The organism is Salinimicrobium sp. 3283s (assembly GCF_039602225.1).
GTDB classification, from domain to species: Bacteria; Bacteroidota; Bacteroidia; order Flavobacteriales; family Flavobacteriaceae; genus Salinimicrobium; species Salinimicrobium profundisediminis.
In genome coordinates this window covers 1,441,263-1,498,933 of record NZ_CP143631.1, presented here as the reverse complement: position 1 = coordinate 1,498,933, position 57,671 = coordinate 1,441,263, and the positions used below count along the sequence as shown (strand labels likewise).

Genomic DNA, 57,671 nt, shown 5'->3' with positions numbered 1-57,671 from the left:
TAATCCCGGGATTACCCGACTGAGAAAAGAGTGTAGTGCAGCAAAAAATGGCAAGAAAAGAAAGGCTCTTCATGATCAAAATATTTTTTTAAAAGTAATAAATATTCCTTTAGGAGGTTTTATGAGCTTTAGCCTCAAAAAATCTGTATTTCGGGCTTAAAACTGAAAGGAAGTTTTTAAATTTGCGCCCGCATGGCCTCGTAGTTCAATGGATAGAATAGAAGTTTCCTAAACTTTAGATCCAAGTTCGATTCTTGGCGAGGCTACTTTATATATTATTAAAAGACAAAAAAACCCTGCTAATCTAAAGATTAGTGGGGTTTTTTTGTCTTTTAATAATCCTTCATATTGGATCAAGAACAAAAGTTGTGGACTAGCTAAATAATGTAGTTAATCTGTACAGGAAAAATTCTACATTTTTCACCCCTCTAAATTGACTTCTAAAAGCTTTAATTTTTGCATTGAATGATTCTGCTGAAGCATTTGTGCTTCTATTTCTAAAGTAGTTTAAGATCGATCTGTAGTTGAGACTTATTGTTGTGGCAACGGTGTTAAATGATTTAAATCCGGATTCTTCTACTTCTTTATACCAATGGGCTAATCTTGTATATCCTGCTTCAATAGATTTTGTCTGGTTAAATACATTTCTAAGGCTATTGACAAGTGCATAGGCTTTATCAATGTCTGTATATTCATGGAACAAGATTTTAGCTCTTTTAGATTGACTTTCTGTCCATTTCGATGGAGCTTTGTATAGCAGATATCTACTCCTGGCCAATAACTGTTTCCTGGTATCTCCATTGGTAAAGGTCTCTGGAGTATAACTTTGGCCTTTTAATTTTCTCTTCTGTATCTGCTCGTTTTCATAATCAATTGCTTCCCATCGATGCTTGATCCGGAGGTTCTGAAGGGCTTCAATAGCCAGCTTCTGGACGTGGAATCGATCTGTGACTTTTATTGCTTTTGGAAAACATTTCTGCACGATAAGCTTCATGGAATGAGCCATATCTAAGCTTATCTCCTTCACTTTATTGCGTTGATAAGAAGGGATCTTTAGTAATTGCTCAATGATAGCTTCAGCTTTAGTACCGGCAATAATAGCTACAAGTGCTCCTTTTTTACCTTTAGCCTTCTTATTGGTGATGATCGTGTAGAGCTCTCCTTTGGATAGAGCAGTCTCATCAATGGAGAGGTAAGGTCCCATATTCTCTGGAAAGATAAGCCACTTTCTGGCGTGCTTCTTTTCTTTCCACTGCTTAAAATCACTCAGAAAGTCTTTGTACTGGCGCTGCAGTTTCTTTCCATTGACACTGTAGAAACTTCCAATAGTATGGCAGTCAGAAGCCTTAGTATCGACTAATTTCTTTTAAAAAAGCAGCGAACTCGTTGGTCATACGTGTTCCCTGTGCTACTAAGTTCCAGTCTCTTTGCACTACCTGTCCGGTATCTTTATCCAACCATCGACGGCGTTTCACATGAAGATAAACGGTGTTTCCCCGGAGCGGAAAGTCTTGAATAGTAATTTCTTTGTGGAAACCTTTAGATACTAAAATCTTTGAAGAATGTTCGTCAGGAGGGATATTGCGTTCTTCAAAATAAAGATGAAGTACTTCTTTTTCTTTTCTACTCTTTTCTAAGTCAAAATTCTCCACCAAGAATTGTGGAAGTACAAGCTTAATCAGGTCCAGGTAATTATTATCCACCTACAGTAATTTTTCTGCAAAGATCGAGATTTACTCCAATTCCTCCACAACATTTAGGAATGATCCTTCATATTTAACTTAATTAAATTTTCTCAGACATTTTTTTATTTAGCTTTGTAACGCCCTAATTTAAAGCCTGAAACGGTTATTATAGATGAACCCCTACTTAGAATCTACTCTGCATACGTGCCTAAAACAATACTCATAATCCAGGAAGATCTGGTTATCCTTAAAATTCTACAGCGGCTAATGATGCTGCATAGTTATGAGTGTAAAGCAATACGCTCCATAGCAGAATTGGATATAGATGATCAAAAGAGGAATTATGATTTTATCATCTCAGATATTTTGTTTGAAGGAATTGCACCTTTAGATTTTGTATTTCAGATAAAGGAAATCTTTCATCATAAAGCTTTGATCATCGTGACCAATATGGGCCAGAAAAAGGTTCGTGAAGAGGTCATGGCTTCTAAAAATGTAAATGGATTCTTTTCTGTACCATTTGATATGGCTCAAATAGAAAATATGATTGCTGGATGATTGTTTCAACACTTTTTACGGTAATTACATTTTTATTATTTTGTCTAATAGGACTGTGGATTATAATAGGGATAAGTCTTATCTACAGGAAAAGGCGAACCCAAAAGTTACTTCAAATAGAAAATGTATTTGCCGAGCTAATTTCCTGTTATTTGTATCCATTACCCGGTGAAAAAATGGAGGTTTTTCAAATACAACGACAATTTCGGGAATTGGGAATTGTTGAAGGAAAACCAAAGAATGTACAGTATCTTCAAGATCTAATGCTTCGTACTCAGGCTGCTTTTATAGGCGACAATTACAACAAAATTGAAATTTTTTATACTCAAATTCCGCCATACCGGGCTTCCTTACAAAAATTGCGCAGCAAAAAATGGTATATTAAAGCCAGGGGAATTCGGGAAATTTATCAAATGGATCAGGAGCAATATATAAAGGAGATCCTAAAAGAACGAAACAACAAGAATATTTTCGTGAGAAGGGAAGCTCAGATTGCTATGGTTGTTTTCCTGGGGTGGGAAAGTTTGAGATTTCTACCCTACCTGAAATGGGAAATGACCCTGTGGCAGCAAATACAAATTGTTGAAAAGCTTTGGGATCTATACCCTCAACCGGATCTTAAGCGGCTTAGAAAATCTTATACGAGTGAAAAAAAATACGCGAATGAGCTAATAATGAGAATTATTAGAAAATTTGGTTTAAGAGAAGAGATAGATTATATCATTAGGTTTCTTGACGATCCAAATTTTGATACAAGAGAATCTGCGGTATATTGTATTTCATCATTTGAACCTGGAGAAGAACAGTTAAGAGCAATTAAATCAAAGCTATTTAATATTCCTAATACTGAACAACAAAGGCAGTTAGTAAAATACATTAGTAGCCTTCCCGTAGATGTTGACCTTACCTTTTATTCCGAATTACTCCACCGTGGAAACGATGTAATTAAATTAAGTGCTGCAGAAGTCCTTTGGAACAAGGGATATGTTAAGGAAGTTCAGGATTTCTATTATAGGCAGTATTCGTATCAACCCACACCAGAATTCTCGCTGTTTAATGATGTCTGATATACTCAATAATTTGTACTGGATAGCAAACGGCTTTTTCTTCACCTACGGAATTGCCCTGATATCTATTTACTTCTTTGGGATGATCTTATCTAACAGGGCTGTGAAGAGAAACAAAAGGCGAGCTACATTTTTAAATGTAAATGATATTGTGAGTGCAACCGATATTCCATCAGTTACCCTGGTTGCACCGGCTTTTAATGAAGGTCTTACAATTGTAGAGAATGTAAAGTCTTTACTCTCTATACAATATCCTTTTTATGAACTTATTATCGTTAATGACGGGAGCACCGATAATTCCATGGAGCTGCTTATCCAGAAATACGATCTTGAGCCACACGATTCCACTTTTATAACTCAACCTATTCCAACGGCAACCGTAAATAGAATCTACAAAAGTAAAAAAGCACAGTATAAGCAGCTTACTGTAATTGATAAGAATAATGGCGGTCGTGCAGATGCTTTAAATGCAGGGATAAATTTTGCAGCTACCGAACTCGTGCTGTGCACAGATGCCGACTGTATCATTGAACAGGATGCCTTGCTCAAAATGGTGAGGCCTTATCTGGAAGAAGGGGAGCAGGAGATCATTGCTTGTGGTGGTGCAATAGGGATTGCCAATGACTCGGTGATACAAAATGGTATTTTAAAACAACTTAGGTTACCAAAAGATTTGGTGCCAACTATTCAGGTTGTAGAATATATTCGGGCGTTTCTTATAGGAAGAATGGGATGGGGAGAGATCAACGGACTGATGTTAGTATCGGGAGCATTTGGAATGTATCCGAGGACAAGAATGATTGAAGTAGGAGGTTTTAATGCCAAAACAGTGGGGGAGGATCTTGAGTTGTGCATAAGGCTTAGGGTGCACATGGAAAACCTAAAAAAGCCATACAAAGTTGTATACGTTCCCGAAACCCTGTGCTGGACAGAAGCTCCACCAGATTATAATATTTTTATCAAGCAGAGAGACCGTTGGGCCCGCGGACTTTGGGAAACGATTAAGCTGCACAAATACCTGTTTTTCAACCCCAAGTATCGAAAAATGGGATTTTTCTTCTTCCCTTATTGGTGCTTTTTTGAATTTGGAGCTCCTATTGTTGAATTCCTCGGGATTATTTGTATTATACTCTTCGGAATTCTGGGGCTTATTAACTGGACCACAGCATTATTATTGTTTTTTGCTGTTTATTTAATGGGATGTATTTTTTCTACTATTTCAATTTTTCTGTACATAAAAAATTTTAGGCATTATAACAGGGCAAAGGAGGTGATAGAATTGCTTCTCGCGGCTTACCTAGAACCTTTTGTTTTTCATCCGGTGCTGGTTTATGGGCAGATGAAGGGATACTATAAGAAGATCTTCAAAATAAAATCTGGTTGGGGAGTAATGACCCGCAAAGGTTTCAATACAACCGAAAACTAAAACCTGTAGCGATAACCCAGGTTTGCCATGAGCTGGTTTCCTTTAATTGTACCTGTAATATCTTCAGTAAGATATCCTGCACTTACTTGAAAAATGTGGTTTAGTCCCAGAGTTTTATTTATACCCAGAGTGAAATAATAAGCTTCCAGATCGGGATATTTTACCTGTGTATAAATTGTACGTTCATCGGGAGAAATTCCGCTTCCCAGCCGTGAAAAAAGATAGTTGTCGGCATTTCCGAAGTAATAGCGTACATTGAACTGGTAGTTTTGAATAACCTGATCAAGACGCTTAGGCCCCACAAAAGTACGGGCGTTGAGGTAAAATTTTTCACGGTAAGCGGTAAGGCCAAAAACTCCAGAGAAGTAGCTTTGGTCGTCAAGGGAAATGAGCCTTCCTCCCAATTCTCCTTCAAAGATTTTTGCGAAATTATAGAAGAAAGAAGCACTTCCACGAAATTCTGGAAACAACTCACCATTATAAAAGCCAAGATTTACAAAAGCATAAGCCCTGTCATTAAAAACGGGATAAGCTTCCACTTCATAAAGGCTTCCCGAATTAACTTCCCTGTCGGTATAATTTACACGGCCAATAACCGCAGTACGATTAAAATTGTGTTGATATTCGGCACTTACGGTGTGCCAGCGGCTGTAATTCTTGTATGCTTCACTAAAGTTGATGTAGCTGTAGGTAACTCCCACTTCATTGGAAACCGTTCTGTTTAATATGATCTGTAGGTCGTATCGATCTTCTCCGGAAAGTTTCCGGTCTTTGATAAGTTCTTGCGCCAGGTCTCTGGCTTCAGCCCTTCTTTTATCTTTTAGTAGAATCTGAGCGCGTTTTACTTCGAGGCCAGTATCTTCAGGATATATTTTTGCAATTTTTTTTAGAAATGATAAGGTATTTTCATTGCTGGAAAACCTGCCCACTCGTTGATGTACCAGAGGAAGAACATCTACATATTGTGGAGCTTCTTCTAATAGAAAATCAAGATCAGTATCGGCAGCGGCAAGACGATCAAGAGCCCAAAGATTTCTGATTTGTAATATCCTTATGTCGTGATATTCCGGCGCCAGTTCCAGGCCCCGGATGGTTAACTGAAGGCTGCGCTCATAATCCTGATCTTTGTACTCCTTTAAAGCTAATTTGTAGATCTCATCTGTATTTGTTTCAGTGATTTCTTGTGCAAGCAGAGGGGCAGGCAAGAACAATGTAAAGGATATAAATAAGCTGAAAAATATTTTTTTCATTGAGGGACAAATTTGTTCAAAAGTAAAACATAAATAAGAAATGTTGCTTTTAAATCTCTCCTGATGTAATTGAAATAGCTACTTTATTTTACAAATAAAAAATTGACTTTTCTAAAGTTTTGATAGCATGAATAACAAAGGTGAGATATTTATAAAAAGAGAAGAAAATTCTTTTTGTTCTTCAACCTCAGATTTTATACCTGTAGAGTACTTAACGTAGGTGCTTGAAGGGCGGCTAATAGTAAGAATAAACTCTCATTGATATGGAATGGGAGATTCTTTTTCTGGATAAAGCGGGTTAGTTTTTTGCACTTTACCTCCTACAATTTTGGCCACTCTGGAATAATGTGTTAAAGTTTTCATAATGGAATTTATAGCCTTATATTTAATGCTCTTTATTTATGGTATGTGTTTATGAATAAGGGGTTGATGACCAGAAAAGTATGTTTGTTTGATAACATATGAGAAAGCTGGTGTGAATTAGATTTGTGACTATTCGTATTAATTCCGACTGCTGTATACTTTGATTATGAGATTTATTGGCTTGATTTTTTTTATTCTCTCTTCAAACCTTTATGCTCAATCGTTTGAGGAAAAGAGTATGCCTCAAGATCAGTACAGGTTTTCTCACCTGGGTATCGCCGATGGTTTATCTACCGGTTCCATTAATTGCTTTTACAGGGATAGTAGGGGATTTCTTTGGATTGGAACTTCTTCAGGCTTAAACAGGTTTGACGGTTACAGCATAGAGATCTTTAATCCCGATCCGGCAGATTCTCTATTGTTCCAATCTAAAGATTACCGCAAAATTTTTGAAGGCCCGTTTGGTAATCTCTGGATTCAAAATGCACTTGGGATGAGTATTTTTGATCCCAGAACCGAGAAATTTTCAGCAAGTCAGTTTGAACTTCTTAAAAAGTTGGGACTTCCGCAGAAAGAAGTAAAAGAAATTAGTCGGGATTCTCATGGAAATTTCTGGATTATCCAGGAGGGGGAAGGTTTAAGCAAATATTCGCCTAAAACCGGGAAAGTGTTAAGATTAACTTCTTCCGGAGAAAAAGGTTCCTTAAGCACAAACCATATATCCTGGTTCTCTGAAGATTCAAGTGGTAATTATTGGATAATTCACACAAATGGCATTTTTGAGAGGTTAGATGGAAAAATAAATAAAATCACCTATACCAATAACGAGTTGTTAAACACCTTTGGTGGGGACATTCATGATTACCGGATTATTGTTGATAATGAAGATGACCTATGGATTCATCTTTATAAAGATTTTGGAATCTTTTATTACAATGCAGAGAAGGATCTTATCAGCAATTTTAGTAAAAATACAACTCCAATCAGCCTTAATAGTAATTTAATCACAGATGTGGTAAAAGACCTGGATGGGAATATTTGGATAGGTACAGATCATGGTGGTATTACCGTAGTAAACAAAGAAGATTTCAGCTTTGATTATATACTTTCAAATCCTGAAGTAGAGAATAGTTTATCCCATAATAGCCTTACTTCTCTTTATGCGGACCCTTCCGGAATTATATGGGCAGGTACTTATAAAAATGGTATTGATTACTACAATAAGAATATTATGAGGTTTGATCATCATCAAAATTTAATTTCAGATGCTGGCAGCCTTCCCTTTAATGATGTTAACGTATTTGCAGAAGATGAACAGGGAAATATCTGGATGGGAACAAATGGTGGTGGTCTTATCTCTTTAGATCTAAAAACCTGGAAATATACGCAGTACCTTCACAATCCCAAAGTAACTTCAAGTATCTCCAGCAATGTTATTGTAAGTCTTCTTGTCGACTCCCGTGGGAATCTTTGGGTAGGTACCTTTCTTGGGGGGCTTAATAAATTTAATGGTAGAGAATTTAAACATTATTATCGAAATGAAGATGAAGCAGGAAGAGTTGGCGGAAATAGTATCTGGGAATTATTCGAAGACTCTAAGGGGAATATATGGGTAGGGACACTCGAAGGTGGTGTTGATGTGTTAAATACTTATACAGAAGAATTTATAAACTCAAGTGAGGAAGGGGGGAAATATCAAATTCGTTGTAATTATATCTCTGCAATTACAGAAGATGCAGAAGGGAATATTTGGTTGGGAGGTGTTAATGGTATTGATGTAATAAACCCATTAACTGGTAAATCGAAGCATTTTCAGAGTAACCCAAAAGATAGTGAGTCCTTGAGTAGCGATCAGATCCTTGCTATATTTAAGGATAGTGAGGATAATATCTGGATAGGAACTCAGGAAGGGCTCGATCTTTTTAATCCTAATGCGGAAACATTTTATCATTACACTACACTGGATGGTCTACCGGGGAAAAAAGTAGTAGCGATAAATGAAGATGATCAAAAAGATCTTTGGTTAGCCACTGCGTATGGGCTGGTACAATTTAGAAAAAATAAGATTGAAGAATCCACCGGAAGAATAATTCCCGACTTTCAGAAATATGATGATGAAGATGGGCTTCAGGGGAAATTGTTCAATGAAAATTCTCTTTTCAAGTCCCGAAATGGGACTCTGTTTGCAGGTGGTCTCAATGGATTTAATACATTTAATCCTAAGACCTTTAACTTTAATGAGAGGCCGCCTCATGTAGTTTTTACTTCTTTTGCGCTCTTTAATAAAAAAATCAGCCCATTACAGACGGTCAATGATAGAGTACTCCTGTCGAAGCCAATTCACCAAACTTCTGAGATCAGGCTTCACCACGATGAAAATTTATTCTCCATAGAATTTGCAGCCCTGGATTTTATGCAACCTTCTAAAAACAGATACAGGTACAGGCTTGCGGACTTTGATCAAGACTGGCAGGAAGTAGGAAGCAGTAATCGTAGGGTCACATATACAAACCTTGATCCGGGAACCTATGAGTTCCAGGTGCAGGCTTCCAATAACGATCATGTTTGGAACTCTGAGGGTGCCACCCTGATGTTGAGTGTTTTACCTCCTTTTTATAAAACTCCTTATGCTTATGTCCTTTACTTATTACTGGTGATCTTTCTTTTATATTTTTCCAGGAAAAATATTATAAAGCGACAGCGTCGAAACTTTCTTTTTGAACAGGAAAAGAGAGAAGCAGCTCATCTTCACGAAATGGATTTAATGAAAATCAGGTTCTTTACAAACATAAGTCATGAGTTCAAAACTCCACTTTCGTTAATTCTCGCTCCTATTGAAAGGCTAAAAGCACGTGAAATTAATCTGGAAGCTAAGGAACAACTGGAAACCATCAACCGCAACGCAAGACGCCTGTATGGTCTTATCAACGAGATCCTCGACCTGCCCAAAATACAGGAAACCCCATTGCTGTCAACCTCAAAAGGAAACATAATTGAATTTGTTGAGCAAACAGTTGATTCTTTTAAAATACTTTCTGAAAACAAGAAGATCAACCTAATCTTCAATACAGAAACAAAAGAGTTTGTTACTTCCTTTGATATTGACAAACTCGATAAGATTTTGTTCAACCTGTTGTCAAATGCCTTTAAATTTACACCTGAAAATGGAACGATAACCGTAAACACTAAAATTGTAGACACTTCTTCTGACACTCATAAAAAGCTCCTGCAAATTAGTATTGCAGATACGGGAATAGGAATTTCCAGTGAAGACCAGGAAAAGATCTTTGATCGGTTTTACAAAGTTATTCAGCCAGAAAATAGTAACAGGTCAGGTAGTGGAATTGGTCTTTCGTTGGTAAAAGAGCTTATTGAACTGCACAAAGGAACTATTGAGGTAGAAAGTGAACCGGGAAAAGGCTCTGTATTCTCTCTTAGTATTCCCCTTCAAAAGATCGAGATTCATGAAATTGCAGAGGTGGATGGAATTTCTTCTGATAATTTTCTCTACAAAACCTCAGGGAAAAAGCTGTTAGGCGGGGAGACTAATGATATTCCTACCTTATTAATTATAGAAGATGATCAAAGCCTTCTAACATATTTAACCAAGAGTTTTAATAGATCATTTAAAGTGTTTACGGCTTCTAATGGACAGGATGGATGGAAGAAAGCCCTTTCAGTTCAGCCAGATGTCATCATTTCTGACTGGTCTATGCCTATAATGGATGGTGCCGAACTATGTGCAAAAATTCGTAATGATGCCAGAACCCGACATATTCCTTTTGTCCTATTAACTGCCCACGGTGATGAAGAAAGTATCCTGAGTGGGCTAAAAACGGGTGTGAGCGACTATATAGTTAAGCCTTTTAATTTTGAAGTGCTGTATTCCCGTATTCAGAACCTCATTTCTCAAAGAAAGTCAATGCAGCAGACGTACCGTAAAAAAATTGAAGTTGAAACAAAAAAAGTAGAAATTGAACCCGAAGATGATGCGTTTATGCGCAAAGCTCTAAAGGTTATTGATAAAAATTTGAGCAACACTAATTACTCAGTAGAAAAATTGGCGGCTGACATGGGGGTGAGCAGGACTTTTCTTTATAATAAGATGGTAACAAGGCTCGAGAAATCGCCCAAAGAATTAATACGAGACATTAGGCTCGACAGGGGAAGAGAACTACTTATTAAAAGTGAATTGACCATTTCAGAGATAGCTTTTGAAGTAGGTTACAACAACCCAAAATACTTTACAAAGAACTACAAGAAAAAGTATAACATGTTACCGTCTGAAGTGAGGGCAAAATTATCATGACTAGCTGGTAATCTTATAATATAAATGATTGTCTCCTTTTGATGCTTGTTTTTTATGAAGCTATGATTTTCCTGGCAAAGTGTTCTAATTCTACCCCTAAATAAGTTGTCTCCTTTCTTGCCCTTACAGCCCTTCTTATTTCAAGATCTATCTCAAAACTTTTAAAGATAGGTTTACAAAATACCTTTTTAGAAAGATCAAATACTTCCATCAGATGCCCCCCGGGGGAAATTTATTTACTTAATCCTTCAGAATTTTTATCTCTCCCGGGTAGAGTATGTTTGCGTTAAGATGAATTTTTCAGTGTTTTCCAGAGAATTAATTCTGTTTCTGAGAATTTATTTAAAGCTGGATTTTCCAGTCTAATAGATTTTACTTTTTCCCTTAACGCTAACTGTAAGTAAAATAAGACACTTTTAAAACTGCAGTGGTGACAGGGGCTCAGGTGATGCCCTGTGAACAAAAAGTCCTATCATATGATGATTTTATACTATTGTTCAACGAGCTTATTGAGGACATTGCAGGTACTTTAATAGATAAAGCGAAATCGTTTACGTTGAATGACAAATCAACCAAACCAACCAAATCTAAAATTTTAAAACTATTAACAGCTTTATTAAATCTTATGCACAATGAAGAAAAATACTTTCACCAAATTGGGACTATTTAGAAGCTGCCTGGCCTTCCTCATAGGGATCCTTTCAGTTTCACCGGTTTGGGCTCAACAGAACACCGTTACTGGTACGGTAGTATCTGGTTCAGACGGTTTGCCAATACCAGGGGTTAACGTCATGGTACAGGGGACTACAACGGGTACTACGACCGATTTTGATGGTAATTACGAAATTGATATTGATCCAAATGCAGCTCTGGTCTTTAGCTATGTGGGATTTATAACTCAGGAAATTCCTGTAAATAATCTTAATCAAATTGATGTGGTACTGGAGATAGCTACTTCAGAGCTTGATGAGATTGTGCTAATTGGTTATGGTACTCAGAGAAAAGCTTTGGTAACAGGTGCCAGTGTACAGGTAGATGGAGATGACCTTCAAAAAAGGAGCACTACCAGTGCCCTACAGGCAATGCAGGGGCAAACTCCCGGAGTCCAGATCACTTCAACTTCAGGCCAGCCCGGGTCTGGTTTGAACGTCAATATTAGAGGATTAGGATCTACAAGTGGTAATAACCCTCTTTATGTAGTAGACGGAGTTTTAACAGGCGATATTTCATATCTAAATAATGCCGATATTGAATCTATTTCTATTCTTAAAGATGCGGCATCGGCTGCCATATATGGTTCACAAGCTTCAAATGGGGTAGTACTGGTTACTACTCGTGGGGGTAGAAAGAATACTTCAAGGATCACTTTTGACTCTTACTACGGGGTTCAGAATGTGTCCAATAAAATAGACATGCTAAACTCGCATGAATATGCAATCATTACCAATGAAGCAGCTTTAAATTCAGGGAGATCTGTTATTTTTAGTCCTGAACAAATCGCTGAACTTGGCGAAGGTGTAGACTGGATTGATGAAATGTTTGTAGATGATGCTGTCACACAAAATTATATCCTTGGTTTTACTGGAGGTAGTGAGACTTCTACTTTCTCTTCTTCTCTTGCCTATACTCAGGAAGAAGGAATTGTTGGAGGTGAAGATTTTTCAAATTATGAGCGGGTAAACTTCAGGTTCAATTCTGAACATGAGTTATACGATGGATTCCTCACTTTTGGTGAGAATTTCACTTTTGCATACATCAACAGTAATGGTGTTGGGGTAGGAAATCAATTCAATAACACCTTACGTGGCGCCTTTGGTACTCCTCCCTTACTTCCTATGTTTGATGAAGCTGGAAATTTTTATGATACTTCCAATGATGATGAGGAATGGTTAACGGGCTACAATAACCCTTACGCCTCTATGGTGTACAATAACCAAAATGAGAACAATACTCAGAAGCTGTTAGGTAATGTTTATGCCGAAATGCAGTTACTTGACAACCTCAAATTCAGAACCAGTTTGGGATTGGATTATTACGCTTCTGAAGGGCATTCTTATTTGCCCATCTATCAACTCTCCAGTTATGCCTTTAGAGACAGAGACAGGGTTTACCAAAACCAAAGTAAGGGATATTCTCTATTGTGGGATAATCTTATCACGTACAATTTTGACATAAACGATGATCACCTTTTTGAAGTAATGGGGGGAACCTCGGCATATAAGTTTAAGGGGACGTACATAAATGCCAGTAATGTAGATTTAAATTTTAACGATCTTGAACATGCCTGGCTGGACAATGCTTTGAACACAGATGGTAGCCAAATAGAACAAAATGGTGGCCCAAATCCTGAGAATATGAGAATGTCTTACTTCGGAAGATTTAATTATAACTATCAGGATAAGTATCTTTTAAATTCCACTTTTAGGGCCGATGGTTCTTCAAATTTTGCTGAAGGAAACAGGTGGGGATATTTCCCTTCAGTTTCTTTAGGATGGGTTGCTTCAGCCGAAGATTTTCTTATTGATTCTAATGTGGTCAACTACCTAAAAATTCGAGCAAGCTGGGGGCAGGTAGGTAACCAAAACTCATCGGCCTTTCAATATCTGGCTCCTATAACCTTTGCCAATACCAATTATAATTTCGGAAATGAAGAAGGAGTACTTACTCCCGGAGCTTACCCGAGTAGATTACCAAACCCAAATCTACAATGGGAAACTTCCGAAGAGATAAACTTGGGTATTGATGCCCGATTATTTCAGAGCACTCTTAGCGTTACTCTGGATATATATGAGAAAACCAGTAAAGACTGGCTTATTGTGGCTCCCAATCGTGCAACTTCGGGTGCGGGTGCGCCTTTTATTAATGGAGGTGACGTAACCAACTCAGGTGTTGAACTCGCCCTTTCCTATAATAATCATATTGGAGACTTCAATTTTAATGTTGGTGTTAATGGAGCCTATAACCAGAATGAAGTTGGGAATATCCCTACAAATGATGGTATAATACACGGCGAAACAAATCAATTATTTGATAATGCTCCCGAATTTTATCGTGCCCAAAGTGGTTATCCTCTTGGATATTTTTGGGGACTTGAGACTGCAGGAATTTTCCAGACAGAGGAAGAAGTAAATAGTTACAAAGCCAATGGTAAACTTATTCAACCTGCTGCAAGTCCTGGAGACGTCATTTTTGTAGATCAGAATGGGGATGGAGTAATTAATGACAGTGATAAGACAAACATTGGAGATCCCAATCCCGATCTTACGTATGGCTTCAATGTAAACTTTGAGTACAAGGGCGTAGACTTTACGCTTCTTGCTAATGGAGTGGCAGGAAATCAAATCGTGCAATCTTACCGTAATCAGGCCAGTCAGTTTGCCAATTACACAACTGCCGTTTTTGAGCGCTGGACGGGTCCGGGTTCAACCAACAGCACCCCAAGGGTTACACTTGACAATAGAAACTATTCAAGATTTTCTGATCTATATGTACAGGATGGAGACTTCTTGAGGATTAGTAATGTAACGCTTGGATATGACCTTACTAATATTACAGATGCATTTAAAGTAGATAAACTACGTGTTTATTTCTCGGCTTTGAACCTGTATACTTTTACCAAATATGACGGAATGGACCCCGAAGTTGGATATGGTATCTCTAATGGCACCTTTAACTTTTCATCGGGAGTTGATCTTGGGTACTACCCGAGACCTCGAACATTATTGGTAGGATTAAACGTAACATTTTAATAAAAAACAGCATGAAAAGATTTAAAATCATTTTCTTATTGATGTTAGGAATGTTGGCGACAACCTCCTGCACAAAAGATTTTCTTGATGCCGAACTCATCACAGAAATAACAGATGAAAACTTTTATAAGACTCCAAAAGATGCCGAAGCTGCATTAGTGGGAGTATATGATGGTATGCAGGCGGTGGTTGGTATAGATGGTTTAAGCCATCCGCTGGCTAGTATGATTCTCTCTGATAATGCCTATGGAGGTACCGGAAATGCCGATAGCTTTACTTACCAGGCTGTAGACGAGTTTGATGTCAATCGTTCTCCAACAGATGCCAATCTTTATGAACCACAATGGATTGCTTACTACAGAGCCATATTTAGAGCAAATACCCTTCTAACCAAGTTAGACCAGATTGACTGGAGTGAAGACATGGCCAGGAGGAATCAAATTGAATCTGAAACCAGATTTATAAGAGGTTATCTCTATTTTCAAATGGTTCAATTATGGGGCAATATTCCGTTATTAACCGCGCCCAGTTCAGAAAACATTCCACCGGCTACTCCAGAAGAAGTATATACTGTAGTTGCAGAAGATTTACTTTTTGCGGCAGAGAATCTTCCTGCAGTTGCTTATAATACTGTACAGGCGGGAAGAGTTACTAAATGGGCTGCCAAATCTATGCTGGCCCGGGTTTATTTGTATTACACAGGGTATTATGGTGAATCAGATCTTGTAGGCCTGGTAAGTCAGTCAGATGCCCTTGCGCATCTCGAAGATGTGATTGCTAATAGTGGCCATGCACTTGTTTCTGATTATGCTAACCTATGGCCGGCAGCCTCCCTTGAAGATTTTGCAGGTGAAAATAACCAGGAGATTGTATTTGGCGTGAAGTTTACATTCACCAGTGACTATGATGGGAATACAGATGGAAACCATTGGATGGTAATGCTTGGAATGCGGGAGTTTACAAGTTATCCTTATGCAAATGGCTGGGGAGTAACGGTAACTGAAGACTTATATGATGCCTATGATGAAACCGATACAAGACAAAACGCATCTGTAATAGCAATTGAGGAAGAAGAAATAGCTTTTGATAATGTTAAAGGTCAACGGGAATACACTGGATATTACAGTAAAAAATATGCACCTATGGCAACAGAAGACGGTGGTAGCCTTGCCGTAGAGCTGGGAGGAACTAACTTCATGATTGGGCAGTTCCAGGATTATTTTGCAATTAGGTATGCCGATGTGTTATTAATGGCGGCCGAATTAGGCAGCCCTAATGCTCAGGCCTATTTTGATGAGGTACGCCAGCGGGCCTATAAGGATGATTTCACTCCTTTAGCGATCACTCCAGAACGTCTTCAGGAAGAGAGAAGGCTTGAATTTGCCCTTGAAGGGTTAAGGTATTGGGATTTACTCAGGCGAGGTGTAAGTGAAGCAGCTCAGCAAATAGCGGTGAGTACTACCCTGCTCAATGGCGGAGTTGAAGCACAAAAAACTATATCAGCTTCTAATATTCAAACTACCGAAGGTCTTCAGCAAATTCCGAATAATCAAATTACACTATCAGATGGTGTACTGGTTCAGAACCCAGGATGGTAAAATTAAAAGGAAAAATCATGAAAAAATATAAAGCAACTCTAAGTTTCCTGTTGGTATCTATGCTGATCTTTACAGCTTGCCAGCCAGAGGATTACAGCCTTGGAAATAAATTAGCTCCCTCACAGATCAATTTTGAAGTTATTCAGAATTATGACATTGATCCGGGTGGAAACACTGTTATACTCAAGTTCGACACACCTGGAGCAAGTCCCGTATGGAACTATGGTACAGGTAGATCCAGTAAGGTAATTGATACTATACGCTATGCCTTCCAGGGAGACTATACAATTGACCTTAAAGTTATAACACAAGGAGGTGTGGTCAATATGGATCCCGTAACCATTAATGTCACCGAAGATAATTTGAATTATGTAAATGATCCATTATGGTCTAAACTAACAGGTGGAAATGGAGAATCCAAAACCTGGTATCTTGACCTTGATGAAAATGGGGAATCGACATTCTTTAACGGCCCTCTTTATTTCTATGGAACAAATAATGGATGGCTCGAAGGAGGTAATGATGGTTGTTATGAAGAGGGCGGCGATTGCTGGAACTGGCAGCCAGATTGGGCCGGTAACCAATGGTTAATGCCGGCAGGAGATTACGGCTCTATGACCTTTAGCCTTAAAGGTGGACCCTACGTGACCGTAGACCATAAAATGTTAGCTGCGCTGGGAGAACAATCCGGAACTTTTTATCTTGATAAAGATGCGCATACCTTATCTCTTAATGATGCGGGAATTCTTCACAATGAAGGGGTGGATGCCTGTGCTATTGACTTTGGGGATATAAGAATTTTCTCCCTCACAGAAGATGCCATGCAACTTGGGGTGTTGAGACCCGATGGTTGTAACAATGAAGGTGCTGCAATGTTAGTGTATAACTTCGTTTCTAAAGAATACAAAGATAACTACGTTCCTGTTATAGAAGAACCTACAATAGATGAAGGATTTGATCCTGAATTCGCACCAGGAGAACTATTACAAATGCTTACTGGCGGACCGTCTTCAGGAAGATACTGGAAGCTTGATGCTAGCGGAAATCCCATAGACTGGATAGCCGGAGGAATTGGCTGGACAGAGAATGCCGATAGCACCAGAGACTGGGGATGGAATGCAGACTGGGATGCAATGGCCAAAAACTCCTGGATCAGGTTTGATCAATGGGGAGGACAAACCTATACCAAATCTCAGAACGGGGTCGAAACTTCAGGAACCTTTACAATTAATGAAGAAACCAATGAGATCATTCTTAAAGAAGGAATGAGCCTTCTTGGTATTGGAAATACATTGAGCCCTACTACCAATACCTTGAAAGTAGTTAAAGCTTACGATGATTTCTCAACAAAGGGAATCTGGTTTGGAACAAGCTATGACGAAGGCAAGGATGAGTGGTTGTCATTTCATTACGTATTAGGTAATAATAATTAAAATGGTAACGGGAAGAAAACCTAACAATTAAACTTGCCGCTACCATTGACGAAATCCTAATGTACTAACAATTACGTTGAACAAGTTTGTTGTTTGAGTTGCTGAAATTAAAAGGGAAGAGGTTTAACTTTGTGAAGCTTATTTCCTTTTTTTTAACTAATTAACCCCTGGCCTGGTATTTAAAAAGGCTTCTTTTAACTGAATTCTCATGTTTCAAAAAAGGTACATTTTTCCTGCACTAATTTTATTTTTCAGCTTTCTTTATTCCTGTGAAAACTCTACTTCTGAAGCCCCCAAGGCAGAAAGAAAAATTTCCTTCAACGAAGACTGGCAGTTCTTTCTTGGTGACTCTTCAAAAATGGCTTCTTCCGAAGCCCAATGGAGAACACTTGATGTGCCGCACGACTGGAGCATAGAAGGAGAGTTTAGTCCGGAACATCCAGCAGGAGTTGGCGGCGGAGCACTTCCCGGCGGCCTTGGCTGGTATAAAAAGAACTTTACCATTGCAGCCGAAGACAGTACCAAACTAACTGCCGTAACTTTTGATGGCATCTATCAGAACAGTGAAGTCTGGATCAACGGGAATTACCTCGGCAACAGGCCCAATGGTTACATTGGCTTTCAATATGATCTTACTCCGTACCTTAATTACGGGGATGAGCAAAATGAAATTCTGGTAAAGGTCAACAATGCAGATCAACCAAATTCCCGCTGGTATTCAGGTTCCGGGATTTATAGAAATGTATGGCTGGAACAAACAGATAAGTTACACGTGCCTCAATGGGGAACATTTGTTACTACTCCTCAAGTATCCAGAGACAGTGCGTTGGTTCAGGTTGAGGTAAGACTTGCCAACAAGTACAGCGGTGTCAAAAATGGCATTTTAGAGACCTCCTTGTTTTACAAAGATCAGGAGGTTACTTCAGCTGCTGCAGAATTTGAGATTCAGCCGCAGGATACTTCAGAAGTTACTCAGCAAATTACGGTTTCACAACCTCAGTTATGGTCCACAGAAGATCCGCAGCTTTATTCCGCAGTAACAAGAATTAAGGTTGACGGAGAGGTCATTGATCAATACACCACACAATTTGGGATCAGGGATTTTAAATTTGATCTTGAAAAAGGCTTTATACTGAATGGCGAACAGGTGAAGATCAAAGGAGTAAACAATCATCATGACCTGGGACCTTTGGGTGCCGCAGTTAATAAGAGAGCCATAGAGCGACAGCTGGAGATCATGAAAGAAATGGGCGTCAACGGAATACGAACTGCTCATAACCCACCGGCTCCCGAACTTCTGGAACTCACAGATAAAATGGGCTTTATTGTGATGGATGAGTCTTTCGACATGTGGGAAAGAGCCAAAACTGAAAATGATTACAGCAATTATTGGGAAGCATGGCATGAGCGGGATATGAGAGATATGATCCTTCGGGACCGCAATCATCCCAGTATTTTTATCTGGAGCATTGGGAATGAGGTGCCCGAGCAATGGAGCGATCGCGGTGCTGAAATTGGCAGGGAACTGGCCCGGATCACCAAAGAAGTGGATCCCACAAGGCCTGTTACAGCCGGAATGAATCCGCCGGTTCATACCAGTAATGACGATGTTACGCTTCAGTTTGATGAACCACAACAGCCTAACGCGCTTGCAGGTTCGGGAGCTTTAGATCTCATCGGGTACAATTATGCCCATCAAACTTACCCAAAACACCAGGTGAACTTTCCCAATACGCCTTTTATAGCCACCGAAACTACTTCGGCGCTGGCTACAAGAGGATATTATGAATTTCCTTCAGATACTACAAAGATCTGGCCGGTGCGCTGGGATCTGCCTTTTGACGGTGGGAATGCAGACAATACTGTTTCAGCTTTTGACCAGGTGAGAACACCATGGGGCTCTACTCATGAAACCACCTGGAAGATCATCAAAAAACACGATTTCCTTTCAGGATTTTACATCTGGACCGGATTTGATTATTTAGGAGAACCCACTCCCTACAGCTGGCCTTCAAGAAGTTCTTACTTCGGAATAGTTGATCTCGCAGGATTTCCGAAGGATTCTTATTATATGTACAAAAGTGAATGGACCAATGAAGATGTACTGCATATCCTGCCGCATTGGAACTGGGAAGAGGGACAAACAGTCGATGTCTGGGCCTACTATAATAACGCCGATGAGGTTGAGCTTTTCCTGAACGGAGAATCTATGGGCACTAAGAAAAAGCAGGGAGATGACCTGCACGTGATGTGGCGCTTTCCTTTCAAAAAGGGCATTTTGAAGGCTGTTTCCAGGAAAGACGGAAAAGTAGTGCTTGAAAAGAAAGTGAAAACCGCAGGTGAGCCTGCAATGTTGACCATGCAGCCCGACAGGCAAACAATTAAAGCAGATGGACAGGACCTGTCATTTATTACCGTAAATATTACAGATGAAGACGGGACTATAGCACCCCCGGCTAATAATGTTGTTCATTTTGAGGTAACAGGCAATGCAGAGATAGCCGGAGTTGCCAGCGGCGACCCCACGAGTCATGAATCTTTTAAGGGTAGCTCCCATTCAGCTTTAAGCGGAAAAGTTCTGGTGATCATCCGCGCCGGAAAAGAAGCCGGGCCGGTAGAAGTGACTGCCACTGCAAATGGTCTTCAAAAAGCTACCACCACCATAAATTTAGAATAGAAAATGAATCTCCTAAACCATAAAACTATAAAAATGAAGAACGGCTGGTTAAATAAGTTGGGACTTTCCTTACTTCTGGCACTTTTTGGAAGTTTTGGTGCCAAGGCACAAATTCAGGAAGTTGACATTCTCAACGCTCCGGTAGACGTAAGTAAAGACTTTGTCGATTATAATAACACCTTTTATTTTGCAGATGAGCTGGTAGATTTTCATCCCAAAACCGGAAAAGGCACAGTAAAATATCTTCGGCACGATTACCAGACCCGGCAGGCTTTTAACAACATGCTCATGCGGCCTGTTCCTGTTGAAGCTAATGAATTCCCCACAACCGAGTATGAAATTTCTCCGGAATTACCTTTTGAAGTTCAATTTGTGTCGGACAGGACTGTGCGCATAAAAATGGCTTCGGGACCACAATTCCACAAGCAAAAAGAGTCCCTCATGCTTATTGATGGTGTTGCGCCAAACCATCCCGAACTTTGGAAATATTCAATGATCGAAGGAGGTCATAGCTATTCCAACCAGAACGGGAGAGTTGAGATTCTCACTAAGCCGTGGCACGTAAAATTGTATGATGAAACCGGGAAATTGCTCACCAGTACCTTACATCTTACAGATGTTGAAAACACTTACACTCCTGTGCTGCCTTTCTCGTATGTGCGTAGAAACAGCGACTATTCAAGAAGTATGGCGGCTGCCTTCAGTCTTGAGCCGGGAGAAAAGATCTTCGGCCTTGGCGAGTCTTTTACCCAGTTTAACAAGCGGGGTCAAAAAGTGGTGCTGTGGGTTGATGATGCCAACGGGGTTCAGAATGAAACTATGTACAAGCCCATTCCGTTCTACATGAGCAGCCGCGGTTATGGTGTTTTCATGCACACTTCATCTCCTATTACTGTTGATTTCGGAAAATATTTCAATGCAGCCAATAACATGATGCTGGGTGATGATGTTGCCGATCTTTTCTTCTTCCTTGGCGAACCAAAAGACATTCTTGATGAATATACCAACCTCACCGGTAAAGCAGAAATGCCACCGCTGTGGTCCTTTGGTTTCTGGATGAGCCGCATCACCTATTTTTCTGAAAAGGAAGGACGGGAAATAGCTTCAAATCTTCGGAAGTATAAGATCCCAAGTGACGTGATCCATTTTGATACCGGATGGTTTGATGTAGACTGGAGAAACAACTATGAGTTTGCTGCCGATCGTTTTGAAGATCCTGTAGACATGATGAAAGACATGAAAGAAGATGGCTTCCATGTTTCACTTTGGCAACTTCCATATTTCACACCTCAAAATACCCTTTTTGACGAGATAGTTGAACAAGGTCTTGCGGTTAAAGATCGCAAAGGGAACATTCCTTATGAAGATGCAGTGCTCGATTTCTCAAATCCTGAAACCGTTGAATGGTACCAGGGTAAACTGAAGCACTTATTTGATCAGGGAGTGGGTGTGTTTAAAGTAGATTTTGGAGAAGCTGCACCCGCAACAGGATTGTATCATTCTGGCCGCACTGGCTTCTACGAACACAACCTGTACCCGTTGCGTTATAACAAAGCCGTCGCCGAACTTACTAAAAAAGAGAAAGGCTATTCCCTTATCTGGGCGCGAAGTACCTGGGCCGGTAGCCAGCGATACCCGCTACATTGGGGTGGTGATGCCGCTACAACCAATACCGCAATGTCAGCCACCCTTCGCGGCGGATTATCTTTAGGTTTGAGCGGATTCAGCTTCTGGAGTCATGATGTCGGCGGATTTGTAACAGCTGCCCCCGAAGATCTTTACAGAAGATGGACTCCCTTTGGGATGCTTTCTTCTCACGTGAGAAGTCACGGGGAACCACCAACAGAGCCATGGCTTTACAATGAAAGCTTCCTGAAAGCCTTCAGAAAAGCTGATAATATGCGGTATGAATTAATGCCTTATATCTATGCCCAGGCAAAAGAGAGTGCAGAACAAGGGCTCCCAATGATGCGTGCACTGTTTGTTGAATTCCCCGATGATCCGGGTTCCTGGTTGATCGATGATCAATACCTGTTTGGATCTGATATGCTGGTGGCGCCGCTATTTGAAGAAACTACAGAGCGGGAAGTTTATCTTCCTTCGGGCAAATGGATAGACTACCAATCTGGAAAAGTTTACGAGAGTGGGTGGCATACAATAAAGGCTGGTGAAATTCCTATTATCGCTCTTGTAAAAGACGGCTCAGTGATCCCTCATATCAAACTGGCACAATCAACCCAGGATATGGACTGGAAAAATATACAGCTGAAGGTTTTCGCGAGCGATAATACTAATGCTGCTTCCGGAAAGGTCTTTTTACCTGAAGCAACTAAAGCTGAAAGCATAAAGGTGTCAAAAAAGGGAAATTCCTTTGAAGTTTTGGAAAATCCGCTGAAGGGTCAGACCACCTTTAAAATTGAATGGAAGAAATAATCAATAATTAAAACCCCACTGATTTTAAGTAAATCTTTATTCAGAAATCGGCGGTAATGAATAAAATATCATGATAAGGAAATTAAGTATAATTCCTGCCCTGCTTTTCACTTTTGTAAGTTGTGCACAACAGGAAACCAATTACGAACTAAGCTCCCCGGGAGGACAAAATAAGATCACTTTTGACCTGGAAAATGAAAGACCTACATATTCGGTTTCTCATGAAGATACAGAGGTAATAAGCGCTTCAGAAATGGGTTTTGTCTTCAGAGATAATGATTCGCTAAGTAAAAATTTCAAAATAACAGATGTAGAGCGTTCCACTTTTGACAACACCTGGGAACAGGTTTGGGGTGAAAAGTCGAACATAAGGAACCACTATAATGAACTGCTCGTGAACCTTCAGGAGAAATCGGGCAAGCAAAGAAAATTGCAGGTGCAGTTTAGAGCTTTTGATGATGGGATAGCCTTTAGATATGTTTTTCCGGAGCAGGGAATTAAGGATAGCATTTTTATAATGGATGAGCTTACCACCTTTAATTTGAAGGACGATGGTAAAGCCTGGTGGATTCCTGCTTACCATGAGCAACGTTATGAAAACCTTTATGAAGCTTCCCCGGTAAGTACTCTTGATACAGTACATACTCCGCTTACTATTGAGAGTGACAGCGGACTTGCCTTAAGTTTCCATGAAGCAAACCTCACCGATTTTGCCAGCATGACCCTTTTCCCAACATCGGGTACAGAACTAAAGGCCGACCTTGTTCCATGGTCAGACGGCGTGAAAGTACGTACCACAGGTTCTTTCACCACACCATGGAGAACTTTGCAAATAGCTAAAGAGCCTAAAGATCTTATAACTTCTTATCTGATTCTAAACTTAAATGAACCTAATAAAATAGAGGATTCAAGCTGGATTGAACCATATAAATATATCGGGATCTGGTGGGGAATGCATATTGGAAAATACACTTTTTGGGAAGGTCCAGACCATGGCGCATCTACTAAAAATGCCAAAGAGCACATTGATTATGCAAGGCAGCTGGGTATTGATAACCTGCTCATAGAAGGTTGGAATAAAGGCTGGACTCCGCAGTGGTATGAAAATCATATGCACCAGTTTAATTTCATAAAATCTACAGATGATTTCGATCTTGAGGAAGTGACAGAATATGGTGCAAAGAACGGAGTACGTCTCGTGGGTTATCATGAGACCGGCTCTAATATCGATAATTACCTAAAGCAGGTAGACAGTGCTTTTGCCCTTTACAACAAAGTGGGAGTGCGCAGCGTAAAGATTGGACATGTAGGTTCTATGCTCAATATGAAAGAATGGCATCATGGGCAGTATGGGGTGAATTATTTCAGGTACATCCTTAAAAAAGCAGCGGAATATAATCTCACAGTTTACTTCCACGAGCCTATTAAAGATACAGGGGAACGCCGTACCTATCCAAACATGATGGCGCGTGAGGGTGGCCGTGGTATCGAGTATAACGCCTGGAGTGAAGGGAATCCGCCAAGTCATACTGCGATTTTGCCATTTACCCGCTTCCTTGCAGGACCAATGGATTTTACTGCCGGAATTCTTGATGTAGAGAATAAACAGGGTTACCCCGGAAGAAGAGTACATTCAACTTCTGCAAAACAACTGGCACTTTTGGTAGTGGTTTTTTCACCTGTGCAAATGTTGGCCGACCTGCCTGAAAATTACGTTGGTAAACCTGAATTTAAGTTTCTAAAGGATGTTCCTGTGAACTGGCAGGATACCAAAGTTCTCAATGGTTCAATAGGTGAATATATCACCATTGTTCGTAAAGATATTGATAGCGACGACTGGTACCTCGGAAGTCTTAGCAATGAAGAAGCACGGGATCTTGAAATAGCACTCGACTTCCTTGATGCTGATGCAACCTACGAAGCAGAGATCTATGCAGATGCTGAAGGAACAGGAATGAAAAATAATCCTGAAAAAGTTGAGATTTCTACTAAGGAAGTGACTTCAAAAGACAAACTTACTCTCAAGTTGGGAGAAAGTGGGGGAGCTGCAATTAGGTTTAAAAAGTTGTAAATTTTCCTTCTGAAGAGCAACACCTTAAAATCTCTCTTTCTATCAATTTAAACCCAAGGTAACAGTATGATTAACAAGGGTGGCCCTTCAGCTAAAAATAATCTAACTAAGCATTATACGTTCAAAACCAAAATAACATGAAAAACAGATTTATACCATTAGTGGGCATTTTCAGCATTTTAAGCTTCACTGCATGTAATGAGAGCAAGGAGGCAGGAGATTTGGCTGTTGCAGAAACTTCTCAGGAAAATGCCATTTTTGAGGGGAAACCCCTAAGCATGGAATACGAAGAGGAGATCACGAATCTCATCTCTCAAATGACATTGGAAGAAAAAGCCGGAATGCTGCACGGTACCAGTATGTTTGCGACTTCGGGCGTACCAAGGCTGGGAATCCCCGAACTAACCATGGCCGATGGGCCGCTGGGTATCCGAGAGGAGATTTCCCGCGATTCATGGGCTCCTGCAGGTTGGGATAACGATTTTGCAACCTACTTACCGGCAGGCGCAGGGCTTTCTGCTACCTGGAATCCACAGCTGGCATATACTTTTGGAGATGTTATTGGCGCAGAGGCACGAGACAGGAATAAGGATGTGCTATTAGCTCCTGCATTTAACATTATCAGGACTCCGCTGGGTGGGCGTACTTATGAATATTTCTCTGAAGATCCATTTTTGAATACCCAAATCACTGTGCCTTACATTGTGGGGGTTCAGGAGAATGATGTGGCAGTAAGTGTCAAACACTATGCAGCCAACAACCAGGAAACCAATCGTGGGACTGTAGATGTGCAAATGGATGAACGTACTCTTAGAGAGATCTATCTTCCCGCATTTGAAGCCGCAATTAAAGATGCCCACGCCTATACTGTAATGGGAGCTTATAATAAATTCCGTGGAGATTATTTAAACGAAAATGAATATATGCTTCAGGATGTCTTACGGGATGAATGGGGCTTTAAGGGAATTGTGATCTCAGACTGGGCCGCTATTCACAGCACAGTAAAAGCTTTAAAAGCCGGAGCCGATGTTGAGATGGGAACTCCCGGTCCTTTTAACGAGTTCTACTTTGCCGATCCGCTTATTGCAGCAGTAAAATCGGGGGAACTTTCAGAAGAAGAAGTAGATAAACACGTGAGAAGGGTTTTACGATTAATGTATAACATCAAAAGCATTGACACAACAGGTCGTGCAAAGGGAAGTAGAAATACCGAGCAGCATTTAAAAGATGCTTATAACATTGCTTCAGAATCTGTAGTACTTCTCAAAAATGACAAAAATATGCTGCCTTTAAATCTTGAAGGCGTAAAAAGCATTGCGGTAATTGGAGACAATGCAACAAAAAAGAATGCTTTGGGAGGTTTTGGAGCCGGTGTAAAAACAAAACTAGAGGTAACTCCGCTGGAAGGGCTTAAGAACAGGCTGCCTGAATCTGTAAAAATCACTCATGCGCCGGGTTACCTGGAGCGCTATTCTAAAACAGATAAAGCAAAATTCGGGGATATTACCTTAGATGGTCCTGTGACCATAAATGAACTTGACCCAAAACTGTTGGAAGAGGCTGTAAATGCTGCTAAAAATTCTGATGTTGCCATCATCTTTGCAGGTTCTAACCGTGATTATGAGACTGAAGCTTCAGACCGTGCAAGCCTTGATCTACCATTTGGACAGGAAGAATTAATAGCGAAGGTAATGGAGGCCAATCCTAATACTATTGTGGTGATGATCGCTGGTGCTCCTTTTGATATTGAAAATATCGAACAACAAACTTCCACGCTCGTGTGGAGCTGGTTTAATGGTTCTGAAGGCGGTAATGCCCTTGCAGATGTGCTTCTTGGAAAGGTAAATCCTTCCGGGAAACTTCCATGGACAATGCCTAAAGATCTAAAGGATTCTCCTGCTCATGCCAATAACAGCTTTCCGGGAGATGAGGTAGCTACTTATGACGAAGGTATACTGGTAGGGTATCGCTGGTTTGATACTAAAAACATTGAACCTCTATATCCTTTTGGCTTCGGACTTTCCTATACAGACTTCGAATTTTCTAACGCAAAAGCTGACAAAAAAGAAGCCTATAAAGCAGATGGAACTATTCAGGTTTCGGTAGATGTGAAAAACACCGGAGAATTTGATGGAAAGGAAGTAGTGCAGCTTTATGTATCTAAATCAGATTCCAAAGTAGAGCGTGCGGCGCAGGAGCTTAAAGGCTTTAAAAAGCAAATGATCGCCAAGGGAGAAACAAAAACAGTAACTATTGCTGTTCCGGTAAAGGAACTGGCTTACTACGATATAAATTCCGGAAAATGGACTGTAGAGCCAGGTAACTATACTCTTAAGTTAGGTAATTCTTCAAGAAACCTGAAGCAGGAAGTAGTCGTTGAAATACAATAAAAGTAACATCAGGATAAGGTCTCAAAAATGGCATTTTTGAGACCTTATTTTTAAAAAGTTTCAACCAGATTTATCTGGAAGAAATATAAACTATGCGATACATTAGAATTACAAATGTAATCTCTCTACTGCTATTAATGGCTTGTGGAAGAAATTCTCAGCAGGAAAATCAGGAGAAGATTCAGGAGGAGCGATACGTTGCCGACTGGGATTCGCTGGCGAAATATGACGAAACCGCTGAGTGGTTCAAGAATGCCAAGTTTGGGATCTATGCGCATTGGGGCGTGCTTTCAGTTCCGGCTTATGCCAACGACTGGTATCCGCGGAACATGCACATAGAAGGTACCAATGAGTATAAACATCACGTGGAAACCTATGGGCCACATTCAGAATTTGGTTATCACGACTATGTGCCCATGTTTAAGGCCGAAGAATTTGATGCAAGTGCCTGGGCGGAGCTTTGGGAGAAAGCAGGTGCTAAATTTGGTGGAATTGTAGCTATTCACCACGATGGCTGGTCTAACTGGGACAGTGAGATCAACCCGTGGAACTCTGTAGACATGGGGCCCAAAAAGGACATTTTAGGATCTCTTGAAAAGGCGCTGAAGGAGCGCGATATGAAATTTGTCACCACATTTCATAAGGCCAGGAGCCTTCAGATCTTTCAGCAGGATTCCACAAAATGGCTGGATGACACTTCTTACTTTCCTTATAATCCTGAACTACCTACTGCTTCCGAAGATTCTTTGCTGTCTATCATGTATGGCAACATTTCGAAGGAACAGTTTTATAAGAACTGGCTGGGGGAACTTAAGGAAGTCATAGACAACTACAGCCCCGACCTCATCTATTTTGACAGTAAACTGGATAAGTTACCAGATTCTCTAAAACGGCAGTTTGTAGCCTACTATTTTAACCATGCTGAAGCTCAAGGCAAGCAGGTGGTGATCACACATAAAGAAGGGGAGCTGCCAAAATCTGTAAGTCTTGAGGATCTTGAAAAAGGACGAATGAAGGACAAGACTGAAGAATTCTGGCTTACCGATGAAACCGTTTCTGTGGGCAGCTGGAGCTATACGAATGATCTTGGTTTGAAAACTTCAGATGAAATTATTGATTTGTTGGCAGATATAGTGAGCAAGAACGGAGCTTTGATGTTGAACGTCTCGCCCAAAACCAATGGAATTATTCCGCAGAATCAACAGGAGATTTTGTTGGAAATAGGACAGTGGCTGGAAATCAATGGCGAAGCCATCTACGGCACCCGCACCTGGGAAGTTTATGGGGAAGGACCTACGAAGCAGGAAAAGTCGGGGATGTTTCTGGATAAACTGATCTACACCGCAGAAGATATACGCTACACTCAAAAAGGCAATAATATCTATGCAATATTTTTGGGCTGGCCCGGGAATAATAAAAGAGTTACCCTACAGTCCTTTTCAGAAGAAGTGTTGGGAGAAAATGTGCCACAAATTGAGGCTGTTTCGGTTTTAGGTGGTGGGGAGGTCGAGTATAACCTTGACGAGAAGGGTTTACACCTTACAACTCCTGCAAATATGATTAATGAAAAAGCATTTGTAGTGAAGATTTCAAAGGGAAATTAAAAACTAAATATTTCAAGCATGTTTAGAACAAAACTTACAACCTGGATATTCCTGCTGTTTATTGTTATGGCAGGTTTTGCTTCCTGTTCACAGGATGATAACAATGATCCTGTTATTGTTGAGCCATCTTTGAAGGTTAGCCCGGCTTTGATGGAATTTGATGCTGAAGGAGAGACAAGAGGTATGCAAATTACCAGCAACATTGACTGGATAGTAACAGGAGTTCCAGATTGGTTGAGTCTGTCTGAAACTGCTTCTGAAGGAAATATGAATATACAGGTTACTGCAGAAGCAAATAAGCAAACTGAAAACAGGGCTGCAACTTTGACCATTACGGCTAATGATTCAGACCTTTTTGATGAGGTGCAGGTAACACAGGAAGCAGCCGAAGCACCTGAAGAAGAGGTGGAAGCTAGTATTCCATCAGATAATTCCGGGATGAGAGATATTAGCAGTGTTCAGCTTTCAGATGAAATGGGGATTGGCTGGAACCTTGGGAACTCGCTTGAAGCCATTGGCGGGGAGACTGCATGGCAAAATCCTGTAGTAACCCAAAAGCTGATTGATTCCGTCAAAGCTGCCGGGTTTAACACCGTTCGAATTCCCGTTGCCTGGAGTAAATTTTCAAATGCTGAAAATTTCACGATAAAAGAAACCTGGATGAATCGCGTAGAAGAAGTGGCCAATTATGTTTTAAGCAATGATATGTATGCCATTATCAACATACACTGGGATGGCGGTTGGATGCAACCCACTTATGAAGAGCAGGATTATGTTAACGATCGTCTGGAAAAGATGTGGCAGCAAATAGCAATAAGGTTTAGAGATTACGATGATAAACTGCTTTTTGCAGGGACTAATGAAGTGATGTTTGGGAACGATTATGGCACTCCTACCAAAGAATATTACACCGTTCAAAACAGCTTTAATCAGACGTTTGTTGATGCGGTTAGGGAAACCGGTGGGCGAAATCATTACCGTCACCTGGTGGTGCAGGGTTTCAATACAAATATTGACCATACAGTAAATTTTGCAGTAATCCCTGAAGACGTTGTAGAACACCGCTTGTTTATGGAAGTACATTACTACGATCCATACAACTTTACGATTAATGAAGAAACTAGCGTTTACCAGTGGGGAGAAGACGCACCCAAATCTGAAGACTGGGGCAATGAATCTTACGTAGATACCCAGTTTCAGAAAGTGAAGGACTATTTTATAGATAAGGGAGTAGGCGTTATAATGGGCGAATTCGGGGCTATGAAAAGAGATAAAGTTGAAGGGCATGAGGCATATCGGGAGTACTACATAGAATATGTTACCCAGGCCGCTCTCGAACATGGGATAGTACCAATTTATTGGGATAACGGAAACGAAGACGACCTCGGATTTGCCATTTTTGACAGGGAAACCGGGGCAGTGCTTTATCCCAATCTTATTGATGCCTTAATTAGCACAGAATAACCAGAAATTTAAACTGTCTTATCTGCTTTTAAAAAGATAATATTGTTAATTTTAACTAAATTACTTCTCTTATATATTTTGTCCAAATGTTATTAAAGACTACACTTCAGGCTAAGATTATGCTGGCGCTACTGTTGGTCGCCAACCTGGTATCAGCTCAAAATCACTCAAACTCCACTCTTGTTCAGCAAACTTCCGAAGAAGAAATAGGAATTAGTGAAGAACGGCTGGGAAAGATTGATAAGATGATCACTGAAGCAATTTCAGAAAAAGAAATTCCGGGGGCTGTTGTTCTGATAGCAAAAGATGGGAATATCGTTTATCATAAAAGCTTCGGAAAAGCCGATGCCGGGGGCAAAATGTTGAAGAAAAATGACATTTTTAGAATTGCATCGCAAACTAAGGCAATAACTTCAACTGCGGTAATGATGTTATGGGAAGAAGGAAAATTTAAACTTGATGACCCCATTTCAAAATATATTCCTGAATTCAAAGACCCTCAGGTTATAGCCACATTTAATGCGGAAGATACTACCTACACAACCAAACCTGCAGGTAAGGAAATTACCATCCGCCAACTGCTTACCCATACCTCAGGACTGGGATATGGAAGAATAGATTCCCATGAAAGAATACAAAAGATATATGCAAAGGCCGGGGTGGTAGATTTATATACAACAAAGGATATAAGCATTGCTCAAAATGTGAAAAAGCTTGCAGGTTTGCCGCTATATGCGGTTCCCGGTGAAGAATGGCATTACGGTGAAAGCCTTGATGTGCTGGGGTATTTTATAGAAAAAGTTTCAGGACAACCTTTCGACGAGTTTTTAGAAGAAAAGATCTTTGATCCGCTAGGGATGCAGGATACCCAGTTTTATATCAATGATGATGATAAGAACGATCGCCTGGTTAGTGTGCAGCACAAAGTAAATGGAGAATGGCAGAATTTTCCTGTAACATTTTACGATCCCGAATATCCTGTAAAGGGTGCAAAAAGCTTCTTTTCGGGCGGGGCAGGGCTCACCAGTACAGCAGAAGATTATGCCCGTTTCCTCCAAATGTATATCAATGGAGGTGAACTTGACGGAAACAGGATCTTAAGCAGAACCACTGTAGATCTTATTATGCAAGACCAGGCACAAGAACTCTATAAAGATCAAAATAAGGATTACGGGCTGGCATTTTCTGTTCTCAACAAAGAAGGAGTGCGCACCGGCGGGTTAGGAAGTGAGGGTACTTTTGACTGGGGAGGTTACTTCAATACCCAGTACTTTGCCGATCCCAAAGAAAATCTCATCGGTATCATTATGAAGCAAACCCAGGGTGCCACCCAGGATGAAACCGCCTGGAAGTTAAGGCAAATGGTTATATCCAGTATTGCTGATTAGTAAATGTATTAAATACCTGGTGTTTAAGGGTTTAATTCATGTTTAATGGTGATTTCAACCAGCGTTTTTTCCTTAAGATTTCGTGAAATAACGTGCAGTTAACAGTCTGTGGGAGTATATTTCTGTAATTTAAGATCATAACCATAAAAAATTATATAGTTATGAAAAGAATTTCTTACAAATTGTACAGCGGACTAGTAGTTCTGATGTTACTTCTTGCCTCTGGACAGGTGACTGCCCAGGACCAGGAGAGAATCATGGACATGGAGAAGCGCGAAGTAATAAAATCTGATGCCATGGATGCTAAAATGGCATTTATGAGAGCAAATCCAAGACTTGAGACTATGCTCAATGATGCAGCCGGATATGCCATTTTTCCCAATGTAGGGAAAGGAGCATGGATCCTTGGTGGGGCAGCAGGAAACGGTATTGTGTATGAAAACGGACAGGTTGCCGGATATACAGAGCTTAGACAAATTGACGTAGGATTCCAATTTGGAGGAAAAGCCTTTAGAGAGCTTATAGTTTTTGAAACCCAGGAAGCTCTAAATAAATTTAAAGAAGGAGATTTCGAATTTGGAGGTAGTGCATCTGCAGTGATCTGGGATGAAGGAGCTGGTGGAGCCATTACTTTCGAAAATGGTGCCGGAGTAGCAATTATGCCTAAAGCCGGAGCCATGGCAGGTATCTCTGTAGGTGGTCAGGAATTTGATTACCGCGCCGCCCAATAAAAGTACCTAAAATGATATTTTAAAAACCGGATCTTTTATGATCCGGTTTTTTTATGCTGAATTGTGATTGTTAAAAGAGATGTAGCGTATTTAATTTTATTCTTCTGAAGCAGAAACACAAGATTATATCTATTTAAAAACTGAAGTGCCTGAAGACTGCCTGAAGACTGAACACTGCCTACTAAAATCACGCTCCCTGCCCTACGTTTTGCATGAGTCCGCCGTCCATAACATAAGTAGAGCCGGTAACATAATCTGAGTCTGAAGAGGCCAGGAAGACTGCCAGTTTCGCTATTTCTGAAGGTTTTCCTGCACGTTTCATGGGAACATGCGCTACTTGTTCCTTGCGCGTCTCTTCGTCGTCTATGGCTTCCTGGTTCATTGGAGTAAGGATCATTCCGGGAGCTATGTTGTTAACATTGATGCCTTCTTCGGCCAGTTCCAGTGCCAGCACGCGGCTAAAGTTGCGTACAGCTCCTTTAGAAGCACAGTATTCGGCGGTACCGGGAGCCGGAATTTCCTCATGAACCGAGCTTACATTGATAATTTTTCCTTTTGTTCCCTGCTTCCGAAGTTCTTTGATAAACCTTCGGGTGCAAAAGAAGGTGCCGTAAAGATTGGTTTTAATAGCCTTATCGAAATTTTCGGTAGGCATTTCAGCTACTTTAAAACCCTGCCCGTCAATCGCGGCATTGTTCATAAGAATATGCAGCTTTCCAAATTTTTCTATGGCCCGGTCAAACATTTCTTCCACATTTTTTTCTTCAGAAATATCTACCTGTAGCAGCAACCCTTTTCTCCCTGTTTCCTCAACTTTTTGAAGGGTATCTTTAGCTCCCTTTTCATCAGAATGATAGGTGATCACCACATCTGCTCCCTCTTTTGCAAATTCAATAGCCGTAGCCTTACCAATTCCTGAATCGGAGCCGGTAATGAGTGCAACTCTTCCTTCTAGTTTTCCCATATCTTCGGTTTTAGTTGATTTTTAATAGCTTATCAAGCTAATAAGGAAATTTATAAGCCGCAGTTAACAAAAAGATAATTATGATACCGGCTACTGGGGCTAATATTTAAAGTTGAGCATCACGCTCAAGCGATTGCCGTCGCCACCGTGGTAAAGTCCAATATTTCCAGTCACCGCAAGGCCGGCACTTATCCACACAGAGCCTCCGTAGTTGCTATGCCATTGTTGGGAATCTTCTCCTGTAATCCACACCCTTCCATAATCAAAGCCTGCCGTCACTCCATAAACAAAGGGAATAAATTTATTTTCCCATACGCCCAAAGCAGATCGCACATCGGTACTGTGATAAAAAGCCTCTTTTCCATTAAAACGGTGATTGCGATATCCACGCAGACTATGATTACCACCTATTGTGGCAGCATGATAGATCTCGTAATCTTCCCCGAAATTCACCTGGCCTCCCAGTTTTGTGGCAAATACCATATAACCATTTGCACTTATGGGATAATTAAAGGAAACCGAAGGTTTCACATAACTAAACTCATTTTTCGCCTCATCTATGCTTCTTTTATAGCCAGTAGTAAGACGTAAATCGGATCCCATACTTGGGAAGGCCCTGGTGTTTTTGCTGTAGAACCTGTAATTAGCTTCGGCACCTGCGTAAAATTGCTGGTCAAAAATGCCATTTTTGGGAGCTAATATTTCTCCGAGGTAAGACGAAGCTTCATATTCTACTTTGTAAGATTCGAGTATGGTTCTCACGTCAAATACGCTGCCTGTGTTATTACGCCAAATAAGTGCAGGTGAAAAATGCCATTTTTGGATCTTCAGCCGGTTGTAGTCCCTGTCAACTTCATCTTTATCGTAGAAAGTCTCACTCCCGGAGCCAAAATAATTCATTTCGTAGTTGGGGCTGGTATAACGGGCGGTAAGACCAAAATTCCAGTTGTAAAACAGGTGCGCAAACTCACCATTATAGCTTACGGCAAAGCCATTGCTAGCAAAATAGTAGTTGGCGAGGAGTTCGTGCCGGGCCTGAAAAGGATTATTTACCAGCCCATATTTTGTCCAGATGGTTTTGGCGCCGAGGGTAAATCCTGCATCAGATTCAAAATTCACATAGGGTACAGCTTTAAAAATGCTGTACTTAAATTTTTTATAGTTGAAGTTGTTGATCTTGTAAGAATCGACCAGAAGCTTTCGGGAGCCGGGTTGTAAAATGTCATTTTTGGAACTTTTAAAGTCGTAGAGCTTTATTTTTTTCTTATTCTGAAAGTTGAAAGTGTCTTTGCCCGGGCCACCCAGCACCTTGATGTTTATGAGGTCATCTCCAGTTCCTGAAGTGGTAAAGCTGTCGTCACCCGCCATTCCGTAGATCCAGATGTCTTCAGTTTCGCCTGAAGTATAGGTGTGTCTAAAGATCTCTTCACCTTCGCTCTTCTGGATAATTTCTGTCTCGCCATTGCTTTTCCTTATAATCTCAAAGGCTTCATCTTCGTCTGTACCTGTAATGATCTTAAACTCCTGGATGTGCTCGTAATAGTCGCGGGCAATGCGCATCAGGTTTTCCCTGCGACCCTTCAGGTTATGTTTAATTTCTTCAATAGTTTGGTCTTGTGCTTCCACAGGTAATTCAGCAAAAGCATTTTTAATTTCTTCATCGGTTATAGCATTTTGAATCAGCCTAACCTGCTCTTCCCATTTTTCCCAGTTAGTTTGGTAAAGTATCTGGAGATCTAAGGGGTAGCCAGACCAGTTGAACCATTTAATACTGTCAATATCTTCATCATAGGTCTGCATTTTTCTAAGCCTTGGTTCCGCCAGTTTTATCAGCCTAATGAGTGGCCCGTCGTATTTCGAAAAAGCCTGGTCCCGGTCCCGTGGAATGGGCGTGTAAATTTTTCCGGTTTCATCTTCATATTCGGCCCAGCGCCAGTTGTCCTGGTGGCGGTCCCAATCGCCAATCAACATATCAAAAAGCCTGGCCTTGAGGTACTCGTTTTCATCAACGCTGGCCTGCGGGTCTTCCCGAAGTTCTTCCAGGAGATCAAAGCTGCTTAAAATATCCTGTGGCTTCTCAAATTGCGCAAAAGATTTGTTCTCACTGCCCGCATGTGCCTGTAGCTCGTAAAGCTCATTGCCGTACTCATCATTGTGAATGTCCAGAGCAGGTTGGCGTGGCACGTAATAGATTTGGGGTTTTATGTGCGGCAGGTCAAGAGCTTCAGCAAAATTATCGAGCGCAAATTTTGCGTAAGGTTGCGAAGTGGTAAAATAATCGAGAACCAGGCGATACGGATAGGTATTATCTACCCGGTCGCCAATAAAAGTGGTGGGCGCCAAATCTGCCTGTATATAACGGAACGCACTTTTTCTAAGCGCCCGTAAGGTGTATTCATGATCATTTTCATTGATAAACCTGATAGAGCGTGACTGCTGCCCGCCACCTTCTTTTATTGGGGTGAGTCCGCCGTATACAGTGTCCAGCAGCAAGACCGGAACTTCAATTTTGGTGTTGTAAACATTGCGGTAACGATCTCCCCAAAGGAACCTGTAAAAGCTGCTTTTTTGGGTTTCTTCGGAAGTATAAATGGAAGCCGAATGCGTGTCTCCCAGGTTTTTCCACGCTGCTCCTTCCAATTCTATCTTTGTATTTCTTTCCTGCGGAATTTTTTTACTGAAAAGCAATTCTTCCCCTGAAGGTTTCACGCTGAAAAAATCTATTCTAGAACTGCCATTTTTGAATACTGTGAGTTTGGCGTATCCGGGTTCTTCTGAAGTAAAAAGAGCATCTCCGGTAGTTTTTGCAGGTGCTGTAGTGGCAGCAGTGGCACTAATGATTTGCGGATTCCTGCCGTTGTGCAAATACTGAAGGTTGGCATCGTTTCCCGAAACAAAAATGACATCGTCAAATTGGCTGGCAAGGGTTTCCAGCCTTTTCCTGAATTCACGGTAAAGCGGATTTTGAAAATCCTGCCGGGAAAAAGGGAAAATCCTGTTGAAAGCACCGGGTGTTGAGGCGGTGAGTACGGGATGATGGACTGCGACGATCTTTACCTTTTCAAAATTGTCTTTTAAGGCATCTTTTACCTCTGTGAAGAACCGTTCTTTAGTGCGTATGTCACACTCTACATTGTAATCACTACTGCGGTCCCAGTCTTGCAGGTACCATTGTGAATCTACGGTTATTAAGGCTACTTCATCATTAATTTCTATGTCTTCTACTGGGCAACCATCATTGGGCAGAAACTTCCCGTTGCTATTGTCCTGCAAGAAACTTTCCAGGTCATCAAGGCTTTGTGGTGACCCTGGTGCCCACTCATTTATTCCCGGTGTAAAAATGATATTTCCGTTGAAATTATCGAGCGGTTCCAGGAGGTTCTTCCGAAGAAATTCTTTGGTCTCCTGTCTTTTTTGCTCTGCTTTTGGGAATCCATGTGACGGGGTGATATTTCCGGGAAGAAGAATTGACGCCGAAACATCCTTTTGAGAGGCCTTTACCACATTTTCAAATAGTGGTAGCGTTGCCATTTTTGCACCGGGCCCTGTGTTAGATAATATATAAAAAACCCGGCTTACAGCCGCGGTGTCGGGTTTTTGTTCCTGTGCAAGAACAGAAAATGAACAAAAAACCAAAAGGAAAGTATACATGCAAAGCAATCTCAAAAAGAGATGAGGAGATGCCATTTTATGGATCATGAAAATTATGGGTTTACGAATTCTGTTTTAAAATAAGGGCAGTAGTTCACCTAAAGCTTCAATTTCGAAAAAAATCTGCCCATTCTGTTGATATTTAACCCCTTTATAACAGATGGAGAGGCTTTTACAAAAAGAATTCTTAACCTTCAGGTCTCAAAAATGACAAATTCACCACACATTTTTTAAAACTCACTTTTTCTATAGGAAAAGTTGATGTACAGGAACAGTAAGAACTTAATTAATCTGTGGAAGAGACATAACAACCCCTTCCCGACTAAAACTGTAGAGGGCGATGTAGAGCTTTACAAAATGCTCTCTAAAAATTTCCTTAGACTCAAAATGAGGTTATATTTGTTTGAATGAACCCGCGACTTCTTGTGAAAACTAATTTATATCTCCTTATCCTCCTTTTTTTGAGCCTGATAGTAAAGGGGCAGGAATTACCACCTGTCACCAATTATTCGCCAGGAGAATATGGTGGCGGGAACCAAAACTGGATGATCTCCCAGGGGCAAGATAAAAAGATATATGTAGCCAATAATGCCGGTTTGCTTCAGTTTGACGGAGAGCACTGGAACTTATATAAAGTTCCCGGAGAAACAGCTGTGCGCTCGGTGCTGGCCTCGTCTAGCCACATTTATACCGGGTCTTACATGGAGTTTGGGTACTGGCAACAACAGGAAAATGGAAGGCTTAAGTACTACTCTCTTAAAGACGCTGTTGGCGGGGAATTGATTGATGGTGAACAGTTTTGGGATATAAAAGAAGTTGGGAGTCATGTGATTTTTCAAAGCCATCAACGCCTGTACAGCTTCAACAAGGAAACTGGAAAGGTAATGAGCATAGTTACCGAAGATAATATTTCGAACCTGTTTAAGGTGCAGGATAAAATATATTACCAGGTTGCCGAAAAAGGTCTTTTTGTTGTTGAAGATGGAGTTGGTAGGAATTTGGTAGACAATGAAACCATCAGGAACAAACCCATTATTGCACTGTTTCCATACGCTGGCGACAAAATTCTTGCAGTAACGCGTGATGATGGTCTATTTACTATTTCTGATAATTCCTGGGAAGCATTTCCGGTAGAAGGTTATCCCATTTCCGAAAGTTTCTTTTCAGCGCTCTACCTCCAGGATGGCTCTTTAGCTTTGGGTAGTATTGGCGATGGACTGTACATTCTCAATCTTGAAGGAAAGTTGGAATATCACTTGTCTCAACCTTCTCTTCTTAATAATACCATGCTGGCTGTTATGGAGGATGAAGAAGGCAATGTTTGGGGCGGATTGGATAACGGGATTGCAGTAATTAATAAACAGAGCCCTTTCCGGATTTTCGTGGATACTTTTGGAAAGATCGGCACTGTCTATTGCAGCGTGGAAGGTGATGGTATCATGTACCTGGGAACCAATCAGGGGCTGTACTATAAAAATGCTAACTCTAATGAAGCATATCAGCTAATCCCGGGTACTACAGGGCAGGTATGGAGCTTAAATTATCTGAATAGTCAGCTTTATGCCGGCCATGACCGGGGAACTTTCAGAATTGAAGGAACAAGGGCAATACACATATGGGACGGGCTTGGAACCTGGACCATGGGAGAAATTGGCGCAGGAATTATTCAGGGGCACTACAACGGCTTAAGTTACTTTGAAGATAATGCTCTAAATGAAGAAGCTGATTATTTAGATGACTTTGACCTTTCTGTACAGCACATGATAATAGAGAACGACTCAACCTTGTGGATGAGCCATTTTCACAGAGGTATCTTTCGTGTGAAACTCAATAAGGCTTATTCGGAAGTTGAGGCTATGGTAAATTTTGGGATTTCGGGAAAATCAGGTCTCGGACCTCAAATTTTCAGGTTTGAAAACCAAATTTACTTTTCTACAGAAGATTCGGTTTACAAGTACAAAAACGATTTGAATGAATTTACTGCAGAAAACGATCTTAATAGAATTAGTAGTACAACCAACAGAATAAGTGGAGCTTCCCGGGTACTGGACGACGGTAGCTGGTGGACTTTTGGAGAAGACAACCTGTATTACGTAAACAGGGATCCCTTTGAACAAAAACTTGTTGCCCAAAAAGTTCCCCTGCCATTAGAAAACAGGATTATTACCAAGGGGTTTGAAAATATTTCATTGATAGGTAAAAATCGCTACCTGGTGGGATCTAACGGAGGTTACATAGAATTTTCCCTGCCTGTTAATAATATACCATCGGGAGAGCTCATGCTCAATGCGGTTAGCACGTCTTCCAAAAGAGAGAATTTCACATACCAGCAGTTGGAGGATAATAAACTGGAATTGAAGAGCGAGGTAAATAATATTCGATTTGTCTATAGCATTCCGGCGTACCAGAGCTTATCCAGAGCCGAGTATAGTTATCGCCTTCTCAATTACTCTTCTGCATGGTCGCAGTGGGACCAAACCGGTATGGCCAGTTTTGAAAATCTGCCGGCAGGAAGCTATACCTTTGAAGTAAAAGGCAGAATAAATGACCGGGAGACTCAAACGCTGAGTTATAAATTCACTATTGCAAAACCCTGGTATTACAGCAATTTAGCTGTTGTGGTTTACCTGTTACTATTTATACTTGGGCTGGTAATGATTCATTACACTTATAATCGGCGACATAAAAAGATCATAGAGGAAAGGGAGAGAAACCTTAAGTTGAAGAACCTTGAGGCAGAACAGGAGATCATTAGGCTTCAAAAAGAGCATTTAGAGAAGGACATGCAGGAAAAGAATAGTCAGCTGGCAGCTTCTACTATGTCTATTATAAAGAAGAACGAACTTCTTTCCACTTTAAAAGCCGATCTTAAGGAAGCCGACAATCCACAAGTGAAAAAAGTGATAAGAACAATTGATCGGGAATTGAGGGAAGAAGATAACTGGAAGATGTTCAAGGAAGCTTTTAAAAATGCAGATAAAGATTTTTTTGATAAGATTAAAAGCAAACACCCCGAGCTAACTTCCAATGATCTTCGACTTTGTGCTTATTTGCGATTAAATCTTTCTTCTAAAGAGATTGCACCTCTGGTTAATATTTCAGTAAAGAGTGTAGAAATTAAGCGATATCGTTTGAGGAAGAAGATGAATTTGCCGCGGGAGGCTAATTTAACAGACTATATAATGAATTTGTAGCCTTTACATGACTATGATTCACCTCTACAACACCTCTACATTTTAAATTAAAACTTAATTTTCTGTTCTTTTGTATCCCTTATATTTTTTAGGCTTTACCGGGATAATCTTTGATTATTGGGGGTGTTTACCCATCTATACACAACTCTTTTTACGGTTGTAGGTTTTTTGTAAAGGCGGGGTTTACGCCATCTTCTCTTTTACTTAATAAATTAGTAACACAATTTTAACAGCAATCATCCGGTATTTTGTCTTTTCCTTAATTACCGACCGTAGTGATTTGTATTATAGTAAATCGCAAACGATTTCGGTTATGAATGACACTTTTACAAATTGGATGGTTACTTAAAATTTTTGGACTAATAACTAAATCAAAAAGTCAATGAAAATTAAGAACTATTTAATGATGTTATTTTTATTCGTCATGAGTACAGCTTTAGCTCAAACGAAGCAAATAACTGGTACTGTAGTAGATGGTGATGGTATTCCTTTACCGGGTGCCAATGTCATTATTAAAGGCACAACAACCGGAACACTTACCGATTTTGATGGCAAGTTTGCAATAGAAGCAGTGCCGGGTGACGTTCTTGTATTCTCTTATATAGGATATGAGACTATTGAAACTATAGTAGATGACCAACAAGACCTTGCAATCACTCTTGCACCAGATACTGCGTCTCTGGATGAAGTTGTGGTAGTAGGTTATGGTACTCAAAAGAGGAGTGTAGTCACCGGCGCAATTTCTAGCGTGAACGCTTCAGATCTCGAATCGATGCCTATAAATACCGTAGGTGAGGCTTTGCAGGGTCGTACTTCAGGATTAACAGTAGCTGCGGCCAGTGGGCAACCTGGCTCAGGAGCTACCATTCGTGTGCGGGGAATAACTACCCTTAATAACAACAATCCGCTATGGATAGTTGACGGTGTGGTTGTCGATGATGGTGGAATAGGATATTTAAATCAATCAGATATTGCATCTATAGAGGTTTTAAAAGATGCTGCATCTCAGGCTATTTATGGGGCAAGGGCAGCCAGTGGAGTTATTCTCATCACTACAAAATCTGGTAAGGAGGGTAGAATTCGGGTTAACTATAACACATATTTAGGGGTTTCTGAACCGGCCGAACGTATAGACATGACCAATGCTACCCAATATGCAGCTTTACGGAACGAAGCCAGCGTCAATGATGGAGAAGGTGTTGTTTTTAACGATCTTAGTGCCCTGGGACAGGGAACCGACTGGCAGGATGTTATTTTTAATGATTCGGCTTTTCGCCAAAATCATGAACTCAGCATTAGCGGAGGAAATGAAACATCCACCTTTTATTTTTCCTTTGGTTATTTGGAAGAGGAAGGGATCGTAGCCACCGATATTTCCAGTTATGAGCGTACGAATCTTCGATTAAACTCTACGCATGATATTACTCCCTGGTTAACTTTTGGAGAGAATTTTGGATATTCAAGAAATAAAAGTGTAGGGATAGGAAATACGAACAGTGAATATGGAGGCCCTTTAAGTTCTGCTATAAATTTAGATCCTCTTACACCTGTTGTAGTGACCGACCCCGAAAGGTTATCACAATTTCCTTACAACCAGGATCTGCCTTTTCTTAGAGATGCAAATGGAAATCCTTATGGTATTTCTCAACAGGTAGCTCAGGAGATAATAAATCCACTCGCATATATTCAAACTCGGTTGGGCAACTTTGGTTATAGTGATAACTTTGTAGGAAATGCTTTTTTAGAAGCAGAGCCCATTGAAGGTTTAGTTTTTCGTTCAAATCTAGGAGTCAAACTTTCATACTGGGGCGATGAATCTTTCACCCCAATTAATTATCTAAATGCATCTTTTAGTACCGCAAAAACTTCTTACTCCAGGGGCAGCAATAACAAACTCGATTATAACCTGGAGAACACTGTATCTTATTCAGATGAAATTGAACAACATAATTTCACAATACTATTAGGTCAGGGAGCCTATAAAGAAAATGAGGCTGAAGGTTTAAGTGTAACTAAATTTGGCATTCCGGTAGACAATTTTGACGACGCATCATTAAATTTTGATGTACCTGAGAATGATGTCGTTTCAAACGGTTATGAAAATGTGCCTCATAAAGTTTCTTCTCTTTTTGCAAGACTCAACTACAATTATGCTGAGAAGTACCTTTTCAGTGGGATAGTTCGGAGAGACGGTTCTTCGAGATTTGGAGCAAATAATAAATACGGTATATTCCCATCTGGGTCTATAGGATGGGTTGTTTCCAGAGAAGATTTTTGGGGAGGTGAAAATCCTGTTGGATTTTTTAAATTGAGAGGAAGTTTTGGAATTGTGGGAAATGACAATGTAGGAGATCTTGCTTACCTGTCAACCATTAGTTCAGGTAGAAATTATGCATTTGGCGATCAGCTTGGAAGTTATGATGTAGGGTACAGCCCAGATGCACCGGCCAATCCCGATCTAAAGTGGGAAGAAACTAGTCAGTTAAATATCGGTTTTGAATCCCGTTTCCTTAACGGATTTTCTCTTGAAGTAGATTGGTACAAGAAAGAAACTACAGATATTTTGCTGTACCCAAGGATACCTGCATTCGCAGGGGTAATAGGTAATCCGGCTAGAAACGTGGGAGATATGGAAAACACCGGGGTAGAAATAAATTTCGGCTATTCCATGAATAAAGATGACTTTGGATTTTCAGTAAATGCCAACGGATCTTATCTACATAATGAGGTAACATATTTGGGTGAGGGGCAGGAATACCTTGATGGAGGAGTTGCTTTCCAGTCCAGTACTTTTCCTATCACCAGGACTGCGGTTGGGCAGGCAGTAAATTCATTTTATGGTTTTAAAACTCTTGGGGTTTTTCAAACCCAGGAAGAAATAAACAATTATACCAATGCCAACGGAGATCTTATACAACCCAATGCTGTACCAGGAGATTTTAAGTGGCAGGATAGTGACGGAAGTGGAGCTATAGGGGAAGAAGATCGTGTGTTTATTGGTGATCCAACTCCAGACTGGTCCTATGGAATTACCGTTAGTGGTTACTATAAGGATTTTGATTTTACAATTTTTGGCCAGGGTGTTGCTGGGAACCAGATATTTCAGGGGCTTCGCCGTTTAGATATCGCAAATGCAAATTATCCTGCGAAAGCTATGGAAAGATGGACCGGACCTGGTACTTCCAATTCTCATCCACGCATGACAAATGATGATCCTAACAACAACTACAGTAATCCATCAGATTTTTATCTTGAAGACGGAGATTATTTCAGGATCAAAAATGCCCAAATAGGGTATAATTTACCCGATTCTCTTCTTTCTACTGTAGGGTTTGAAAAAGTTAGGGTGTATGTAATGAGTGAGAACCTGTTAACCTTTACTAAATATACAGGTTTCGACCCAGAGATTGGAGGGGGTGTGTTGAGTATTGACAGAGGTATTTATCCACAGGCAAGATCCTTTATGCTTGGAGCTTCAATTGGGTTTTAATTTGAAATATTTATAAAAAATACTACAATGAAAAAAATAATAAAATATATAGCAGTCGTTGTTTCAACGGTTACTTTGACTGCCTGTAGCGATGATTTCTTAGAAGTAGAGCCACGAGGGCAAAGCTTGGAATCAAATTATTACCGTAATGCAGAGGAAGCTTATAATGGTTTAGTTGCAGCTTATGATCCCATAGGTTGGGTTGGTCAGAATTATGTTGCAAAAGAATTTGCACTCAACGCAGCTTCCGATGACTTTTATGCCGGGGGTGGAAACTCACAGGATGTTCCGGCCATCCAAGCCTGGTCCAATTATACCCTAGATCCTGCTACAGGGCCACAGGAAGAATTATGGAGAAGAAGTTATTCGGGAATATACCGGACGAATGTTCTTCTCTCAAAATTACCAAATACTGAAATGGATGAGCAGTTGAGAAGCCGGTTTGAGGCCGAGATGAAATTTCTTAGAGCTTACTATTACTTTGATTTGATAAGATTGTTTGAACGTATTCCTTTGTTTACTGAGCCTGTAGCGGCCAGTGAGTTAGGTAATGCAATGCAGGTGGATCGTGCAGAGGTCTTTGCTCAAATAGAACAGGATCTAACTGAAGCAATTCCTAACCTACCAACACAAATTGATGCAGCAACCGAAGCCGGTAGGGCTACACAGGGTGCCGGTAAGGCCCTTTTAGGAAAGGTATATCTGCACCTGGAAAAATTTGGAGAAGCTGCCCAGCAGTTAAGTGATGTAAATGGAACTCCCGGAGGGACTAATCAGTACGGGTATAAGTTGCTTGAAAATTTTGGAGATCTTTTTGAAAATGAGAATCAGTTCAATGAGGAGTCAATTTTTGAAGTGATCCATACTTCAGCTTCAAACTGGGGAGATTGGGATTGTATTGGTTGTACAGAAGGTAACCTGCTAAACCAAATGTCGGCACCCCGGGGATATAATATTCTGCAACAAGGTAAGGGTGCGCCCGACTTTATTGCGGGATGGGGGTTTAATATTCCTACAGAAAAGCTTGTGGATGCCTTTATATACAATGATGGCAGCTATGACAATAGATATAAGTACACCATTAGTAATCTCGACAGCCTTGAACAGGCCGGAATTATTTCTTACGAGGAAAGTTATCAGGACACCGGATATTTCCTTAAGAAATTCGCTGGTGAACAGGAAGATCGTTCTACAGGGGGAGGAAACTTTGAACTTAATTGGTCTCAGAATTTTTATGATATAAGATTGGCAGACACTTATTTACTCGAAGCTGAAGCTTTGGTAAGAGGTGGAGGAGATACTAACCGTGCACAGGCTTTACTGGATGCCGTAAGGAATAGAGTTGGGGAAGAATCTGTACCCGCTACTTTCGAGAATATTCTTAGGGAAAGAAGGCTTGAACTAGCAGGAGAAGGACATAGATGGTTTGATCTTCAAAGAGCCGGCCTCGCTGCTCAATATTTGGAATTCAAAGGTTATGTAGAAGGAAAACATGATAAACTTCCTATTCCATTACAGGACTTAACAAATACTCAATTGGAGCAAGATCCTGCTTATCAGTAAGTCATTCAATAACAAATGAATAATATGAAAAATATATTTAGAATCATCTTAGCTGTTTTTGTTAGCGCGGCCGTTATAAGCTGTGACAAAGACGACGATAGTTTGGGAGTTGATCTTGAAGGACTGGCAGCCCCGTCAAATTTGGGAGCAACGTTCAAGATCACACAAGATAACACTGGTATGGTAACCATTATTCCAACCGGTGAAGGCGCAAATTTATTCACAGTTGATTTTGGTGACGGTTCTACACCTTCAGAAGAAATTAGTGTGGGGGAAAGTGTAACCCATACCTATGCTGAAGGGAATTACAACATCATTATCACAGGAACAAATATTGCAGGAGAATCGGCTGAAGGTACTCAGCCATTAACCGTTTCTTTCCGGGCACCCGAGAATCTGGAGGTTAACATAAATAGAGATCCTCAGGATAGTTACACTATTTCTGTTAGTGCCACAGCAGATTATGCTGCAATGTACAACGTGTACTTTGGAGATGTTGTAGATGAAGAGGCCACTCCTCTTATGGTTGGAGAAACTGTAAGCCATACTTATGAAACAGTTGGCACCTATAATGTTCGGGTTGTTGCTTTAAGTGGCGGTGAAGCGACCATTGAGGCTACACAGGAAGTTACAATAACAGATCCTTTGTTCCTTCCAGTAGATTTTGAATCTGAAAAACTGGATTATACCTGGGCAGGATTTGGAGGTGCAAGTGGAGAAGTAATTTCCAATCCCGATATGGACGGCATCAACACCAGTTCTAAAGTAGTGGAGCTTATAAAATCAGCCGGAGCAGAGACCTGGGCAGGAATTTCCTTATCTCTTGATGAACCTCTCAATTTTGCTGAAGGTACTGCAGTTAAAATGAAAGCCTGGTCCCCTAAAGCAGGAGTTCCTGTACTATTTAAAATTGAAGATTCAGGATCTGAGCCCGATGCAAATGGAAATCCTACTGTATTTGTTGAAGTGATCTCCAATACAACCACAACCGGGGAATGGGAAGAGATGACTTTTGATTTGAGTAGCTATGCAGCCTTTGATCCTTCTGTGGATTATGACAGGGTCATCGTGTTCTATGACTTCGGAAATACAGGAGAAGGTACTTCCTTCTACTTTGATGACATCAGGTTAACAAACCTCGAACCATTAAAACTACCTGTTACTTTTGATAGTAGTGCTATAAACTACAGCCCTGCAGTTTTTGGGGGTGCTTCCTTTGAGGTGGTTACAAACCCGGATAAATCTGGAGCCAATACTTCTACTACCATGGTTGGAGCACTTACAAATGCCGGGAATGCCTGGGAAGGTGCTTCCTTTAATCTTGAAGAGCAGGTAGATTTTAGTGGGGATAACAAAACGATCACGATAAAATTGTGGTCAGATGTTGCTCTTCCTGTTCTTTTAAAGTTCGAAGGTGGTGTTAATGGAGAACGGCAGACAGAAGTGGTGGCTAACCATGGAGGTGCCGGTTGGGAGGAACTCAGCTTCAATTTTAGTACAGATGCCGTGAAAAGCTACATCGATGGATCACAAGGAGTAGGGGAAGCCTTTGTTCCTACAGGGGAATATGCTACCATGACTATTTTTATAGACGGTCCCGGAAATTCAGCAGGAACATTCTATCTGGATGACATACAAAAGCTACAAACCGGAGAAACCTCCTATATATCCATTTTCAGTGATGTTGCAGATGATGTTGTGGTCGATACCTGGAGAACAGACTGGTCTAATGCAAATTACGAGGAAGTTACTTTTGAGGGTAAGTTATCTAAACATTATAGGAATTTAAACTTTGTTGGAATTGAAACGGTGACCAATCAATTGGATATTACCAATATGAACCACATGCATGTGGAATTTTATACCGAAAATGCGACCAGTTTTAAAGTTAAGCTGGTAGATTTTGGTTCAAACGGAGTATATGAACAGGGCGGTGATAATACCGAACATGAAGTGGTTATAGAAAACCCCGCACAAAACCAATGGGTGAGCGTGGATATTCCATTGTCAGATTTCACAAATCTCACCACACGCGAACATATTTCACAGCTCATCTTTTCAGCTACACCTACTGGAACAGCTAATGTGTATGTAACCAATTTATACTTTCATAATTAAACAGAAGAAACATGAAAAATAATTTAAAAATAAAGAACATATTCTTCATCCTTCTTCTCTCTGTTCTTGCAGTGGGTTGTGCTGAAGAAGATTTCGAATTCGGAGAGCTCACAAGCCCAAAAAACCTTAGTGTTTCTACAGAGGTTGTGGGACAAAGCACAGATATGCCTTATGGAGATGGTTCTGGGGAAGTAGTGTTTAACGCATCTGCAGATGGAGCCATGACTTACAAGTACATATTTGAAAATGGAAGTTCAGGAACTGCATCAAATGGTACTTACACCCACCAATTTTCCAAAATTGGAACTAATGTTCACACTGTTACTGTTGTAGCTTATGGTCCCAGTGGTACTGCCACTTCAACCCCTGTGGATGTAGAAGTACTCGTAACCTATGAGCCACCGGCCGAATTAATTCAAAAACTAGTGGGAAAAGAATGGCGCATTAAAGCATCGGCACCAAAGCATTTTGGATTAGGGCCTGTAGGAGGTGAAGTTATCGCTGAGCATTACGGTGCAGGACCAAATGATAAAGCCGGAACAGGGATGTATGATGATCGTTATATTTTTAATGAAGATGGGACTTTCACCCACATTGTTGATGCAACAAATGATGATCCAACACCAGATCCAACCGGAACTGTGTTCGGAAGAATAAACCTGGTGGACCAATTAGGAGCTACATGTAGTGAAGAGGATGGTTGTACTGTGGATGGAGCAGATGTAATGAATATTCCATTTACAGATTATACTGAAAACTGGTCTATCTCAGCCCCAGGGGGTGTGGAAACCATTAATCTAACCGGAACCGGATTTATTGGCTACTACATAGGGGGAGATCATACCTATGAAATATTCGATCGCTCTGCGGCCAATGAATTGGTTCTTAGATCTACAGATGGTAATGGTGAATTTGACTGGTGGTTTGTACTTACTTCTGAAGAAGAAGGAGCTCAGGAGCCGGAAGATTTCGAAACTGAATATACCAAACTCGTTTGGGAACAGGATTTTGAGTCGGGATCTTTGGATACCAGCATTTGGAATTTTGAAACAGGAAATGGAGAAAATGGCTGGGGAAATCAGGAAAAACAATATTATACCACTGAGAATGCCGAAGTGGTCGATGGAAACCTGGTTATCACAGCCAAAGCAGAAGCATCCAATGGGTTCAATTACACTTCTTCCAGGATCACCACAAAAGATAATTTCGAATTTAAATATGGCCGTGTAGAAGCCAGAGCTAAATTGCCCGAAGGCGCTGGCACCTGGCCTGCAATATGGATGTTGGGATCGAATTTTAATGAAGTTGGCTGGCCAGACAGTGGAGAGATCGATATCATGGAACATGTGGGGAATGACCAGAATACTATTCATGGAACCCTTCATTACCCCGGTCGTTCTGGTGGAAATGCCGATGGTGGTAGCACAACAGTAGAAGGTGTGAGCAGTGATTTCCATCTTTATTCTGTCGAATGGAGTCCAGAAAGGATTGTGTTTATTGTAGATAACGAGGTCTACCACACCTATGAGAATTCTGCAGATTCTCCCTTTAATCAGGAATTCTTCCTTATCCTGAATGTAGCTATGGGAGGAAATTTTGGAGGGGAAATAGACCCTGATTTTTCAGAATCTTCCATGATCATAGATTACATCAAGGTGTTTCAGGCAGAAGAATAATTTTTAGCCACTTCTTTAATCATATCCAGGGGGAAGGAACTTTCCCCCTGGAATATAATTACCAAAATGAAAAAAATAAATATAGTTTTCTTTAGCCTTTTTTGGGTCTCTATGGCATCTGCCCAAACCTCACAAATCAAAAGCTCTGTTGAAAACGTTGAAACAAAAATCGACTCCCTTCTCTCCATCATGACCCTTGAAGAAAAAGTTGGGCAAATGGTGCAGTATAGCGGGACCTGGGACCTTACCGGCCCTGCAAGTGGAAATCAAAACCAGTACCGGGAAGAACAGCTAAAAAAGGGCCTTGTAGGTTCCATGCTCAACGTACTTTCAGTAGAAGCCACGCGGGAGGCCCAAAAGCTGGTCATGGAGAATTCCAGGATCAAGATCCCTTTGATGTTTGGCTATGATGTCATTCACGGGTACAAAACCATTTTTCCTGTTCCGCTAGGAGAAACTGCAAGTTGGGACCTTGAGGTGATGGAAGAAACCGCGCGCATCTCTGCTCTCGAAGCAGCGGCCGATGGCGTCAATTGGACTTTTGCACCTATGATAGACATTTCTCGTGATGCCCGCTGGGGGCGCATTATGGAAGGTTCCGGAGAAGATCCCTTTCTAACTTCCCGTGTGGCCGAAGCAAAGATTAGGGGCTATCAGGGTGAAGATCTTTCCAATCCTGCAACTATCGCGGCCACTGCCAAGCACTTTGCCGGTTATGGGTTTGCCGAAGCAGGCCGTGATTACAACACGGTTCACGTGGGTGAGAACGAACTCCATAACACCATTTTACCACCTTTTAAAGCCGCTGCCGCTGCCGGGGTTGCTACTTTCATGAACTCTTTTAACGATCTTGATGGTACCCCCGCAACCGGAAGTAAAATGCTTCAAAGAGACATTCTTAAGGAAGATTGGGATTGGGACGGATTCATAGTTTCAGACTGGGGTTCTATTACCGAAATGATAAACCACGGCTTTGCTGAAGATCTTACTCATGCCGCCGAAATCGCTGTAAAAGCCGGAAGTGATATGGACATGGAAGGCGGTGCCTATGAAACCGGACTTGTCCAACTGGTTAACTCCGGAAAAGTTGATGAAGCACTAATTGATGATGCTGTTAAAAGAATTCTTCGGGTGAAATTCAAACTGGGGCTTTTCGAAGATCCTTACCGCTATTCTAACTCTCAAATGGCCGAACAGCTCAACCTGAAAGAGCATAGAGCTGTGGCAAGGGACGTGGCAAAAAAGTCAATTGTACTCCTCAAAAATGACAAAAACCTGTTGCCTATAGCTTCTTCAGTAAAGAATATCGCTGTTATAGGTCCATTGGCAGATGATAAAGACACGCCAATTGGTAACTGGAGAGCTCAGGGAGAAGCAAATTCCGCAGTTTCTATCCTAGAAGGTTTAAAAAGTGCTGTGGGTAATAATGTGAAGATCACCTACGCTAAGGGAGCCGATCTCGGTATGGGAGAACGCACCTTCCTTAAGCCTTTAAAGATCAATACTACCGACAAATCCGGATTTAAAGCTGCTATTGATGCCGCAAAAAAGGCAGATTTGGTGATCCTTGCCCTTGGTGAAGATGCGTTTCAAAGCGGCGAAGGTAGAAGTCAGGTGAATATTGGCCTGGCAGGTCTTCAGCAGGAACTTATGCACGAAATTTACAAGGTGAATAAAAATGTGGTGCTGGTACTTCAAAACGGCAGGCCTTTAGAAATTTCATGGGCTGCAGAGAATATTCCTGCAATTGTAGTTGCATGGCAGCTTGGTACCGAAAGTGGAAATGCTATTGCCGATGTGCTCTTCGGAAGATACAATCCTTCAGCAAAACTTCCGGTGTCCTTCCCGAGAGCTGTGGGCCAGGAGCCGCTTTATTACAACCAGAAGAATACAGGTAGACCCAGTAATCCTTCCGATGTTACTTATTCAGCTTATACCGATGAAGAGAAAACAGCCCTGTATCCTTTTGGTTACGGCCTTAGTTACACCACTTTTGAATATGGCGATTTGACGCTTTCTTCAGAAGAAATGAATCCGCAGGAGTCATTAACGGTCACTGTGCCTGTTACCAACACCGGTAAGAAAGCCGGGAAAGAGGTAGTGCAGCTGTATTTGAGAGATATGGTGGCAAGTACTACAAGACCCATTAAAGAATTAAAAGGATTTGAGCTTGTTGAACTGCAACCGGGAGAAACAAAACAGGTGAGCTTTACTATTTCCAATGAACTTCTGAAGTTTTACAACGCCAATAAAGAATGGGCTTCAGAACCTGGAGAATTCCAGGTGATGATAGGAGGAAATTCCATAGATTTTAAAACCGAAAGCTTCCGATTGAATTAACAAAAAGGGGGCTCTAAAATGACATTTTTGAGACCCCTTTTTTAAATACGTTACAAGATATGTACAGGAAAAATTTTAAAAATATTCTGCTGGGGATAATGATCTCTGCTGGCGGAAACCTTTTTGCACAGCATGTAGAGTTGAAAGCCAAAAAAGACACGTTGTTCTTTGATACTTTTTCTGAAAACACGCTCGATCGCCAAAAATGGAATGTGCAGGGAACCGATTTTTGGGTGAACAATGAGCAGCAGATCTATATTGATTCTTCGGCCACTGTTTTCACCGTAAAAGGTGAAAAGGCAGGGGGAGTTGAAGATGCTCTGGTTCTCAAAGCCCATTACAGTCCCAATTACATCAATTATAAGGGTAATGATTTCGATTTTGTCTCTGGAAGGATCAACACCCAGGATAAGGTGATGTTCACTTACGGGACCGCAGCCGCGAGAATGAAACTACCAGAAGGTTCCGGCTACTGGCCGGCTTTTTGGGCACTTGGCGGAGGTAACTGGCCCGAAACCGGGGAGATTGACATCATGGAATACGTGGGCGAAACAGATTGGATTGGAGTTGCCCTTCATGGTCCCGGTTATTCGGGGGAAACACCCTTGGTGAACAAGTATTTTTTTCCTGAAGGAGAAGATGTCACCGATTGGCATGTTTATTCGGTAGACTGGACGCCTGAAGGTTTTGATTTTAGGGTGGATGGCAGGTTGATCTACAGGGTGACAAAACCCATGGTAGAACATTATGGGAAATGGGCTTTTGACAACCCAAAATACCTTATTCTGAATTTAGCTCTGGGTGGTGCATATCCCTACAAGACCAACGGAGTGGAAAAACCTTACAACGGTCTGCCCGCATCAACCGTAGAATTAATAAAATCTGGCAAAGCCGAAGTGCTGGTCGATTGGGTTTTAATTACGAAGTAAGCAGGTTGAATTAGCCGGAAATCCTCTTCAAAAATGACATTTTTGAAGAGGATTTCTTATTTACGGGCGTAAATAAATAAGCGAACGCCGCATCAGTCATAATGTAAAATCTCAAAATGTGTTTCCCTGAAAATTCTCCGTGATCTTGCCCAGGAGAAACTGAACTTCAGATTCAGGAGAGATAGACCCATTATTTATTAAGGTATATGGACATCCAAAATTCTGAAATACGATTGCAAATGTTTTTGAATTTATTATTTCACTGTATACCGGCCCTACTGTGATGTTGGTACGACCCCGTCGGGGTCGAAAGGTCTATGCTCATCATCAATAAATATGGAATCCCTTCGGGATTCTTTTGATTGAAAAAATGTCAAAAATCCTTCAGGATTTTCTTCAACCCCATGTATGGTTCAAAAAATTGAATTTTAATTATGCTTAGCACTGCTAATTTTGTACGGGCGAGCATAAGCGAGTCTTTCCCAGGAAGCTTCAGCTTCCAAAGGACCCCGACGGGCTCGAATGTAACCAGGGATATTAAATTCCGTAGGGAATATTTCAGAAGTTACATTTACAGGAATTCTATATTAAAAAAATCCAATTCCATATTTCGCAACAGAAGAGAACATGAATTTTTTAATTCAAATTCCTTCTTTCGATAAAAAACCGCTTCAGGAGTTGCGAAGCTTCCTCTTCTAAAATGCCATTTTTGACCTTCGTTTTTGGGTGAAGTTTTCCTCCCATTCTTCTGTAGCCCCTTTCAGGATCTGAGGCAGCAAACACTAAATTGGAGATCTGGCTCCAGTAAAGGGCACCGGCACACATTTGGCACGGCTCCAAAGTCACGTACATGGTACAATCCAGCAGGTATTTTCCGCCAAGGAAGTTCGCAGCCGAGGTGATAGCCTGCATTTCGGCATGGGCTGTGACATCATTCAGCAGTTCGGTGAGATTGTGTCCGCGGGCAATGATCCTCTGTTGAGCCACAATCACAACACCTACCGGGATCTCCCCTTTTTCGTAAGCCTGTTGTGCCTCTTCAAGGGCCTTCCGCATAAAATAAACGTCGTCAAAAATTAATTGCATATTCAAAAATACAATTTCAAAATGTACCTTTGTTTTTTATGGCAAAAACTATTCTCGATACTGTTAATTCTCCTGTAGATCTTCGGAAAATTGCTCCTGAAAAGCTTCCGCAGCTGGCAGCAGAATTGCGGAAATTCATTATTGAGATCGTTGCTTCCAAAGAAGGTCATTTGGGTGCCAGTCTTGGAGTGGTAGAGCTTACTATCGCCTTACATTACATATTTGATACTCCAAAAGACCTGCTGGTATGGGATGTGGGGCACCAGGCATACGGGCATAAGATCATCACCGGCAGAAGAGAGATTTTTCATACAAACCGACAGCTCGACGGAATCAGTGGTTTTCCCAAAAGAAGCGAGAGCGAATATGACACTTTTGGGGTAGGGCATTCTTCTACCTCGATCTCGGCTGCATTGGGCATGGCGCTGGCTTCGGGCTTAAAGGGAGACAGTGAAAAACAACATATTGCCGTAATAGGAGATGCCTCTATCGCCAGCGGGATGGCTTTTGAAGGATTGAATCACGCCGGGGTAACCAATGCCAATCTTTTGATCATTCTCAATGACAACGCCATTGGAATTGATCCCAGTGTAGGTGCTTTAAAGAATTATCTTACAAAAGCGCGGGTGGGTTACAAGCCGAAGCAGGATAATATGGTCGAGGCGCTGAACTTTAAATATTTTGGCCCGGTAGACGGGCATGATCTGGAGAGTCTTTTAGAAACCCTTGAAGTGCTTAAGAAGATAAAAGGCCCCAAGTTTCTTCATGTGATTACCACAAAAGGAAAAGGTCTTAAAAAAGCCGAAGAAGACCAGGTGAAATACCACGCCCCGGGTAAATTTCTTCCCGAAACAGGGGAATTACTTCCCTATGATACCGAGAATTTACCGTTAAAGTTCCAGGATGTTTTTGGGCTGAGCCTGGTTGAACTGGCCGAAAAGAACGAGAAGATCATTGGGATCACACCTGCCATGCCAACAGGCAGTTCGCTTAAGTACATGATGCAGGCTTTCCCCGATCGCGCTTTTGACGTGGGAATTGCCGAGCAACATGCCGTGACTCTTGCCGCCGGGATGGCAACACAGGGCTTTGTGGTTTTTTGTGCTATCTACTCCACTTTCCTTCAGCGGGCTTACGATCAGGTGATTCATGATGTGGCACTTCAGGATTTGCCGGTGATCTTTTGTCTCGACAGGGCCGGACTCGTGGGGGAAGATGGCGCTACTCATCATGGAAGTTTTGATATTGCTTATTTGCGCTGCATTCCTAATATGATCATCTTTGCGCCTCTTGATGAAGTAGACCTTAGAAACATGTTGTACACTGCCCAAACCGGAAAATTAAAACATCCTCTGGCCATACGATATCCCAGAGGCAGAGGTTTTGTTGAAGACTGGCAGTTGCCATTTGAGGAGATTAGCTTTGGAAAAGGTAGAAAACTGAAGGAGGGAAGTGCTATTGCGGTGCTTACTTTTGGCACTATAGGGAAGAATGCCGAAAAGGCGCTGGAAGAACTGGGACAACCTGAAGCAATTGGCCACTTCGATATGCGGTTTATCAAACCTTTGGATGAAGGGCTGCTGCATGAGATCATGACTGGCTATAAAATGCTGGTTACTGTAGAAGACGGGGTAATAAAAGGCGGGGCAGGATCGGCTGTGATGGAGTTTGCCCAGCAGCACAATTATCACCTCCCAATTACCGCCCTGGGATTGCCCGATAAATTTACAGACCACGGAAAAGTGGAAGAATTACAAGAAAAATCAAAAATTGACGTTGAAAGTATTAAGGCGTGTCTTAACTCAATGCTTAGAAAATTAAAATAATGCACAAGTCCCTCATTTGCCTCACGTTTTTATTATTTGCCGTCCTTGGCTACGGTACCGAAAGAGATACCACAGCTGTTGATACAACCACAGTGGTAAATGAAAAGATCAATTACTGGAAAAAGACCAACAAAGTAGGGGTCAACCTGAATGAAGTAGCCTTTATTAACTGGAATTCGGGAGGGAATAATTCTTTTTCTGCCTTACTGCACGGTCTCTTCGGAAGAAAATACCAGAAAGAACTTTTAAACTGGAATTCGACCCTTGCAGTAAAATATGGGTTTAATGCGCAGGAAGGCAGGGAGCTTCGAAAGACAGAAGATAACCTCGAGATCAACTCCAATTTCGGGTACCGGCGCGATTCGGTTTCCAATTGGTATTATTCGGCTAAATTTACGTTTAACACCCAGCTCTCTTTCGGGTATAGATATCCCAACACCGAGACCCCAATTTCCAAATTTATGGCCCCGGGTTATGCCTTTGTGGGGGTAGGAAGTGAATATTCCTCTCCAAAAGAAGACCTCACAGTGTATATCTCCCCGGTGACCCAAAAGTCGACTTTTGTATTGGACCAGCGATTGGCAAATGAAGGTATGTTCGGGGTTTCGCCGGCTGTTAAGGACGAAGAGGGAAATATTATTGACGAAGGGGAAAAGGTGAGAACCCAGCTGGGATTCCTGGTGAGCAGCGCCTTTTCAAAAAAGATTTTTGACAATATTGATCTCAGTAATAGTTTACGGCTGTATTCAGATTACCTCAACCAGTTTGGAAATATTGATGTTGACTGGGAGCTCAATCTCGACCTGCAGGTGAATGATTACGTTAAAGCCAACGTAGGCTCACATCTCAAGTATGATGATGATGTGAAGTTTAAGCAGGATCTTGACGGAGATGGTACGTTGGAAACCGGCGGCCCCAAGGTTCAGTTTAAGCAGCTATTGGGCGTGGGAATAGTGTATTCTTTTTAAGATTGATCCAGGTCTTTTAGTTTTATCACCTTCTGAACTTCGGTTTTTCCGGCACCAGTGATCTTGAATAGGTAAACTCCGGGAGCTTCAGTGACAATATTCACATCAATGGGTTCATTTGCTTCAAGCGGGGTCTTCACAACCTGTATCAGTTTTCCCTGAATGTTGTAAACAAAGACTTGCATGTCTTCTATATCCTCACCCGATACAATCTGATAATTTCCGCCAGAAATAGTTGGATAGACCATAATCACGTTCTCTTCAACTACCATTTCCCCGCGTTCTTCTGCTTCTTCTTTAGCTGTTTTAAATTGACCAGAGAAGATGCCGCGCCCGTAAGAAGCAGCATAGACTACATTATTGCCTTTTTTGAGATCTAAGTCGGTGACCTTTACATCACTCATCCCGTTGTATGATTGCACCCATACAGGCTGGCTGCTGGTGAAATTTTCGGTAGCCCAAACTCCGAGTTCTGTTCCCACAATTACCTCGTCTTTGTTAAGCGGGTTGTGAAGAATAGAAAGTACGGGCAGGTCAGGCAGGTTTCCTTCTTTACTTGTCCAGATAGGATTTGTGGCATTGGCATTTGAAGTGTACCATATACTTTTTACGCCGTAATTATAAAAGGTAACATAGATTTCGTCTGGGGTTTCACCGTATTCCACATCCGAAATACTTCCTAAGAATTCTGGACCGGTGATCTCCTTCCACGTAGCATTTTCAGGAGTGCCATGCGCATTTTCAACTTTAAGGAGTTTGGAATTGGTTAGCCCCAAAAGTACCGTGCTGCTTTGGGTTGAAAAAGGGGAAACGGTGAGGGCACTTATAGAACTGTCTAAAAGGGCATTTTTGAGAGAAACTTTTGGCGCGATGGGTGAATTTTGCTGAATGCCATCATCACCTAAAAGCGGAAGTTGAGTGAGATTATCATACCTGTAGAGTACGCCTTCAGGTCCGTTTGAGAACAGGATATCCAAATTGGAATCAAGGGCCTGCGGGTTTATGAAAAATCCGTCCCTGTTCTCATTATTGGCAATAAGCGCAAAACCATCTTTGTCGTAATTGTAAAGAATAATAAGGTCGTTGTAGACCAGGTTTGCAATGAGGTATTCGGTGTCTACCTGGTCAAAAAAGGAATGAGCGCCATCGCCACCCAATATTCCTATAGAAGTAGGGTTTCCTCTTTCAATCAGCAGGGTTCCGTTATCCTGGGTGCCTCCCAAAAAGTAGTCGCCCGTTGCAAAAGAAGTTGGTGCCACGGCAACAGAATAGAATTGCGTGGTAATATAGTCGGTCTCGGGAGTGATGAATACTTTCGAAGTGCTTGCTGCTGAAAGATCGTTGGCAAACGAAACCCCGCCGTCATGCCCAAAGATCGCCTGATTGGTATTACCGGGCTTAAACCTCATCACATGATGGTCTGCATGGACTTCGGAAACAGGTAATTCATCAAGATTATCATTATCTGACCATTTAGAGATCTGTTCCCATGAATTACCACCGGTAGTTGACCTGAAGAGGTCTATTCCGCCAACATAGATGATTTCATCGTTGGTAGGATCAGATTCTATCATAAGATTATAAAAAGCCTGGCCCCTAGCAAAATCATCAGGAGGAATATCAAGATCGGCATCATTGGGTTCATTCAGCCGTGTAATATTTTGAAAAGC

General features: G+C 41.1%; 32 protein-coding genes and 1 tRNA gene (2 of these 33 cut by a window edge). 25 read left to right on the top strand and 8 right to left on the bottom strand.

Annotated elements, in window-relative coordinates:
* Window positions 1-73: the 5' end (the start) of a DUF1028 domain-containing protein gene (locus VS868_RS06625; RefSeq protein WP_266069843.1), read on the bottom strand. 914 nt of this gene lie to the left of the window's left edge; only the first 73 of its 987 coding nucleotides appear in the window; it begins with the start codon at window positions 71-73; its stop codon lies off the left edge, out of view.
* 121 nt (window positions 74-194) lie between these two features.
* On the opposite strand from VS868_RS06625, the gene VS868_RS06620 reads away from it, so the two are divergent.
* Window positions 195-266: transfer RNA gene (locus VS868_RS06620), tRNA-Arg, on the top strand.
* A 107-nt stretch (window positions 267-373) separates the two neighbouring features.
* Here the strand turns inward: VS868_RS06620 and VS868_RS06615 are convergent.
* Window positions 374-1,294 carry a transposase gene (locus VS868_RS06615; RefSeq protein ID WP_345599806.1) on the bottom strand — a complete coding sequence of 307 codons (921 nt, stop codon included), beginning with the start codon at window positions 1,292-1,294 and terminating at the stop codon, window positions 374-376.
* Between the two features lie 52 nt (window positions 1,295-1,346).
* Window positions 1,347-1,703, bottom strand: a complete 357-nt coding sequence (locus VS868_RS06610; protein WP_266068495.1) for a transposase — start codon at window positions 1,701-1,703, stop codon at window positions 1,347-1,349.
* A 186-nt stretch (window positions 1,704-1,889) separates the two neighbouring features.
* Here VS868_RS06610 and VS868_RS06605 point away from each other — a divergent pair, with 186 nt between their 5' ends.
* The 3 genes from VS868_RS06605 (at window position 1,890) to VS868_RS06595 (ending at window position 4,736) form a co-directional block, all read left to right on the top strand.
* The gene (locus VS868_RS06605; protein ID WP_345599614.1) at window positions 1,890-2,243 is read left to right on the top strand and encodes a response regulator; all 354 of its coding nucleotides are present in this window, start codon (window positions 1,890-1,892) and stop codon (window positions 2,241-2,243) included.
* 176 nt (window positions 2,244-2,419) lie between these two features.
* Window positions 2,420-3,310, top strand: coding sequence for a hypothetical protein (locus VS868_RS06600; RefSeq protein ID WP_345599613.1), 891 nt, complete (start codon window positions 2,420-2,422; stop codon window positions 3,308-3,310).
* Window positions 3,300-4,736: a glycosyltransferase gene (locus VS868_RS06595; RefSeq protein ID WP_345599612.1), complete on the top strand. Its 1,437-nt coding sequence runs from the start codon at window positions 3,300-3,302 to the stop codon at window positions 4,734-4,736. The genes VS868_RS06600 and VS868_RS06595 overlap by 11 nt, the downstream gene beginning before the upstream one ends.
* On the opposite strand, the gene VS868_RS06590 is transcribed toward VS868_RS06595, so the two are convergent.
* Window positions 4,733-5,986, bottom strand: a complete 1,254-nt coding sequence (locus VS868_RS06590) for a YaiO family outer membrane beta-barrel protein (RefSeq protein ID WP_345599610.1) — start codon at window positions 5,984-5,986, stop codon at window positions 4,733-4,735. The genes VS868_RS06595 and VS868_RS06590 overlap by 4 nt on opposite strands.
* A gap of 601 nt (window positions 5,987-6,587) precedes the next feature.
* Between VS868_RS06590 and VS868_RS06585 the strand changes: the two genes are divergently transcribed.
* From VS868_RS06585 to VS868_RS06530, 12 genes are all read left to right on the top strand, one after another.
* Entirely contained in the window at window positions 6,588-10,658 is a 4,071-nt protein-coding gene (locus tag VS868_RS06585; protein ID WP_345599609.1) for a two-component regulator propeller domain-containing protein, read from the top strand.
* Window positions 10,659-11,290: 632 nt separating this feature from the next.
* Window positions 11,291-14,407: a TonB-dependent receptor gene (locus VS868_RS06580; RefSeq protein WP_345599608.1), complete on the top strand. Its 3,117-nt coding sequence runs from the start codon at window positions 11,291-11,293 to the stop codon at window positions 14,405-14,407.
* 11 nt (window positions 14,408-14,418) lie between these two features.
* Window positions 14,419-16,005, top strand: coding sequence for a RagB/SusD family nutrient uptake outer membrane protein (locus tag VS868_RS06575; RefSeq protein ID WP_345599607.1), 1,587 nt, complete (start codon window positions 14,419-14,421; stop codon window positions 16,003-16,005).
* A gap of 17 nt (window positions 16,006-16,022) precedes the next feature.
* Window positions 16,023-17,438 carry a hypothetical protein gene (locus VS868_RS06570; protein ID WP_345599605.1) on the top strand — a complete coding sequence of 472 codons (1,416 nt, stop codon included), beginning with the start codon at window positions 16,023-16,025 and terminating at the stop codon, window positions 17,436-17,438.
* Window positions 17,439-17,646: 208 nt separating this feature from the next.
* On the top strand, window positions 17,647-20,115 hold the full coding sequence (galB, locus tag VS868_RS06565) for a beta-galactosidase GalB (RefSeq protein WP_345599604.1): 2,469 nt from the start codon (window positions 17,647-17,649) through the stop codon (window positions 20,113-20,115).
* 33 nt (window positions 20,116-20,148) lie between these two features.
* Window positions 20,149-22,548, top strand: coding sequence for an alpha-xylosidase (locus VS868_RS06560; protein WP_345599603.1), 2,400 nt, complete (start codon window positions 20,149-20,151; stop codon window positions 22,546-22,548).
* A gap of 70 nt (window positions 22,549-22,618) precedes the next feature.
* Window positions 22,619-24,619 carry a glycoside hydrolase family 97 protein gene (locus tag VS868_RS06555; protein WP_345599602.1) on the top strand — a complete coding sequence of 667 codons (2,001 nt, stop codon included), beginning with the start codon at window positions 22,619-22,621 and terminating at the stop codon, window positions 24,617-24,619.
* Between the two features lie 137 nt (window positions 24,620-24,756).
* The gene (locus tag VS868_RS06550) at window positions 24,757-27,009 is read left to right on the top strand and encodes a glycoside hydrolase family 3 C-terminal domain-containing protein (RefSeq protein ID WP_345599601.1); all 2,253 of its coding nucleotides are present in this window, start codon (window positions 24,757-24,759) and stop codon (window positions 27,007-27,009) included.
* 92 nt (window positions 27,010-27,101) lie between these two features.
* Window positions 27,102-28,613: an alpha-L-fucosidase gene (locus tag VS868_RS06545; RefSeq protein ID WP_345599600.1), complete on the top strand. Its 1,512-nt coding sequence runs from the start codon at window positions 27,102-27,104 to the stop codon at window positions 28,611-28,613.
* An 18-nt stretch (window positions 28,614-28,631) separates the two neighbouring features.
* On the top strand, window positions 28,632-30,077 hold the full coding sequence (locus VS868_RS06540; protein WP_345599599.1) for a cellulase family glycosylhydrolase: 1,446 nt from the start codon (window positions 28,632-28,634) through the stop codon (window positions 30,075-30,077).
* Between the two features lie 86 nt (window positions 30,078-30,163).
* Window positions 30,164-31,465, top strand: coding sequence for a serine hydrolase (locus VS868_RS06535; RefSeq protein WP_345599598.1), 1,302 nt, complete (start codon window positions 30,164-30,166; stop codon window positions 31,463-31,465).
* Window positions 31,466-31,626: 161 nt separating this feature from the next.
* Window positions 31,627-32,196: a lipid-binding SYLF domain-containing protein gene (locus VS868_RS06530; RefSeq protein WP_266069715.1), complete on the top strand. Its 570-nt coding sequence runs from the start codon at window positions 31,627-31,629 to the stop codon at window positions 32,194-32,196.
* Between the two features lie 187 nt (window positions 32,197-32,383).
* On the opposite strand, the gene VS868_RS06525 is transcribed toward VS868_RS06530, so the two are convergent.
* Together VS868_RS06525 and VS868_RS06520 are read right to left on the bottom strand one after the other, a co-directional pair.
* On the bottom strand, window positions 32,384-33,160 hold the full coding sequence (locus tag VS868_RS06525; RefSeq protein ID WP_266069714.1) for a glucose 1-dehydrogenase: 777 nt from the start codon (window positions 33,158-33,160) through the stop codon (window positions 32,384-32,386).
* Between the two features lie 99 nt (window positions 33,161-33,259).
* Window positions 33,260-36,811, bottom strand: a complete 3,552-nt coding sequence (locus VS868_RS06520) for a ShlB/FhaC/HecB family hemolysin secretion/activation protein (RefSeq protein WP_345599597.1) — start codon at window positions 36,809-36,811, stop codon at window positions 33,260-33,262.
* Between the two features lie 461 nt (window positions 36,812-37,272).
* Here VS868_RS06520 and VS868_RS06515 point away from each other — a divergent pair, with 461 nt between their 5' ends.
* From VS868_RS06515 to VS868_RS06485, 7 genes are all read left to right on the top strand, one after another.
* The gene (locus VS868_RS06515; RefSeq protein WP_345599596.1) at window positions 37,273-40,005 is read left to right on the top strand and encodes a triple tyrosine motif-containing protein; all 2,733 of its coding nucleotides are present in this window, start codon (window positions 37,273-37,275) and stop codon (window positions 40,003-40,005) included.
* Between the two features lie 382 nt (window positions 40,006-40,387).
* Window positions 40,388-43,495 (top strand): TonB-dependent receptor, encoded by a 3,108-nt coding sequence (locus VS868_RS06510; protein ID WP_345599593.1) that lies wholly within the window; start codon window positions 40,388-40,390, stop codon window positions 43,493-43,495.
* Window positions 43,496-43,522: 27 nt separating this feature from the next.
* Window positions 43,523-45,058 (top strand): RagB/SusD family nutrient uptake outer membrane protein, encoded by a 1,536-nt coding sequence (locus VS868_RS06505; RefSeq protein ID WP_345599592.1) that lies wholly within the window; start codon window positions 43,523-43,525, stop codon window positions 45,056-45,058.
* Between the two features lie 24 nt (window positions 45,059-45,082).
* Window positions 45,083-47,176: a hypothetical protein gene (locus VS868_RS06500; protein ID WP_345599591.1), complete on the top strand. Its 2,094-nt coding sequence runs from the start codon at window positions 45,083-45,085 to the stop codon at window positions 47,174-47,176.
* A gap of 11 nt (window positions 47,177-47,187) precedes the next feature.
* Entirely contained in the window at window positions 47,188-48,852 is a 1,665-nt protein-coding gene (locus VS868_RS06495; RefSeq protein WP_345599590.1) for a family 16 glycosylhydrolase, read from the top strand.
* Between the two features lie 66 nt (window positions 48,853-48,918).
* The gene (gene bglX / locus VS868_RS06490; RefSeq protein WP_345599589.1) at window positions 48,919-51,192 is read left to right on the top strand and encodes a beta-glucosidase BglX; all 2,274 of its coding nucleotides are present in this window, start codon (window positions 48,919-48,921) and stop codon (window positions 51,190-51,192) included.
* Window positions 51,193-51,251: 59 nt separating this feature from the next.
* Entirely contained in the window at window positions 51,252-52,121 is an 870-nt protein-coding gene (locus VS868_RS06485; protein ID WP_345599588.1) for a glycoside hydrolase family 16 protein, read from the top strand.
* A gap of 636 nt (window positions 52,122-52,757) precedes the next feature.
* Here VS868_RS06485 and VS868_RS06480 read toward each other — a convergent pair.
* Complete coding sequence (locus VS868_RS06480) at window positions 52,758-53,207, bottom strand: nucleoside deaminase (protein WP_266069704.1); 450 nt, start codon at window positions 53,205-53,207, stop codon at window positions 52,758-52,760.
* Between the two features lie 38 nt (window positions 53,208-53,245).
* Between VS868_RS06480 and dxs the strand changes: the two genes are divergently transcribed.
* Window positions 53,246-55,033 carry a 1-deoxy-D-xylulose-5-phosphate synthase gene (dxs, locus tag VS868_RS06475; protein WP_345599587.1) on the top strand — a complete coding sequence of 596 codons (1,788 nt, stop codon included), beginning with the start codon at window positions 53,246-53,248 and terminating at the stop codon, window positions 55,031-55,033.
* A complete protein-coding gene (locus VS868_RS06470) occupies window positions 55,033-56,001 on the top strand; it encodes a DUF3078 domain-containing protein (RefSeq protein WP_345599586.1) in 969 nt (322 codons plus the stop codon). The genes dxs and VS868_RS06470 overlap by 1 nt, the downstream gene beginning before the upstream one ends.
* Here the strand turns inward: VS868_RS06470 and VS868_RS06465 are convergent.
* Window positions 55,998-57,671, bottom strand: partial view of a T9SS type A sorting domain-containing protein gene (locus VS868_RS06465; protein WP_345599585.1) — the 3' portion only. 1,164 nt of this gene lie beyond the right edge of the window; only the last 1,674 of its 2,838 coding nucleotides appear in the window; its start codon lies beyond the right edge, outside the window — the gene reads right to left on this strand; its stop codon occupies window positions 55,998-56,000. The genes VS868_RS06470 and VS868_RS06465 overlap by 4 nt on opposite strands.

Coding starts and splice junctions, on each gene's coding strand:
- galB (WP_345599604.1), top strand. CDS start 17,647: ATGTTTCAAAAAAGGTACATTTTTCCTGCACTAATTTTATTTTTCAGC.
- VS868_RS06500 (WP_345599591.1), top strand. CDS start 45,083: ATGAAAAATATATTTAGAATCATCTTAGCTGTTTTTGTTAGCGCGGCC.
- VS868_RS06555 (WP_345599602.1), top strand. CDS start 22,619: ATGATAAGGAAATTAAGTATAATTCCTGCCCTGCTTTTCACTTTTGTA.
- VS868_RS06600 (WP_345599613.1), top strand. CDS start 2,420: ATGGAGGTTTTTCAAATACAACGACAATTTCGGGAATTGGGAATTGTT.
- VS868_RS06595 (WP_345599612.1), top strand. CDS start 3,300: ATGATGTCTGATATACTCAATAATTTGTACTGGATAGCAAACGGCTTT.
- VS868_RS06510 (WP_345599593.1), top strand. CDS start 40,388: ATGAAAATTAAGAACTATTTAATGATGTTATTTTTATTCGTCATGAGT.
- VS868_RS06480 (WP_266069704.1), bottom strand. CDS start 53,207: ATGCAATTAATTTTTGACGACGTTTATTTTATGCGGAAGGCCCTTGAA.
- VS868_RS06505 (WP_345599592.1), top strand. CDS start 43,523: ATGAAAAAAATAATAAAATATATAGCAGTCGTTGTTTCAACGGTTACT.
- VS868_RS06590 (WP_345599610.1), bottom strand. CDS start 5,986: ATGAAAAAAATATTTTTCAGCTTATTTATATCCTTTACATTGTTCTTG.
- VS868_RS06530 (WP_266069715.1), top strand. CDS start 31,627: ATGAAAAGAATTTCTTACAAATTGTACAGCGGACTAGTAGTTCTGATG.
- VS868_RS06585 (WP_345599609.1), top strand. CDS start 6,588: ATGCCTCAAGATCAGTACAGGTTTTCTCACCTGGGTATCGCCGATGGT.
- dxs (WP_345599587.1), top strand. CDS start 53,246: ATGGCAAAAACTATTCTCGATACTGTTAATTCTCCTGTAGATCTTCGG.
- VS868_RS06520 (WP_345599597.1), bottom strand. CDS start 36,811: ATGTATACTTTCCTTTTGGTTTTTTGTTCATTTTCTGTTCTTGCACAG.
- VS868_RS06550 (WP_345599601.1), top strand. CDS start 24,757: ATGAAAAACAGATTTATACCATTAGTGGGCATTTTCAGCATTTTAAGC.
- VS868_RS06470 (WP_345599586.1), top strand. CDS start 55,033: ATGCACAAGTCCCTCATTTGCCTCACGTTTTTATTATTTGCCGTCCTT.
- VS868_RS06485 (WP_345599588.1), top strand. CDS start 51,252: ATGTACAGGAAAAATTTTAAAAATATTCTGCTGGGGATAATGATCTCT.
- VS868_RS06560 (WP_345599603.1), top strand. CDS start 20,149: ATGAAGAACGGCTGGTTAAATAAGTTGGGACTTTCCTTACTTCTGGCA.
- VS868_RS06540 (WP_345599599.1), top strand. CDS start 28,632: ATGTTTAGAACAAAACTTACAACCTGGATATTCCTGCTGTTTATTGTT.
- VS868_RS06575 (WP_345599607.1), top strand. CDS start 14,419: ATGAAAAGATTTAAAATCATTTTCTTATTGATGTTAGGAATGTTGGCG.
- VS868_RS06495 (WP_345599590.1), top strand. CDS start 47,188: ATGAAAAATAATTTAAAAATAAAGAACATATTCTTCATCCTTCTTCTC.
- VS868_RS06580 (WP_345599608.1), top strand. CDS start 11,291: ATGAAGAAAAATACTTTCACCAAATTGGGACTATTTAGAAGCTGCCTG.
- VS868_RS06570 (WP_345599605.1), top strand. CDS start 16,023: ATGAAAAAATATAAAGCAACTCTAAGTTTCCTGTTGGTATCTATGCTG.
- VS868_RS06535 (WP_345599598.1), top strand. CDS start 30,164: ATGTTATTAAAGACTACACTTCAGGCTAAGATTATGCTGGCGCTACTG.
- bglX (WP_345599589.1), top strand. CDS start 48,919: ATGAAAAAAATAAATATAGTTTTCTTTAGCCTTTTTTGGGTCTCTATG.
- VS868_RS06525 (WP_266069714.1), bottom strand. CDS start 33,160: ATGGGAAAACTAGAAGGAAGAGTTGCACTCATTACCGGCTCCGATTCA.
- VS868_RS06545 (WP_345599600.1), top strand. CDS start 27,102: ATGCGATACATTAGAATTACAAATGTAATCTCTCTACTGCTATTAATG.